Source organism: [Zimmermannella] bifida NBRC 103089, assembly GCF_001570925.1.
GTDB classification, from domain to species: domain Bacteria; phylum Actinomycetota; class Actinomycetes; order Actinomycetales; family Microbacteriaceae; genus Gulosibacter; species Gulosibacter bifidus.
Window position 1 is genome coordinate 1 of the sequence record NZ_BCSP01000005.1, and the last position, 55,791, is coordinate 55,791.

56 protein-coding genes, 1 tRNA gene and 1 pseudogene (1 of these 58 only partly in view) are annotated in these 55,791 nt (G+C 60.5%); 34 read left to right on the forward strand and 24 right to left on the reverse strand.

Translation table 11 applies throughout. The features are described 5' to 3' along the window. Nucleotides 1-235 precede the first annotated feature (235 nt). The 4 genes from ZBI01S_RS09525 (at nt 236) to ZBI01S_RS05400 (ending at nt 6,389) form a co-directional block, all read left to right on the forward strand. Nucleotides 236-1,798: a PucR family transcriptional regulator gene (locus tag ZBI01S_RS09525; RefSeq protein WP_083524538.1), complete on the forward strand. Its 1,563-nt coding sequence runs from the start codon at nt 236-238 to the stop codon at nt 1,796-1,798. A gap of 176 nt (nt 1,799-1,974) precedes the next feature. Next, a complete protein-coding gene (locus tag ZBI01S_RS05390; RefSeq protein ID WP_066057495.1) occupies nt 1,975-3,267 on the forward strand; it encodes a type III PLP-dependent enzyme domain-containing protein in 1,293 nt (430 codons plus the stop codon). Between the two features lie 23 nt (nt 3,268-3,290). Next, nucleotides 3,291-4,793, forward strand: a complete 1,503-nt coding sequence (locus ZBI01S_RS05395; protein WP_083524539.1) for a Na+/H+ antiporter NhaC family protein — start codon at nt 3,291-3,293, stop codon at nt 4,791-4,793. A gap of 6 nt (nt 4,794-4,799) precedes the next feature. Further along, a complete protein-coding gene (locus ZBI01S_RS05400) occupies nt 4,800-6,389 on the forward strand; it encodes an N-acyl-D-amino-acid deacylase family protein (RefSeq protein ID WP_066057498.1) in 1,590 nt (529 codons plus the stop codon). Nucleotides 6,390-6,394: 5 nt separating this feature from the next. On the opposite strand, the gene ZBI01S_RS05405 is transcribed toward ZBI01S_RS05400, so the two are convergent. After that, the gene (locus tag ZBI01S_RS05405; protein ID WP_066057503.1) at nt 6,395-6,910 is read right to left on the reverse strand and encodes a hypothetical protein; all 516 of its coding nucleotides are present in this window, start codon (nt 6,908-6,910) and stop codon (nt 6,395-6,397) included. A gap of 22 nt (nt 6,911-6,932) precedes the next feature. Here ZBI01S_RS05405 and ZBI01S_RS05410 point away from each other — a divergent pair, with 22 nt between their 5' ends. The 8 genes from ZBI01S_RS05410 to ZBI01S_RS05445 all read left to right on the forward strand — a co-directional run bounded on the left by ZBI01S_RS05410 (nt 6,933) and on the right by ZBI01S_RS05445 (nt 14,363). Further along, nucleotides 6,933-7,583 carry a nucleoside triphosphate pyrophosphohydrolase gene (locus ZBI01S_RS05410; protein WP_066057507.1) on the forward strand — a complete coding sequence of 217 codons (651 nt, stop codon included), beginning with the start codon at nt 6,933-6,935 and terminating at the stop codon, nt 7,581-7,583. 339 nt (nt 7,584-7,922) lie between these two features. After that, nucleotides 7,923-8,615 (forward strand): PIG-L deacetylase family protein, encoded by a 693-nt coding sequence (locus ZBI01S_RS05415; protein ID WP_066057510.1) that lies wholly within the window; start codon nt 7,923-7,925, stop codon nt 8,613-8,615. A 109-nt stretch (nt 8,616-8,724) separates the two neighbouring features. After that, nucleotides 8,725-10,029 (forward strand): histidine--tRNA ligase, encoded by a 1,305-nt coding sequence (hisS, locus tag ZBI01S_RS05420; RefSeq protein ID WP_066057794.1) that lies wholly within the window; start codon nt 8,725-8,727, stop codon nt 10,027-10,029. Between the two features lie 145 nt (nt 10,030-10,174). Next, a complete protein-coding gene (eno, locus tag ZBI01S_RS05425) occupies nt 10,175-11,467 on the forward strand; it encodes a phosphopyruvate hydratase (RefSeq protein WP_066057513.1) in 1,293 nt (430 codons plus the stop codon). Between the two features lie 149 nt (nt 11,468-11,616). Next, a complete protein-coding gene (locus tag ZBI01S_RS05430) occupies nt 11,617-12,147 on the forward strand; it encodes an FtsB family cell division protein (RefSeq protein WP_066057516.1) in 531 nt (176 codons plus the stop codon). Beyond that, entirely contained in the window at nt 12,144-12,683 is a 540-nt protein-coding gene (locus ZBI01S_RS05435; protein ID WP_245610545.1) for a DUF501 domain-containing protein, read from the forward strand. Before ZBI01S_RS05430 ends, ZBI01S_RS05435 begins: the two co-directional genes overlap by 4 nt. Before the next feature lie 112 nt (nt 12,684-12,795). Beyond that, entirely contained in the window at nt 12,796-14,217 is a 1,422-nt protein-coding gene (locus tag ZBI01S_RS05440) for an NAD(P)/FAD-dependent oxidoreductase (RefSeq protein WP_066057518.1), read from the forward strand. 69 nt (nt 14,218-14,286) lie between these two features. After that, nucleotides 14,287-14,363 (forward strand) — tRNA-Leu (locus tag ZBI01S_RS05445). Nucleotides 14,364-14,436: 73 nt separating this feature from the next. Here the strand turns inward: ZBI01S_RS05445 and ZBI01S_RS05450 are convergent. After that, nucleotides 14,437-14,769 carry a dihydrofolate reductase family protein gene (locus ZBI01S_RS05450; protein ID WP_083524541.1) on the reverse strand — a complete coding sequence of 111 codons (333 nt, stop codon included), beginning with the start codon at nt 14,767-14,769 and terminating at the stop codon, nt 14,437-14,439. After that, complete coding sequence (locus ZBI01S_RS09950; protein WP_083524542.1) at nt 14,717-15,151, reverse strand: hypothetical protein; 435 nt, start codon at nt 15,149-15,151, stop codon at nt 14,717-14,719. Before ZBI01S_RS09950 ends, ZBI01S_RS05450 begins: the two co-directional genes overlap by 53 nt. 87 nt (nt 15,152-15,238) lie before the next feature. Here ZBI01S_RS09950 and ZBI01S_RS10180 point away from each other — a divergent pair, with 87 nt between their 5' ends. The 4 genes from ZBI01S_RS10180 (at nt 15,239) to ilvA (ending at nt 19,622) form a co-directional block, all read left to right on the forward strand. Continuing rightward, on the forward strand, nt 15,239-16,345 hold the full coding sequence (locus tag ZBI01S_RS10180) for a DUF1801 domain-containing protein (protein ID WP_083524543.1): 1,107 nt from the start codon (nt 15,239-15,241) through the stop codon (nt 16,343-16,345). A gap of 9 nt (nt 16,346-16,354) precedes the next feature. Beyond that, nucleotides 16,355-16,927 carry a LemA family protein gene (locus tag ZBI01S_RS05465; RefSeq protein ID WP_066057526.1) on the forward strand — a complete coding sequence of 191 codons (573 nt, stop codon included), beginning with the start codon at nt 16,355-16,357 and terminating at the stop codon, nt 16,925-16,927. Further along, complete coding sequence (locus tag ZBI01S_RS05470) at nt 16,927-18,165, forward strand: AI-2E family transporter (protein ID WP_066057529.1); 1,239 nt, start codon at nt 16,927-16,929, stop codon at nt 18,163-18,165. The genes ZBI01S_RS05465 and ZBI01S_RS05470 overlap by 1 nt, the downstream gene beginning before the upstream one ends. A gap of 200 nt (nt 18,166-18,365) precedes the next feature. Then, entirely contained in the window at nt 18,366-19,622 is a 1,257-nt protein-coding gene (gene ilvA / locus ZBI01S_RS05475; RefSeq protein WP_066057531.1) for a threonine ammonia-lyase, read from the forward strand. Nucleotides 19,623-19,761: 139 nt separating this feature from the next. On the opposite strand, the gene greA is transcribed toward ilvA, so the two are convergent. Further along, complete coding sequence (gene greA / locus ZBI01S_RS05480; RefSeq protein WP_066057534.1) at nt 19,762-20,247, reverse strand: transcription elongation factor GreA; 486 nt, start codon at nt 20,245-20,247, stop codon at nt 19,762-19,764. 86 nt (nt 20,248-20,333) lie between these two features. After that, a complete protein-coding gene (locus ZBI01S_RS05485; RefSeq protein ID WP_159421413.1) occupies nt 20,334-20,720 on the reverse strand; it encodes a DUF4307 domain-containing protein in 387 nt (128 codons plus the stop codon). Nucleotides 20,721-20,811: 91 nt separating this feature from the next. Between ZBI01S_RS05485 and mca the strand changes: the two genes are divergently transcribed. After that, nucleotides 20,812-21,678: a mycothiol conjugate amidase Mca gene (gene mca / locus ZBI01S_RS05490; protein ID WP_066057540.1), complete on the forward strand. Its 867-nt coding sequence runs from the start codon at nt 20,812-20,814 to the stop codon at nt 21,676-21,678. Next, nucleotides 21,678-21,965: a hypothetical protein gene (locus tag ZBI01S_RS05495; protein WP_066057543.1), complete on the forward strand. Its 288-nt coding sequence runs from the start codon at nt 21,678-21,680 to the stop codon at nt 21,963-21,965. The genes mca and ZBI01S_RS05495 overlap by 1 nt, the downstream gene beginning before the upstream one ends. Nucleotides 21,966-22,139: 174 nt before the next feature. Here ZBI01S_RS05495 and trhA read toward each other — a convergent pair whose 3' ends face one another. After that, the gene (trhA, locus tag ZBI01S_RS05500) at nt 22,140-22,874 is read right to left on the reverse strand and encodes a PAQR family membrane homeostasis protein TrhA (RefSeq protein WP_370664369.1); all 735 of its coding nucleotides are present in this window, start codon (nt 22,872-22,874) and stop codon (nt 22,140-22,142) included. A 36-nt stretch (nt 22,875-22,910) separates the two neighbouring features. Between trhA and ZBI01S_RS05505 the strand changes: the two genes are divergently transcribed. The 4 genes from ZBI01S_RS05505 (at nt 22,911) to ZBI01S_RS05520 (ending at nt 27,618) form a co-directional block, all read left to right on the forward strand. Next, complete coding sequence (locus tag ZBI01S_RS05505) at nt 22,911-23,699, forward strand: isoprenyl transferase (protein WP_066057546.1); 789 nt, start codon at nt 22,911-22,913, stop codon at nt 23,697-23,699. Nucleotides 23,700-24,212: 513 nt separating this feature from the next. Beyond that, nucleotides 24,213-25,538 carry an RNA 5'-3' helicase PhoH2 gene (gene phoH2 / locus ZBI01S_RS05510; RefSeq protein ID WP_066057802.1) on the forward strand — a complete coding sequence of 442 codons (1,326 nt, stop codon included), beginning with the start codon at nt 24,213-24,215 and terminating at the stop codon, nt 25,536-25,538. 155 nt (nt 25,539-25,693) lie between these two features. Continuing rightward, a complete protein-coding gene (locus ZBI01S_RS05515; RefSeq protein WP_066057549.1) occupies nt 25,694-26,185 on the forward strand; it encodes a prepilin peptidase in 492 nt (163 codons plus the stop codon). 35 nt (nt 26,186-26,220) lie between these two features. Next, nucleotides 26,221-27,618, forward strand: a complete 1,398-nt coding sequence (locus ZBI01S_RS05520) for a class II fumarate hydratase (protein WP_066057552.1) — start codon at nt 26,221-26,223, stop codon at nt 27,616-27,618. Between the two features lie 583 nt (nt 27,619-28,201). On the opposite strand, the gene ZBI01S_RS05525 is transcribed toward ZBI01S_RS05520, so the two are convergent. From ZBI01S_RS05525 to xseA, 3 genes are all read right to left on the reverse strand, one after another. Beyond that, entirely contained in the window at nt 28,202-28,843 is a 642-nt protein-coding gene (locus ZBI01S_RS05525) for a DUF4245 family protein (protein WP_066057554.1), read from the reverse strand. Continuing rightward, complete coding sequence (locus ZBI01S_RS05530) at nt 28,843-29,094, reverse strand: exodeoxyribonuclease VII small subunit (RefSeq protein ID WP_066057805.1); 252 nt, start codon at nt 29,092-29,094, stop codon at nt 28,843-28,845. Before ZBI01S_RS05530 ends, ZBI01S_RS05525 begins: the two co-directional genes overlap by 1 nt. Before the next feature lie 116 nt (nt 29,095-29,210). Further along, a complete protein-coding gene (gene xseA / locus ZBI01S_RS05535) occupies nt 29,211-30,422 on the reverse strand; it encodes an exodeoxyribonuclease VII large subunit (protein ID WP_066057808.1) in 1,212 nt (403 codons plus the stop codon). Between the two features lie 67 nt (nt 30,423-30,489). On the opposite strand from xseA, the gene ZBI01S_RS05540 reads away from it, so the two are divergent. Both ZBI01S_RS05540 and ZBI01S_RS05545 read left to right on the forward strand, forming a co-directional pair. Next, on the forward strand, nt 30,490-31,539 hold the full coding sequence (locus ZBI01S_RS05540) for a 4-hydroxy-3-methylbut-2-enyl diphosphate reductase (RefSeq protein ID WP_066057557.1): 1,050 nt from the start codon (nt 30,490-30,492) through the stop codon (nt 31,537-31,539). A 48-nt stretch (nt 31,540-31,587) separates the two neighbouring features. Beyond that, nucleotides 31,588-32,415, forward strand: coding sequence for an ornithine cyclodeaminase family protein (locus ZBI01S_RS05545; protein ID WP_245610546.1), 828 nt, complete (start codon nt 31,588-31,590; stop codon nt 32,413-32,415). A gap of 370 nt (nt 32,416-32,785) precedes the next feature. Here ZBI01S_RS05545 and ZBI01S_RS05550 read toward each other — a convergent pair whose 3' ends face one another. From ZBI01S_RS05550 to ZBI01S_RS05565, 4 genes are read right to left on the reverse strand one after another with little or no spacing between them, the layout of a single operon-like run. After that, nucleotides 32,786-33,529 carry an amino acid ABC transporter ATP-binding protein gene (locus ZBI01S_RS05550; protein ID WP_066057559.1) on the reverse strand — a complete coding sequence of 248 codons (744 nt, stop codon included), beginning with the start codon at nt 33,527-33,529 and terminating at the stop codon, nt 32,786-32,788. Next, complete coding sequence (locus ZBI01S_RS05555) at nt 33,529-34,644, reverse strand: amino acid ABC transporter permease (protein ID WP_066057562.1); 1,116 nt, start codon at nt 34,642-34,644, stop codon at nt 33,529-33,531. The genes ZBI01S_RS05550 and ZBI01S_RS05555 overlap by 1 nt, the downstream gene beginning before the upstream one ends. Then, complete coding sequence (locus ZBI01S_RS05560) at nt 34,644-35,519, reverse strand: ABC transporter substrate-binding protein (RefSeq protein WP_083524546.1); 876 nt, start codon at nt 35,517-35,519, stop codon at nt 34,644-34,646. The genes ZBI01S_RS05555 and ZBI01S_RS05560 overlap by 1 nt, the downstream gene beginning before the upstream one ends. Nucleotides 35,520-35,569: 50 nt before the next feature. Next, entirely contained in the window at nt 35,570-36,361 is a 792-nt protein-coding gene (locus tag ZBI01S_RS05565; protein WP_159421414.1) for a gamma-glutamyl-gamma-aminobutyrate hydrolase family protein, read from the reverse strand. A 93-nt stretch (nt 36,362-36,454) separates the two neighbouring features. Between ZBI01S_RS05565 and ZBI01S_RS05570 the strand changes: the two genes are divergently transcribed. Beyond that, nucleotides 36,455-37,177, forward strand: coding sequence for a FadR/GntR family transcriptional regulator (locus ZBI01S_RS05570; RefSeq protein WP_083524547.1), 723 nt, complete (start codon nt 36,455-36,457; stop codon nt 37,175-37,177). A 25-nt stretch (nt 37,178-37,202) separates the two neighbouring features. Here the strand turns inward: ZBI01S_RS05570 and ZBI01S_RS05575 are convergent, their stop codons facing one another. Together ZBI01S_RS05575 and fbaA are read right to left on the reverse strand one after the other, a co-directional pair. Next, nucleotides 37,203-37,676: a DUF6264 family protein gene (locus ZBI01S_RS05575; protein ID WP_159421415.1), complete on the reverse strand. Its 474-nt coding sequence runs from the start codon at nt 37,674-37,676 to the stop codon at nt 37,203-37,205. Beyond that, nucleotides 37,676-38,704 carry a class II fructose-bisphosphate aldolase gene (gene fbaA / locus ZBI01S_RS05580; protein ID WP_066057580.1) on the reverse strand — a complete coding sequence of 343 codons (1,029 nt, stop codon included), beginning with the start codon at nt 38,702-38,704 and terminating at the stop codon, nt 37,676-37,678. The genes ZBI01S_RS05575 and fbaA overlap by 1 nt, the downstream gene beginning before the upstream one ends. A gap of 263 nt (nt 38,705-38,967) precedes the next feature. Here fbaA and glpX point away from each other — a divergent pair, with 263 nt between their 5' ends. After that, nucleotides 38,968-39,936 (forward strand): class II fructose-bisphosphatase, encoded by a 969-nt coding sequence (gene glpX / locus ZBI01S_RS05585; RefSeq protein ID WP_066057813.1) that lies wholly within the window; start codon nt 38,968-38,970, stop codon nt 39,934-39,936. Nucleotides 39,937-40,012: 76 nt separating this feature from the next. On the opposite strand, the gene ZBI01S_RS05590 is transcribed toward glpX, so the two are convergent. From ZBI01S_RS05590 to ZBI01S_RS05605, 4 genes are all read right to left on the reverse strand, one after another. Beyond that, nucleotides 40,013-41,179, reverse strand: a complete 1,167-nt coding sequence (locus tag ZBI01S_RS05590) for a DNA recombination protein RmuC (protein WP_066057583.1) — start codon at nt 41,177-41,179, stop codon at nt 40,013-40,015. 54 nt (nt 41,180-41,233) lie between these two features. After that, on the reverse strand, nt 41,234-42,454 hold the full coding sequence (locus ZBI01S_RS05595; protein WP_066057586.1) for a hypothetical protein: 1,221 nt from the start codon (nt 42,452-42,454) through the stop codon (nt 41,234-41,236). Between the two features lie 88 nt (nt 42,455-42,542). Beyond that, nucleotides 42,543-43,154: a 3'-5' exonuclease gene (locus tag ZBI01S_RS05600; protein ID WP_066057589.1), complete on the reverse strand. Its 612-nt coding sequence runs from the start codon at nt 43,152-43,154 to the stop codon at nt 42,543-42,545. A gap of 220 nt (nt 43,155-43,374) precedes the next feature. Continuing rightward, nucleotides 43,375-43,980: a type II toxin-antitoxin system PemK/MazF family toxin gene (locus ZBI01S_RS05605; RefSeq protein WP_066057591.1), complete on the reverse strand. Its 606-nt coding sequence runs from the start codon at nt 43,978-43,980 to the stop codon at nt 43,375-43,377. 127 nt (nt 43,981-44,107) lie between these two features. Between ZBI01S_RS05605 and ychF the strand changes: the two genes are divergently transcribed. Together ychF and ZBI01S_RS05615 are read left to right on the forward strand one after the other, a co-directional pair. Further along, nucleotides 44,108-45,181, forward strand: coding sequence for a redox-regulated ATPase YchF (gene ychF / locus ZBI01S_RS05610; protein WP_066057815.1), 1,074 nt, complete (start codon nt 44,108-44,110; stop codon nt 45,179-45,181). 99 nt (nt 45,182-45,280) lie between these two features. Further along, nucleotides 45,281-46,297: a GIY-YIG nuclease family protein gene (locus ZBI01S_RS05615; RefSeq protein WP_159421416.1), complete on the forward strand. Its 1,017-nt coding sequence runs from the start codon at nt 45,281-45,283 to the stop codon at nt 46,295-46,297. Nucleotides 46,298-46,318: 21 nt separating this feature from the next. Here the strand turns inward: ZBI01S_RS05615 and ZBI01S_RS09830 are convergent, their stop codons facing one another. Beyond that, nucleotides 46,319-46,657: a hypothetical protein gene (locus tag ZBI01S_RS09830; RefSeq protein WP_159421417.1), complete on the reverse strand. Its 339-nt coding sequence runs from the start codon at nt 46,655-46,657 to the stop codon at nt 46,319-46,321. 526 nt (nt 46,658-47,183) lie between these two features. Between ZBI01S_RS09830 and ZBI01S_RS10105 the strand changes: the two genes are divergently transcribed. From ZBI01S_RS10105 to ZBI01S_RS10165, 4 genes are all read left to right on the forward strand, one after another. Beyond that, nucleotides 47,184-47,534, forward strand: coding sequence for an antirestriction protein ArdA (locus ZBI01S_RS10105; protein ID WP_066057599.1), 351 nt, complete (start codon nt 47,184-47,186; stop codon nt 47,532-47,534). Between the two features lie 587 nt (nt 47,535-48,121). Continuing rightward, complete coding sequence (locus tag ZBI01S_RS05630) at nt 48,122-49,663, forward strand: HsdM family class I SAM-dependent methyltransferase (RefSeq protein ID WP_245610547.1); 1,542 nt, start codon at nt 48,122-48,124, stop codon at nt 49,661-49,663. Nucleotides 49,664-49,665: 2 nt separating this feature from the next. After that, nucleotides 49,666-50,730, forward strand: coding sequence for a restriction endonuclease subunit S (locus ZBI01S_RS05635; RefSeq protein WP_066057602.1), 1,065 nt, complete (start codon nt 49,666-49,668; stop codon nt 50,728-50,730). Next, nucleotides 50,727-50,942 carry a helix-turn-helix domain-containing protein gene (locus tag ZBI01S_RS10165; protein WP_066057606.1) on the forward strand — a complete coding sequence of 72 codons (216 nt, stop codon included), beginning with the start codon at nt 50,727-50,729 and terminating at the stop codon, nt 50,940-50,942. Before ZBI01S_RS05635 ends, ZBI01S_RS10165 begins: the two co-directional genes overlap by 4 nt. Before the next feature lie 52 nt (nt 50,943-50,994). Here ZBI01S_RS10165 and ZBI01S_RS05645 read toward each other — a convergent pair whose 3' ends face one another. From ZBI01S_RS05645 to ZBI01S_RS05660, 3 genes and pseudogenes are all read right to left on the reverse strand, one after another. Next, a complete protein-coding gene (locus ZBI01S_RS05645) occupies nt 50,995-51,216 on the reverse strand; it encodes a hypothetical protein (protein WP_066057609.1) in 222 nt (73 codons plus the stop codon). A 466-nt stretch (nt 51,217-51,682) separates the two neighbouring features. After that, nucleotides 51,683-51,934, reverse strand: a pseudogene (locus tag ZBI01S_RS10225) (Fic family protein); the annotation flags it as partial. Continuing rightward, on the reverse strand, nt 51,931-52,194 hold the full coding sequence (locus ZBI01S_RS05660; protein WP_066057618.1) for a Fic family protein: 264 nt from the start codon (nt 52,192-52,194) through the stop codon (nt 51,931-51,933). The gene ZBI01S_RS05660 and the pseudogene ZBI01S_RS10225, both read right to left, overlap by 4 nt. A 324-nt stretch (nt 52,195-52,518) precedes the next feature. Here ZBI01S_RS05660 and ZBI01S_RS09835 point away from each other — a divergent pair, with 324 nt between their 5' ends. Continuing rightward, a complete protein-coding gene (locus tag ZBI01S_RS09835) occupies nt 52,519-52,719 on the forward strand; it encodes an antitoxin VbhA family protein (protein ID WP_159421418.1) in 201 nt (66 codons plus the stop codon). Next, nucleotides 52,716-53,444, forward strand: a complete 729-nt coding sequence (locus tag ZBI01S_RS05665) for a Fic/DOC family protein (RefSeq protein WP_066057620.1) — start codon at nt 52,716-52,718, stop codon at nt 53,442-53,444. Before ZBI01S_RS09835 ends, ZBI01S_RS05665 begins: the two co-directional genes overlap by 4 nt. Nucleotides 53,445-53,869: 425 nt before the next feature. Here the strand turns inward: ZBI01S_RS05665 and ZBI01S_RS05670 are convergent, their stop codons facing one another. Further along, a protein-coding gene (locus tag ZBI01S_RS05670; protein WP_066057622.1) for a Cna B-type domain-containing protein crosses the window boundary here: on the reverse strand, nt 53,870-55,791 show its 3' portion. The gene runs 397 nt beyond the window's last position; 1,922 of the gene's 2,319 nt are visible here — the last part of the coding sequence; its start codon lies off the right edge, out of view — the gene reads right to left on this strand; the stop codon is at nt 53,870-53,872.

Below are 55,791 nucleotides of genomic sequence, written 5' to 3' on the forward strand. Positions count from 1 at the left end.
CGAATTCTGCTTGTGCAGATTGCTGGGATTCGAGGATAGTGGCCTTCCTTCGCTATGTGTTGGCAACTCTGTTCGAGGAATCGTGCCACTTCAGCACCAAGGGTATGAGGTTTGTGAAGTCATTCAATGGGGAACGGGTGCACTCAGAACGTATGATGTTCTCAAACGAATTTCACCGGGCACGTGTTTTCAAATGTCACAGAGTTGCCACTCAGACAATGGCTAGGGTTGGGTAATGCCAGACTTGCAGCCCGCTTCGCTCACGCTTGAAGGACTACTTGCAACCCTCCGAGGGCACTTACTGAGCCCACAACATGTCCTAGAACTCACCGTTCGTGAGATCGTTCTCGAGCGCGTTGAACTGCTCGGAGGAGAACCTGGCGAAGCGCAAGAGGGCGTCATCTATCTCGCTCCGATCCTGCCTGGATCACCAACTCCAGTGGCCGCTGCCGGTTTGCCTACAGTCGTGGTAGTCAGCGAGAAGGATCTGTCACAGGCTGAGGAAGATTTCCAAGATTCGATCGTCTTGGCAAAAGCTCCGTGGGTTAGCTGGAGCGAGCTCTTTCTCACGACAAGTCAACTGGTTGAGGTTGGTGCGTCACATCGAGCGGGTCAACCAGGTGCAGACTCGCTCATGGCATTAGCCGCTTCATTGGCTGAGATCTCGGGAAGCTCAATCACTATCGAAGACGCGCAAGGAAAACTCCTAGCATATTCAGCCACATCGCACACGACTGATGACATTCGTCGGCAAACCATTCTCAGTCGCGGGGTGCCTGAATGGCGAATCATGGAGCTTGAAGAAACTGGATTTCTTGCTCGTCTGAGAACAGCAGAGGACCTCGTGATTCGTCCGGCGACTGAATCTGCGCCAGCCCGTGTCGTGATGCCAGTTCGTGCACAGTCTCACTTGATCGGGTCGATTTGGGCTACGGAAGTGGCCGAATCTCGAATGACAGAGATACAACAAGTCTTTCGGGACGCATCACGAATCGCAGCACAACTCATGATCCGTGATGCTTGGTCGGCAGATCTCGAGCATGGCCGGCAACAGCAAATCATCGCCGAACTCTTTACTGGGACTGAGGAAATCGGCTCGGCAATGCGAGCATTGCGGGTGCCCGGTGATGGATTGTTTTGTGCTGTCAAATGGCCACGTTTGGAACAAGAACACCGACAAGCAAAGGCCCGGTTTTCAGTACGTGGACTGGCCGAAAATGCTTGGTTTCTTGCGGATGCATCAACGGAAGTGGCGTTGTTACAAGTTAAGAGTTCTGGAGGGCGCGAAGAACCCGAGGTTCAGGAGCTTCTGGATCAAACTGCGGTTGGGCTAGCGCGACTGCACCTTGACGGTCCCATCGCAGTAAGTCGCATGGGCGAGGCTAATGAGATCCGTACCTTGGTGCGGGAAGCTGCAGACATTTTTGCGGTGAGCAGTGTTTCGCGAGGAGGCAGACTCAACGATGTCGTTATGGCCTCGGACTATCGCTTTGGCTTGGCTCTGGCGAGGATGTTGCGAAGTGCTGACCGAGAGACATGGGGTGATATCACTCGGTTGATGCAGCCTCTTCGCGACAACGATGCAAAGAAACAAACCCAACTTGTTGAGACGCTTCGCGCCTACTGTCAGCATGACGGCAAGTTGACGGACACCGCACGTGACCTAGACATCCACAGCAATAGTTTGCGGTACCGACTTGCCCGAATTGAAGAACTTATCGGCGGCTCACTTCATGACCGCAACACGTTAACTGCGTTAAACCTGGGGCTGCTGCTCCAAGAGCTGGAGCTTGTCTAATTTTCCACCAATGAATCGTCGATACCTTGGGCAAACGTACGAAGCCGGTTCTTTAGTTGAGCCGTTCCCTAGGAAAGCACTGTTGAACTCGTTGAAGTTCTTGGAATTTGAGACGATGAGCGTGCATCGCGTCCGTAGGCTCTAACCAACTGCAACGACGCGAGGGAGCGAACGACATGGGCATGGCGCAACGACGGGCCAGCGCGATCAGTGAGATTGCGGCAATGGGGCTTATCGATGACGAGCAACCACTTGTGGGAATTGTCGACCTGGATACGATTCAAGAACGCGTGCAGGAGCTTAATCACGCCTTCTCGGGAACGAGCAAGACGCTACACACCATCGCCACCAAGTCGGCAACGCTGATCCCGCTACTCAAGGTGTTGCACGGTACCGGGCTCGGGTGTGAAGTTGCCAGTCCGGGCGAGCTTGCTATGGCCCAGGCTGCGGGATTTCAGCCACAACAGATGGTATTTGATTCGCCTGCAAAGACCATCGCAGAGTTGCGCAACGCCCTGCAACTCGGAATTGCCATCAACGTTGATAACTTTCAAGAGCTCGAACGTCTGGACGAACTGACAGCGGAATATTCACCAAAGGCTCGAATCGGGTTTCGTATTAACCCCCAGTCAGGTGCGGGGCGAATTGGGCCAATGAGTACTGCGACGTCAACGTCAAAGTTTGGTGTCGGCATTGAAGATGCGGGCATGTATTCCCAAATTGTGGAGGCGTACGTGCAGCGTCCCTGGCTCACCCAGTTGCACGTCCATAGCGGTTCACAAGGAATCTCCCTGGAGCAGATGGCGCAGGGGATCAAGAAACTTGTTGAGCTGGCTGACGCAATCGATGAGGCATGCGGTCGTCCGCGCATCACCCATATCGATATCGGTGGCGGATTGCCCGTGAACTTCGATGGCGATGAAGTATCACCAAACTTCTATGAATACCGGACGGTGCTCGATCATGTTGTACCAGATCTGTTTGATGGCCGACGAACGATCGTGACGGAATTCGGTCGCGCAATTCTCGCTAAGAGTGGATGCTTGATCTCGCGAGTTGAATACACGAAGACCACCGGTGGTCGGCCGATTGCAATTTCGCACGTGGGTGCTCAAATTGCTACCCGAACCGTTTTCATGCCAGAATCTTGGCCTCTGAGAGTGAGCGCTCATGACCCGACGGGCGCACTAAAGACCGACCAAGTCATCACCCAAGACATTGGCGGCCCATGCTGTTTTGCCGGTGACATGATCGCGCGTGAACGGTCGCTACCGCGACTAAAACAGGGTGACCTAATCGCGGTCCACGACACCGGCGCCTACTACTTTTCCAATCACTACAGCTATAACGCGTTACCTCGGCCCGCGGTGCTTATGCATTCACTTGCAGGTGATGCATTGCAGTGGAGGACCCTGAGAACCCCCGAAACCCTGGAGCAACTGCTTCATGCTGCTGGGGCAGCCCAGTAGCGAAACTCGTTAAGGAGACGGCAATGGTGCCGAAAAACGAAGCTTCACAGACCCCTCAATACGTAAGTGACACGACCCGGCCAAATGAGATTCTGCCGCAGGTCGACGAAGAAACTCAAAGCTCAAGCAACGCTTATGAACAGGAAGTAAGCAAAGGCCGTAAGCAGATCATCATAGGTCTTGCCATAACCGGAATCGTCTCGGCAATTGTTGGTGCGTTCGTTACCGACGGACCAAGCCTCTGGGGATTGCTGCCGATCTTGCTGTATTCCGCGCTTGCTTTGCTCGGAATGGACATCGTGATCGCAACAGTAGTAGCGATCACGGCCGGAGCGATCCTTGGCAAGGTGGGCGTCACTGACATCACCACACTTCTGGGTGAGTCGCTCGGTGACCAAATTACGATGATCGGTTTGATCATCATGCTGGGGTCCGGAGTCGGGGAGGTGCTCAAAACGACTGGAGCCGCGGAACGAATCGTTTCTGGCGTCATGCGTGTATTCGGTTCGCGAGGCAAAGTGACGCTCATCCTCGGCATCATGATGGCTTGCCTCGTCTTGGTAGCGAGTCTCGGAACGTTGGTCGGTGCGATTGCTATTGCGGCACCAATTCTTATTCCAGTCGCTGGGCGTGCGGGCTACACTCGCTCTGCAACCGCCGCGATGATGTTTGTTGGTGGTTGTGCTGGGCTTGCGTTGGCGCCATTTGCCGGTTCGAATATCGCGATCATGGAAGCAGCCGAGGTTTCGTACCTCGAATACTTGCTCTATGGGGCCGGGCCAATTGCCATTATCTCCATCGTGGTGGGCGTCCCGGTCGTACTGTGGATGCAAAAATGGACTAAATTCAAGAATGATTTCTACAGCGAATCTGAACTTGGTTATGTGGAAACGAGTGAGTTTCGCAACGCTGGGCGCGCAACGACATTCTTCTTGCTCGCGCTCCTGATCTCGGTTGTTTATGCGACAATCGCTTCGGCGGGAACGGCATTCCCTCTGCTCGCACTACCTGCCTTGGCAGTAGTTACCGGAATCGCTGGCGGCAAGCCGGTCCGAGAACTGCTGCAGGCCATTTACCGTGGCTGCTCGTCAATGGTGAGTATCTTCATTTTCTTCTGGATGCTTGGCGCGCTCTTCAAGATCATTGATTTGCTCGCGCCGTTTGACTACATCCTTGATACTTACGGAAAACAGCTGGAAAGCACGAGCCCGTTCGTGTTCACGATCATTATCGCGCTGCTCGGATGGGTCGGTGTGCCAGGCGCTACCGCGGCACAGGTGGTCTTGCTCGACAAAGTCTTCGGCAGTCTCGGATCAGCGATGGGAGTTTCAGCGGCATCCTGGACGGTCGTTCTGCTGTTTGCTTCGAAGGCTGACACATACGGGCCATTCCCGAACGGCAACATGATGGGTGTCATGGGGCTGGCACGATCAAAACAACTGAAGAACATGATGATTACCGGATGGCTGGTGCTCATTCCGGTAACGGTCACCTACTTCACGATGCTGTTCTTCCAAACGAGGTGATGAGACATGGCAACGACACTCATTGACAACGCGACAATTATTGATGGCACGGGAAGCTCGCGATTCCATGGCGCGATTGAAATTGATGGCAACCGTATCAAGAACGTTTGGCGCGGCCAGCCCGACGGTCGCAACGCTGCACAAGCTGATCAACGAATTGATGCGCAAGGGTATGTCTTGGCCCCTGGGTTTATCGACCTGCATTCACACGCCGATTTCACCATTCACGGCGGCCCAGCGGCTGAAACACAACTTGTACAAGGCGTGACAACAGCCCTCGTAGGAAACTGTGGCTCTTCACCGTTCCCGATCGATTCGATCGCACAAATCAAGCGAGACAAGTCCCATTTCGACCCGGAGTTTATCGGAGACTGGGTCGATGCTGCCGGATACGTTCAAGCAACCGATGAGGTTCATCCCGGAATCAACCTGGTGCTCCAACTCGGGTTGTCCTCGCTCAGGCATTTCGTGGTGGGCGACGAAGAACGCGCCGCAACAGATGCCGAGATTCTAGAAATGCAGCAAGAAATTCGGCGCGCTGCAGAAGCTGGGGTGCGTGGATTCTCTAGCGGATTGATCTACGCACCCGGATCATTCGCTTCGAAAGAAGAAATGATCGCGTTGGTGTCGACTGCGGCGGAGTGCGGATTGCTCTATTCGACGCACATGCGCAACGAGTCCGGGAAACTGTTGGAAGCAGTCGCTGAAGCGATTGACACAGCAGAACGGGCGGGCGCTCGACTCGAAATCTCACACCTGAAGGCAATGGGGCCAGAGAATCACGGCAAGCCGCGTGATGCCCTGCAGCTGGTGGAAGAAGCTCGCGACCGCAACGTAGATGTCACCGTTGACGTCTACCCGTACACCGCGTCCAGCACGACGCTAACTTCGAGGTTGCCGAGTTTTGCACTTGACGGGGGCAAGGCCGGTTTATTGGCTCAACTTGCCGATGAAGAATCTCGAGCCGCAATTGCCAGCGGACTGCGTGCCCGATTCGGCCGGGATGTCGACCCCGATGGAGTGTTGATTGCGAGCCTGGCACCAGCAGCCGGCGACCGCGATTACATCTCGTCTATCGGACTTTCGCTGACACAAATTGGTGCGAATGAAGGATGTAGCGCTGAAGAAGCTGCCATGCGTGTTCTGGAAGCCCACCAAGCAGGCGTTGCGATCGTGAATCACGCGATGGCCGATTCTGATGTCGAGTTCATCCTCAAACACCCATTGGTCGCTGTGGCGAGCGATGGGTGGAAGATGAAACGTCAGGGCGACGGGCGACCTCACCCGCGATCATTCGGAACATTCGTGCGCGTGCTCGGGCACTATAGTCGCGACCTGGGCATCATCAGCCTGGAAACGGCAGTCAAGAAGATGACACTGCAGCCAGCAGAGCGAATCGGACTGTCAGACCGCGGACAAATCCGCCCCGGCAATATCGCTGACCTTGTCTTGTTCGATCCGGAACGCGTTACTGACACCTCAACCTTCGACGACCCGTGGCAGTTGGCGGTTGGCATCGACCGTGTCTGGATCGCAGGTAAGGAAGCCGTCGTCGACGGAAAAATCACCGGTGAGCGCCATGGGCGGATTCTCTAGCAGCCCTAGTGCTCGCGGGGTTCGTCGTCTTCGTAGTTGCCGACGTCGGTTGAGCTCGAGGACATCATCACTGCCGGCACCATGGCCGTGATGCCCGGGCCAAATACCAAACCGAACGCCACCGCGAGATTGCGGGGAACGACGTTTACCGCATCCAACGAGTGCGTCATCGCGTCGATCGTGGTCCACACGACATAAACCACGATCCACGCAACGGCGAAACAAACGAGCATCCACCCAAACGCGGGCACGGTGCGTTTTGACCAGCCGCGGGGGAGTTGCCGAGCCAATTGCCGGTCGCGGCAGCGGCGCACCACAACAATGCTCGACGCCACACCTGCGACCAGCCAAGTGACCACCGGTACGAACCCCGCAAGCAGAGGAATGAACAGTGCGCCTGAAGCATGCGGATCGGTACCGAACAGTCGAGAGCAAGCGATTGCGGTTGCCGACACGACCGCCGCAATCAGCACAATCAACCAGGTCTTCGCCGGAACCGGGCGCAGCGTACGTTCATTCATGGCTTCAGGCTAACCTCCATCCATGCAGGAATCGCAGCAGTGGCAAGCCCTCACCCAAACCGTCGACGCACTATTCGGCGATACCGGATGCGCGTGGTGCGAAGAGCAGACCCACGAAACGCTGCTGCCGTACCTCATTGAAGAATCGGCTGAGCTGGTCGACGCGATTGAGACCGGCAGGACGGCAGACCTACGCGAAGAGCTCGGAGACGTGCTGTTTCAGGTCTGTTTTCACGCGAAGCTCGCCGAACGCGCTGGCGAATTCACGCTCGATGACGTGCTGCAGGAGCTTCGCGACAAGATCGTGCGGCGAAACCCCCACGTCTTCGGGCCCAACCCGACTCGCGAAATTTCCGAGATTCTCGAGCTGTGGCACGCAGCCAAAGCCGAAGAGAAACAGCACCGAACCTCGGTGCTCGACGGCGTCGCGTTCGGCATGCCCGCACTCGCACTTGCCGACAAAGTCATCGGCAAGGGCGAGCAAGTCGGGGTGAGCGCGCCGAACGACGAAATTGTCGAAGCCGATGACGCCGAGACCGCCTATGGTGAGGCGCTGCTCAACTCGGTGAGCGCCGCGCGGGCCGCCGGCATCGACCCTGAAGCGGCACTGCGCCGAGCAGTCCGCCGCCACGCCGAACGCATCCGCGAAGCCGAACAGGCTGCCGGCAACTAGTTGGTCGACTCCTGCAGCGACTTGGCGTACGCAACCACGTAAACCGCTCGGTCATCGAACCGGGAACGAGCTTGGCCACAGCGGCACGTCGCTGGGCCTGGGCTCCGTCGGTGGTCGTGTCGAATGCGCCCACGGTGATGCCCAACACGTGTTCGTCATGAGCGTGACCGGCTTCCATCGCAGTCACGGCTGGGTGACGTAGTTAGTGCAAATACATCTGGGCTCAGATTAATGAACGCGAATGACCTGCGGCCGTCGGTTTCATGAATTCCCGTTTGTTAGCGTGAATCTCGTTCCCCGCCGTGGCGCTCACGGCGACGACCCAGAGGCAGGACCCAAATGTCGACCGTTCTCGCACTGCACGCATCCACCATCGGTATTCCATTGCTCACGGGCGGCACGCTCGCACGACTTGCCGAGGCAGGCCAGCGAGTCGTGATCGTAACGCTGACCGGCGATCCGGCAGCCGAAATTGGCGAGCACCTGGGTGCAGCGCGAGTCGAGTCGCTCGGTTATGCCTTCTCACCGGGCGGGGCCTGCAACGTTCCCGAATCTGCTCTTGACGAGCTCGAAACACTATTGGCCGACGAAACGGACATTTCGCTCGTGCTCGGTTACGACAAGGGCGGGTTCGACCTCGAGCCCACGCACGCACTTGCGCACCGAATCGCAACGGAATTTGCCGCATCCCGCGGTGCCGCCCTGGTGAACGCGGCGATCCCGCGCGAAATGCTCAGCAAGGCGCACACCCTCGCGAAGATGCTCGGCCGCTCGACGCCGATTGACAACGAAGTACTCGACTCGTTGCCCACCAAATCGACAGTCGACTACCGCATCAACCCGCTCACTCACGTGCCCAAGAAATGGGATGCGGTCGCGGAACTTTCGCGAGGTACCGACCGGCTCTCGCAGATTCTCGCGAAGGTCATGCAACTGCCACGCATCATGATCGCGCCGATGTTCAAGACCGAATACTTCGTGAACGCGCCCGAATCACCCGCGCCGGTACCGGAGTACTTCACGGCGCTCTAGCAAACACGGCCAACATCACCGCGCTGCCTGCATGGTTCGAGGCGGGGCGGACGGCGCGAGGCTGCCTGGATGGTTCGAGGTGGCTGCGACAGCGGCCATAATGGAAGGCATGGCTACTCAGATCAATCCGCCGCGCGGTATGCGCGATTTCCTGCCAGCCGACAAACGCCGTCGCGAACGAGTGCTTGCCACCATCCGCGAGGCCTATGCGGCGCATGGATTCGATGAGATCGAAACGCCCGTCGTTGAAGACTCGGCCCGCTTGCACTCGGGCCTCGGCGGCGACAACGAAAAGCTGTCGTTCGCGGTCATGCGCCGCGGCCTCGACCAGGCGGTGCTGCAGGCTGCGGCCGACGCATCCGACCCGCTCGCGCTCAGCGACCTCGGGATGCGGTTCGACCTGACGGTGCCGCTGGCTCGGTTTATGGCGACCCACCGCGGAGAACTGCCGAGCGTGTTCCGCTCGCTGCAAATCGGCCCGGTTTGGCGTGCCGAACGCCCGCAGAAGGGGCGCTTCCGTCAGTTCGTGCAGTGCGATATCGACATCCTGGGGGAGTCCACGAACATCGCCGAAGCCGAGCTGCTGGTTGCCGCGTCGGACGCACTCAACCGCCTCGGGCTCAACAACTGCACGATCCGCGTCAACGACCGCCGCATCCTGAACGAACTGCTCGACTGGGCCGGGTTTAGCGCCGACGAGTGTGCGCAAGCACTCATCACCATCGACAAGCTCGACAAGATCGGTGTCGACGGCGTGGTCGCCGAACTTGCTGAAACAAATGCGGATGCGGCCGCTCGCGTTCGCGAGGCGCTCGAAGGTTGGGCGCCGGCCCTCGAAAACGGCATCGCGCTCGGCGACGTGCTCGAGTCGCTACCCGAAGGACTGCGTGAGTGCGAAGGCACTCGCGAAGCCGCCGCATCCCTCGCCGAAATTGCCGAAGCCGCCGCTGCCGGTGGCATGGTGACGCCAATGGTCTTTGACCCGTCGCTCGTGCGCGGTATGGGGTACTACACCGGCACGATTTTCGAAGCCGCACACCCCGAGTCTGGCTCGTCGGTCGGGGGCGGCGGTCGCTACGACGGCATGATCGGGCGCTTCCTCGGACAAGAAGTGCCCGCTTGCGGGTTCTCGATTGGGTTTGAACGAATCGTCGACCTCGTTGCCGAATCCGAAGACGCCGCTGGCGAAGCGGTGATCGTGCTCGTCGACAAGAAGATGCCCGTGGCCGATGTCATGGCGATCAAGCAGCGCCTGCTCGCTGACGGCCGTCGCGTGCGCGTTGAAAAGCGACCAAAGAACGTCCGTAACGTGCTGCAACGCGCGGTGGATGAGGGCTTCACGCACGTCGTGCACGCGCGCGACGCTGCCGGTGATCTCACACTCGAGCCGCTCACGCTCGAATCGCCCGCATAGGCCGCGCATCCAAACCACGAAACACCCACGCCCGAAACACGTAACCCTGACGGGGCAAAATACCCGGGAGTTCCGAAACTTTTTTCACCCGGTCGGTCGTTAGACTGACCATGCACAACGCAGTTGCCTACCTAAAGAGGAGCCCATGGTGCCGTTCATTACCGACGTATACGCCCGCGAAATTCTTGACTCGCGCGGAAACCCAACCGTTGAGGTTGAGGTAACCCTCGAAGACGGCACGATGGCTCGTGCTGCTGTGCCATCGGGCGCATCGACCGGTGCGTTCGAAGCGTACGAACTCCGCGACGGCGACGCTGACCGTTACCTCGGTAAGGGTGTCGAGAAGGCCGTTCAGGGCATCGCTGACGAGATCAGCCCAGCGCTCGAACTCTTCGACGCAACCGATCAGCGTGAGCTCGACGCCGAACTCATCGAACTCGACGGCACCCCGAACAAGGCACGCCTCGGTGCGAACGCTATCCTCGGTGTCTCGCTGGCAACCGCCAAGGCTGCTGCAGAGTCGATGGACATCTCGCTGTTCCGTTACGTCGGTGGCGTGAACGCACACATCCTGCCGGTGCCAATGATGAACATCATCAACGGTGGTGCACACGCTGACTCGGGCGTTGACGTACAGGAATTCATGATCCTGCCGATCGGTGCCGAAACCTTCCGCGAAGCCCTCCAGTGGGGTGCCGAGGTTTACCACCAGCTCAAGAAGACGATCTCGTCGAAGGGCCTGTCGACCGGTCTTGGCGACGAGGGTGGCTTCGCCCCGCACGTTGACTCGACCCGTGAGGCACTTGACCTGATCAAGGAAGCCATCGGCGAGACTCGCTTTGACTTCGGCCGCGACATCGTGCTCGGCCTCGACGTTGCCTCGACCGAGTTCTTCGAAAACGGTGTCTACAAGTTCGAAGGCAAGGAACTTTCGGGCGCCGAGATGACCGACTTCTACGAAGAGCTCATCAACGACTACCCGATCGTGACCATTGAAGACCCACTGGCCGAAGAAGACTGGGACGCCTACGCCGAGCTCACCGACCGCATCGGTGACCGCGTGCAGATCGTTGGTGACGACCTGTTCGTAACCAACCCAGAGCGCCTCGCCAAGGGCCTGGAAATCGGCGTTGCTAACTCGATCCTCGTGAAGGTCAACCAGATCGGTACCCTCACCGAGACGCTGGATGCAGTGTCGCTCGCCCAGCGCAACGGCTACACCGCAGTGCTCTCGCACCGCTCGGGCGAGACCGAAGACACCACGATCGCGCACCTGGCTGTTGCCACCAACTGCGGCCAGATCAAGACCGGTGCACCTGCACGTACCGACCGCGTCGCCAAGTACAACGAGCTCCTTCGCATCGAAGAAGAGCTCGGTTCGATAGCTCGCTACGCCGGTGCCGAGGCTTTCCCTCGCTACGAGCTGCCAGAGGCCTAAGCCTTAGCGCACTCACGGATGCGGCGGGTTGAGCAATTGCGCTCGGCCCGCCGTTTTCGACGTGTCGGGTTCGGTCACGCCACCTCCCAATTGCCACAACCTCGTGCGTGATGTGCGCAATCCCGACAAAACGCGCGACAATAGACAGAATGAAGCGGCCAACAGCAGAGCAGCCAACCGGTACCGAAACGGGACCGGTCGCATCCGTGCGCCCAAAACGCCGCATCGTCGCAAAGCGCCCAACCGGCGGATCGATGCTCATGCTCATCGCACTCATTGTGGGCGTCATGATCCTGGCACCAACCGTGCAACGAGTCATCAGCCAGCGGCAAGAGATCGCGCAAATTGAGCGCGATATTCAACAGGCCAACGAAGACATCAATCGCATCAAGGCCGACAACGCCCGCTGGAATGACCCCGCCTATGTGCGCGCAGAAGCCCGCGGACGCCTGCTGTTCGTGCAGCCGGGCGACACGACCTATGTCGTAATCGACTCGAGCCGCTCGAAACAGGTCGATGTACCCGCAGATCTCTCGGCCGAAGTGCACGAGACAAAGGCCGACCCGGTCGCGCTGTACGTTGACTCGCTTATCGGTGCGGATACCGCTGGCGCACCACACGAACCAATCGACGGTAAGACCGACCCAAACGCATCCACCGCGCCGCAAGGAGACCAATGAATCAGCCCATCCCCGGCACAATGACGCATGATGCTGCAACCGAACGCGACCTCGAGGTCATCACGCAGCAGCTTGGCCGCCCGGTTCGCGGTGTGCTCGGCATTGGCGCGCGCTGCATCTGCGGTAACCCGGTCGTGGTGGTGACCGCGCCGCGCCTTGAAGACGGCACGCCGTTCCCGACCATGTACTACCTGACGCATCCCGAAGCCACCGCAGAAATGTCGCGGCTCGAAGGCGCGCACCTCATGGTTGAAATGCAGGATGCATTGGCCAGCGACGAAGAGCTCAAAGCACAGTATCTGCGTGCTCACGAAACGTACCTGGCACAGCGCGAAGCGATCGCCCACGTCGAAGAGATCGCGCACGTAACCGCAGGCGGCATGCCCACTCGCGTGAAGTGCCTGCACGCGCTGGCAGGCCACGCGCTCGCCGCTGGTCCCGGTATCAACCCGATCGGTGACTGGGCACTTCGCGTTTCGGCGTGGAGCCCAAACGTCTGCAAGTGCCAGGATCCGGGCCCCGGCGCGACCCCGTAACCCCATACCGCGGGTGGAAAGTTCACCGACCATGAGGTTCGGTTCAACGCCCGGGTTTAAGCTAATTCAGATTGCTACAGCACGACTTGTATCAAGTAAGAGGAGTAAACGCGTGACGAAAATTCTGATCGTTGGCGGTGGATACGCGGGATTCGAGACCGCACGACGCCTTGAGCGCAAGCTCAACCCGGGCGAGGCGCAGGTAACCCTGGTTGACCCGCTGCCGTACATGACCTACCAGCCATTCCTGCCGGAGGTTGCGTCGGGCTCGATTGAGCCGCGTCACGCAGTCGTGTCGCACCGTCGTCACCTCAAGCGCACTCGCGTCATCACGGCCGAGGTCAGCAAGGTTGACCACGCGTCGAAGACCGCGACGATTACGCCAGCAACCGGCGACGCCTACACCCTCAAGTACGACGTTGTCGTGGTGACTGCCGGTGCCGTTTCGCGCACCTTCCCGATCCCCGGTATCGCCGAGAACGCAGTCGGTCTCAAGCACATCGAAGAGGCCGTTTGGGTACGCGACACCATGATCGACAACTTCAACCGTGCCTCGACCATGGCACCGGGCGCTGAGCGCAGCCGACTGCTGACCTTCGTTGTTGTTGGTGGCGGTTTCGCCGGTATCGAAGCGTTCGCCGAAATGCGTTCGCTCGCCACCTCGCTGCTGGCCGACTACCCGTCGCTGCAGTTCGACGACGTGCAGTTCCACCTCATCGAGGCAGCTCCGCGCATCATGCCTGAGGTTTCGGAAGACACCGCGCTGTGGGTCATCAAGCACCTCGCAGAGCGCGGCGCGACGGTGCACCTCAACACCCAGTGCACCTCGGCTGTTGACGGTGTTGTTGAGACCTCGAACGGTGACAAGTTCCCGACCGACGTCATCGTCTGGACTGCCGGCATGATGGCCAACCCGCTGGTTAAGGGCTTCACCGACCTGCCCGTCAACGAGCGCGGCAACGTACGCGCCCGCGCCGACCTGCGCATCGAAGGCGACAACGGCATCGTTGAAGACGCCTGGGCCGCCGGTGACGTGGCTGCAGTGCCCGACCTTTCGGGCGGTGGCGTCAACGGCTACTGCGTTCCAAACGCACAGCACGCCGTTCGCCAGGCACGCGTACTTGCCGACAACATCATCGCGACGCTTCGCGGCGACGCACCGACCGACTACTACCACGAGAACGCCGGCGCGGTTGCCGGTCTCGGCATGTGGTCGGGTGCGTTCCAGTCGGGCAAGACCGGTATCACCGGCCTGCTTGCTTGGCTCATGCACCGCGGCTACCACGGCGCCGCAATCCCAACCTACGAGCGCAAGATTCGTGTGTTCGGCGGCTGGGCTGGTCAGCTCGTACTCGGCCGCGACTTCGTGTCGATGAGCAAGGTGCGCGAGCCTAAGGCGTTCTTCGAGCGCTTTGCGGCACGTCCAAAGGCAGCACCTGCTGCAAAGGACGCGCCAGCAGCCAAGGCTGCACCGGCCGCTAAGGCTGCCTCAGCGAAGCCGGCTGCAGACAAGCCTGCGGCCGAGTCGAAGTAGTTCTAGCCGCGTCGTAGCGTAAGGACCTCATTGTTGCCGCCGTATCATTGGATGCGGCGGCAACACTTTCCCCTGATGGCCCAATTGGCAGAGGCACGCGACTTAAAATCGCGCAGTTGCGGGTTCGAGTCCCGCTCGGGGGACCACAACCACTGATGGGCTGGACGAATACATCGTCCAGCCCATCAGCGAGTTTCCGGGATGCAGTACCTCGGTTAACTAGCCGGCAAACGGTCCGTAGGTGGCGAGAATGTTGCCCCTCTGGGTGCGCTGCACATCGACCAGCGACAACCGAGTGGGAGCGATGCCGTCAAAGAGGCGACCACCGGACCCCGCGAGCGCCGGATGAATAATCAGCGTCAGCGCATCCATGAGCCCCGCTTCAACGCATTGGCGCACGATTGACATTGAACCCTGTACGGCAATGTCGCCGCCGGGCCGTGACTTGAGCTCGCGCACGAAATCCAGCAGGTCACCTCGGATGGCCGTGCGCGCTGGGCTAGTCGTCGGTCGCGGCCGCGAGCTGCGCAAAGAGTTCGTCGGTCGTGTCAAAGCGCAGCGCTTCGATCACGGTCGCGTGATTGCCCGACGCCTCCGAGCTCGTGTCGATGGCGTCAATCGGATCGACCTCGGGCGCCCCTGCGTCGGCGTCGTTATTCGCGGTACGCGCAACGGCATCGCCGAGGGCTTCATTGAGCGCCATGTCGAGCGAATCCAGGGCATCTTCACCGGCACTCACGACATCGAATGCGTCATCGCCGACCGGGCGAATGAACGCGCCGCCGATCAGCACGGCATCCGATCCCATCGGCCAGGCATTCGTCAACGCCGTCCAGACGTCCGCGGCGTGACTGACGCGCATCCGCACTCGATAGGCGCAATCGCTGCTGCGGTGCTGTGCATGCCAATCGGCCGGAATTTCCCAAAGTTGCATACCGCAAGCGTATGGCGTGCTGCCGTGCATTAGCTGTCGAGAGCGGGCTGCCAGGGCCAGCCGGGGCACCGCAGCTAGCCTGAACCCATGAGCGAACCCGTGCTGCAGCCCACCTCTGTACCGGTTGCCGAATTCCTGGCGACGGTACCCGAACGCCGCCAACCCGAAGCCGACGTACTGATCGACATGATGCGCCAGATTTCGGGCGAAGCACCACAAATGTGGGGACCGAGCATTATCGGTTTTGGCGAATACCACTACCGCTACGCCAACGGTCGCACCGGCACGACCGGGCGCATCGGCTTTAGCCCGCGCAAAGCGAAACTCAGCATCTATTTCATCGACGGGCTGGCGAACTACACCGACCTGCTCGAGCGGCTCGGCAAACACACCACGGCCGTCTCGTGCCTGTACGTAAACAAGCTCGCCGATATCGACCTCGACGTGCTGCGCGAGATGCTCGTTCGCTGCTGGCAGCGGGCAGGGGAGTTGGATGCACGCGGTCACGCCGACCCCACCCCGCGCGCCGACCGCATGGATCGTTCCGGCACCGCATCCACCAAACCGGCTGCTTCCGCAAACCCACCCCGCGCCGAGTCGTCGCGCCGCGACACCACGTACGAACCCGCCCCGGCAAACAATCAAGCCGCCGAGGCCGCTACGGGCATCAGCTGGCCGAACTGGCTGGCATTCTTTGCACAAATCGGTGCCAGCGAACTCGATCACACACAGATCGCGCAGCACGCGGCCGCTCACATTCGTGAGCACGGCGAATGCAGCAATCCCGACTGGTGGGCGCAGCACGTGACGATCGCCTACGAGCAGCAGACCGGTCGACGCAAGCCCGGTCAGCGCTGCGATGGCAACTTCTCGGTGTCGGCGTCGAAGACGCTGCCGGGGGAGTTCGATGCGCTGTGGCAGCGCTGGCAGGAGTTCATGCGCGACGCTGACAGCGACTCGGTGTCAGCGCGTGAGGGTGACCCAACGGTGAGCGCGACCGACACGTGGCGGTATTGGCGTGCATCCTTCGCCGATGGGTCGCGCACGGTCGTGAATTTTCGTGCCAAATCCGCCGAGTCGCCGCGCACCGTCATGCAGGTGCAGCAGGACAAGATCGTCCAAGAGCATGAGGTTGTTGCGTGGCGGTCCTACTGGAAAGGCAAACTGGCCGAGTTCGCCGCATTCGATAGTTAGACTGCCGCTATGGAACCGGCACAAATCGCAATTCTCGTCGCTATCGCTGTTGTTATTGTTGCGCTCATCGCGTGGGTTTTTGTTACGCGGGGAATCCTCAGCAAGAAACGCAACCGTGTTGATGAAGACTGGGATGCAATTCAGGTGCAGTTGAAGCGCCGTGCCGATCTGATTCCGGGGCTTGCCGAGGCGGTGCGCGAGTACGCCGATGGCAACAACCGTGCCTTCGCCGATGCCGACCAGGCTCGTGCCGCAACGCTGAGCGCTTCGTCACCGACGCAGATGTCCGAGGCCGAGAACCGCCTGCAGGGTTCGATGCGCGCGCTCTTTGGCGTGGCCCAGGCCTACCCGCAGCTCACCAGTGCCTCGCACTTTGTGCACCTGCAGAGTGACCTGGTGCAGACCGAAGACAAAATTCAGGCCGCTCGTCGCCGCTACAACGGCAGCGTGCGCGACTACAACGCGTCGGTCAAGCGCTTCCCAAACAAGATGCTGGCGGGCATGTTTAACCACTCGCAGCGCGAATTCTTTGAGGTCGCCGACCGTGCCGCCATCGCTGAGCCGCCGCGGGTGCAGTTCTAATGGCATCAACGCAATCCTCACCAGCACGTCACGAAACCGAAGCCGACCTCGTTTCGCGCCCGGTGCGCATTGCCGCCGCCTGGTCGTGGCGCTGGATCGTCATCGTCATCGGCGCCCTGCCGATCATTTGGCTGCTGAGCCACACCTCGATCATCGTGATCCCGCTGGCCGTGGCGCTGCTGATCACGGCGCTGCTGGTACCGCTGACGAACTTCTTGCGCAACCGCTGGAAGTGGCCGAAGGGCTTGGCGCTCGTTGCCGCACTCATCGCACTGTTCGCCAGTGTGGGGCTGCTCATCAACTTGGCGCTGGTCGCTTTCCGCACCGGCCACCAGCTCGATTTCACCATGCTGCGGGCCCGCTACGACGAGTTCATCGGCTGGGTCAACACCACCCCGCTGAAGGTCTCAGAAGACCAGCTGAACCAGTGGTTCAGTAAGGGCATTGAGTGGCTCGAAACAAACAGCGGCACGCTGCTGCAATCCGCGCTCTCGGCCGGTAGCACGGTCGCATCGATCCTCACCGGCTCGGTCGTGGTGCTGTTCGCCGTGATCTTCTATCTGCTCGACGGTCGCCGTATCTGGCTGTTCGTCGTCTCATTCTTCCCGCAGGCTGCCCGTGCTGCGGTGGATGGGGCTGGCGAGCGTGCTTGGATCTCCACCGGTCAGTACGTGCGCGTGCAGGTTGTTGTGGCACTGATTGACGCGATCGGTATCTTCATCGGTGCGGTAATCCTGAACGTGCCCTACGCGCTCGCGATCGGCATTATCGTGTTCCTGGCCGCGTTCGTGCCGCTGATCGGTGCGTTCTTGTCGGGTGCGCTCGCCGTGGTGATCGCTCTGGTTGCAAACGGTCTGGTGAACGCGCTCATCATGCTGGTGATCGTGGTCGCGGTAATGGCGATCGAAGCGAACATCTTGCAGCCGCTCATCATGGGGCAGGCCGTGCAGCTGCACCCTCTGGCTGTGCTGCTCTCGGTGAGTGCCGGTTCGATCTTTGCCGGCATCGCCGGTGCCGTGGTTGCCGTACCGCTGGTTGCCGCCATCAAGGTGATGGTCAAGTACATCAACTCGGGCAAGTGGCGAGACGATCCCGACCCCACAATCGGGCTGAGCGATGACGAAGATCGGTACCGGGTTCCCGTTCGGTCACCGATTCGTGCCAAAATTGAAGCGATCGCCGAACACATTGAGGCGAAACACACAGCAGATCCCGATACGCCAGCACCCCGGGCCTAGCGAGACCGCGCAGCACATCCCGCTGCCCGTGCATCCCCGCCAACCTGCCGTGCCCCCTGCCGTAGCCGGCATCGCAAATCACGGTCAGTACGCGGCCACCATCGTCTTCCTGGCGATCTCCACACACTGGTCGGCGCATCCGCCCCGCGTAGCCGCACCGACCGCCCCTGACTTCAACGCAATGAATTGAGCAATCGCAAGTGACTGAAACTCCCGACCTGACGTTCGTTCCCACGCTGCAGCATGTCCGTGAGGCGCGTGCGATTGTGCGCCAGACGACGACGACAACGCCACTGGATTCGGCCAGGTTCCTGCGCGAATACATCGGCAGCCCCGTGTTCTTGAAGGCCGAAAACATGCAGCGCACCGGTTCGTACAAGATTCGTGGTGCCACGTACCGTTTGTCGCAGTTGAGCGAGGATGAACGTGCTCGCGGTGTCGTTGCGGCCTCGGCTGGTAACCACGCGCAGGGTGTGGCGTTTGCGGCGCGCGAACTCGGCATCCCGGCAACGATCTTCATGCCCGTTGGCGTGCCGATTCCAAAGCTTGAAGCCACGAAGTCATACGGCGCGAATATCGAACTGGTAGGCAACAACGTCGCCGAAGCGCTCGAAGGCGCAAAGAAGTTTGCCGCCGAAACCGGCGCCGTATTCATCCACCCCTACGACCACCCGGATGTCATCACCGGTCAGGGCACGCTCGCACTCGACTTGGTCGACCAACTGCCCGAAATCGACACGGTGATCGTGCCGATCGGTGGCGGTGGGCTCGCCGCAGGTGTGTCGTCGACATTGAAGCAGCTTGCAGCGGATGCGGGTCGAAACGTTCGCGTCATCGGCGTGCAGGCCGCGAATTCGGCGCCGTTCCCGGTGTCGTTGCGTGAAGGACGACGCCAAAAGATTGAAGCGCGCGCAACGATTGCCGACGGTATTGCCGTTGCCGAACCGGGCGAACTCACCTTCGAGCTCGTGAAGAACTACGTTGACGAGATCGTCACGGTCACCGAGGGCGAGATCGCGCGCGCAATTCTGCTGCTGCTCGAGCGCGGCAAGCTTGTCGTTGAAGCTGCTGGCGCGACCACCGTCGCGGCGATCATTGCCGGCCACGTCAAGGACTCGGGCAACACGGTTGCCGTGCTCAGCGGCGGCAATATCGACCCGATGATGCTCGAAAAGGTCATCGCTCAGGGTCTGACCGCATCGGATCGCTACCTCAAGCTCAACATCGCCCTGCACGACGTGCCGGGCCACCTGGCGCGAATCTCAACGATCCTCGCCGACATTAACGCCAACGTCATCGAAGTGCTGCACACTCGCCACAACAAGGCGCTGCAGCTTACGCATGTCGAGCTCGACATCTCGGTCGAAACTCGCGGCACCGAGCACGCCCAAGAAGTGCTCGCCGCGTTGCGAGCGGCCGGATACGACCCGCGGGTGGACCGGAACGCGACGCCGTAACCTGGCGCGGGCATCCGCATCCGGGCCGCAAGTTTGCGTTAAGAAACCCTGCGCCAATACGAAACTGGCGCCGCACCCAACGGGGGAGCGGCGCCAGTTTTCGTTCTGGTTATTACCGGTCTGCGGATGCAGTGCCTCGTTAGGCGCGGAAGGTTTCGACGCCGGTGATGGTCACTTCGATCTCATTGCCGTTCGGAGCCGGGTACGTGGCGCTTTCGCCAATCTTGAGGCCTTCAATGGCCTTACCGACCGGGCTTTCTGGCGAGAACACGCGCAGGTCCGTTTCGCTCGCGAGCTCGGTGCTGGCGAACAGGAACTTCTGTGGGCGGCCGGCGATCGTTGCTTCGACGACGGTGCCGAGTTCGACGACGCCCTTAGCCTCGGGCGCTTCGCGGACCTCAGCGGTCTTCAGGAGTGCCTCGAGCTCGACGATGCGCGATTCAATCTGACCCTGCTCATCCTTCGCAGCGTGGTAACCGGCGTTCTCTTTCAGGTCGCCGTCCTCGCGTGCCTCCTGGATCTCCTTGGCGATCTCGACGCGACGCGTCGTGGTCAGCCATTCGAGTTCCTCAGCGAAGCGGTCGTAGGCAGCCTGCGTCAGCCACACGGGTTCGGAAGTGGTCATGGTAATTGCTCCTTATATACAGCAAAGCCCCGACCACCGTCAGGGCTTAATACTGCGATTATAGCGGGTTGTACCGATTACGACGGTTAACGAACCCAACATTCTTCAATAATCGCGGTGTCGGCCGCCTGCGTGGTTTGCAATACTACGGTGACGGTTTGGTGCTGGTGATCCACCGGCTCGAGCTCGACGACCTTGTAGCCAACCGTGGTCGAGACGCGGTTTTCGGCTTCGGCGACACACGCGAGTGCCGTGCCCGGCTGTGCTGAGACGCGGGCAGTGACTTCGACCTCAGCATCAGAGATGACGTTGAAGCGCCCGGTCTGGGTTTCGATGGATGCACCTGGCGAGAGCATGGTGCTGAACCAGAAATACAGCACGCCCAGCGTCATGATGCCGACGACCACCCATACCAGCCACTGCGGCAAATGTGTCGAACGGTTACGCCCGTAGCGGTTATCAAGGTCAGACACTGAACCATCCCTCTAAGCTCAATAGGTACTGCCCTCAGCCTAGCCGTACCCGACCTGGCTGGATGCATCGCTCACCGTTAAGGAGACCACAGTGGCGCTACGCCTGCTCGCGATCCACGCGCATCCCGATGACGAATCGTCGAAGGGAGCCGGAACCTATGCGTCGTATGTTGACGCCGGGGCCGAGGTGATGATCGTGAGCTGTACCGGCGGTGAAGCCGGCGACGTGCTCAACTCTGCGGTGCATGCGCGTGCTCACGCCGAGCGTGACATTGCCGGGCTGCGACGCTTGGAGATGGCTGCGGCGCAGGAAATTCTTGGCGTGCAGCACCGGTGGCTGGGGTTCGCTGACTCGGGGATGCCCGAAGACGGTGTGTTGCACCCGAACTGCTTTGCGCGCATCCCGCTCGAAATGAGCGTGCGTCCGCTGCTGCGGTTGATTCGTAAATTCAAGCCACACGTGCTGGTGACATATGACGAAAACGGGGGATACCCGCATCCAGACCACATTCGCACCCACGAGGTGTCGATGCTCGCCTGGCAGCTTGCCGGGAACACGAATTACCCCGAACTCGGCGAGCCCTGGGAACCGCAGAAGTTGTACTACGACCGCACGATGAACCAGGTGCGGGCGAAGTCGCTGCTCGAACACATTGCGCAGCACCCCGAAGAACACCTTGCCGAGCGCATGGAAGCGGCGCTGAACTTCATGATGGAACGCGAATCGACGCCGACCACGCAGATCTCTATCGCGAACTACCTGGAACGCCGCGACGCGGCACTGCTTGCCCACGCCAGCCAGGTTGCACCCGACCACGAATTTTTCTTCGCCTACCCGCGAGAACTCGAAGCGGTGGCGTATCCGTATGATGACTATGAACTCGTGGCCTCACGAGTCAAGTGTGAATTGCCCGAGACCGACCTGTTCAATGGCGTTCTCGAGGAGGGACTGCAGTAATGGGATTCGTTGATGCCCTGTACCTGGCCGCTAGCGCGACACCGTCACCAACGCCGGCCTTTGACCCGGTTGACGTTACGCCGGGCCCAGCGGGGTTCTTCGCAACCATCGGTCTGATGCTCGCCGTGGGTCTGATCGCCATGGGCCTCATGCGCCAGTCGACTCGCGCTAACGCCCGTTATGACGTGCGTGAACGTGTTGAGCGCGAAGCCGAAGCTGAAGCTGCTGCCGCTGGGGATGCTGCTGCCGACACGACTGCGGAAACCGACTCCGACGCATCCCGCTAGACCGGACCAGGCGTGAGCCGGCAAGCCTAGCCAGAAACGTGCGCTCTGCGTCTCTCGTCTGGGCTGGCTAGCCGACTGGGCTGGCTAGCTGTCTGGGCTTGCAAGCTGTCTGGGCTTGCTAGCTGTTGCACGCGGTCGTTGCCGTTGCATGGTTGGACCGTCTGGGCCGGGGAACTAGCCGCCCACGACCGGGTTCAGCACGATCAGCAGGATCGCGACCCAGTGGCACACCCACGCGGCCACCGTCGCGAAGTGGAAGATCTCGTGAAAGCCGAAGTGGTTCGGCCAAGGGTTTGGGCGCTTCATGCCGTAGACGACGGCGCCAGCCGTGTAGATCAGGCCGCCAACAAGAATCAGCACCATCATCGCCACGGATGCATCAAGAAGGTCACCGAGGTACATGACCGCGATCCAGCCAGTGCCGAGATACAGCGCCAGATAGATCGGCCGCGGCGCGCTAATCCACAGCACGTTGAACACGATGCCAACGAGCGCGACCGCCCATACCAACCAGAACAGCACCCAACCCTTCTCGGGCGGCAGCGCCAGCAACGCCAACGGCGTGTAGGTGCCGGCAATCAGCAAGAAAATATTTGCGTGGTCGAAGCGGCGCAGCATCGCCTTGGTGTGCGGCTTCCAATCGAAGCGGTGATACAGCGCAGACATGCCAAACAGCACCACCGAGCAGAGCGTGTACAGCGTGACCGCGAACAGCGCTCGTGACGTGTGCACGAACGGCAAGAGCAGCGATCCCATGATCACCGCGATCGGGGTGGCACCCAAGTGCAGCCAACCGCGCAGCAGCGGCTTGGCTACGGCAAGAAATTTTTCACCGCGATGCGCCGCATGCTCCGCCGCAGCGTCGGGCAGGCGAGTTGATTGCGCATCTGATGATTTCGAAGCAGTCACAGCGCTGAGCATACGTCGTGCACTAGATTTGCGGATGTGAAACCCAAGTTTGCCGTTCGTATTCCCCGTGTCGTGTACCGGGTGTATTCGCGACGACTCTGGGACTCGTTGCAACGCACCCAGGCACGGCCCACGCACGTTGCCATGATCATTGATGGCAACCGTCGGTGGGCACGGCAGCTCGGGCTGCAGGATGCGGCTGCCGGTCACCGTGCCGGTGCCGCCAAGATGATCGAGTTCTTGCGCTGGTGCGATCGCGCACGCATTGGCACCGTGACGCTGTACTTGCTGTCGCGCGATAACCTCGTTGGCCGCGACTCCGAAGAACTGCACCAGCTGCAGCGCATCATCGCGGGTCTCGCGAGCGACATTGCGGCGGCCGGTCGCTTCCAGATCCAGCACGTGGGCTCGTGCGACGGGCTCGACCCAGAGCTTGCCGCAACTCTTGGCCGCGTAACCGAAGCCACCGCATCCGCCCGAGGACCGCATGTGAACCTTGCCATCGGCTACGGCGGGCGCAATGAAATCGTCGATGCCATGCGCGCCATCGTGCGCTCGCACGCTGACGGCGGCGGCTCGATTGATGAGCTGGCCGACACCCTCACCCCGGAACTCATCGGTGAGCACCTGTACACCGGCGGGCAACCCGACCCTGATCTCGTGATCCGTACCTCGGGGGAGCAGCGGTTGAGCGACTTCATGCTCTGGCAATCGGCGCACTCCGAGTTTTACTTCGTTGAGGCGCTCGGCCCGGACCTGCGCGAAGTGGACTTTTTGCGAGCGCTGCGCGACTTCGACCGTCGCGAGCGCCGCTACGGCAAGTAGACCGGGGCGTTCGCGTCAACTATTGCCAGTTGCGGCGGCAACGCGATATGCGCATCGCTGCCTCGCATCGCAACAATTAGGGCGATGGATACGGCCGGATGTTGGCGGCATGTTGGTGGGATGTGGCCGCCAGCGGTTTGCGGCAGGTCACGGCGCGACACGCGGCAGGTTAGCGAACGGTAAACTCACCGCCAAAATCGCGTCACTTTAGTCACATTAGTAACACCAGCAACACTGCTTTCGGGCCAAGTGAACGTTACGTAAATGCATCCGCGTACCGACCGGAATTGCACCGACCTTTCTGGTCACTCGCGATAGCTTGCAGGTATCAGGTTCCGAACCTGATCGAAACGGCCACATAAGTTCGTTTCGACGCCCCCCAATGTGGCCGTTTTGCACACCAGCTACGAACAGCGTTCGCTGTTCGGCGAGGAGCAAATTGTGACCACCACCCAGTTCGAAACCGCGAACATCTCACCGGACAACCGCCCCGAGTTCACGCCCGACGACCAGATCAACGTCGATCAGCAAACGGGCGCCGACACAAAGGTCCGCACCTACGTGCTCGATACTTCGGTGCTCTTGAGCGACCCGCGCGCGATGTTCCGCTTTGACGAGCACGAAGTCGTCATCCCCGTCATCGTCGTCACCGAACTCGAAAAGAAGCGTCACGACCCAGAGATCGGGTACTTCGCACGCCAGTCATTGCGCTTCCTCGACCAGCTCCGCATCAAGTACGGCCGTCTCGACCTGCCCGTTCCCGTAGGTGAACTCGGCGGCACCATCCGCGTCGAACTCAACCACTCGAACCAGCAGATCCTGCCAAGCGGGATGCAGCTGGCCGACAACGACTCCCGCATCCTCGCCGTTGCCGCAAACCTCGCCGACGAAGGCTGCGACATCACCGTCGTCTCCAAAGACATGCCAATGCGCGTCAAGGCCTCAGCGATTGGTCTGAGTGCCGATGAGTACCGCCACGAGCTCGCTCGCGACACCGGCTACACCGGCACCGCGCAGCTCGACCTCGGCGCCGAAGCCATGTCGGCGCTCTACGAAACCGAAACCCTCACCACCGACGAGGTGGCCGAGCTGCCGGTTAATACCTCGCTCATCATCAACTCCGAGCGCGGTTCGGCACTCGGCCGCGTATCCGGCCGCAACACCGTGCAACTCGTGCGCGGCGACCGCGACGTATTCGGTGTCCACGGACGCTCAGCCGAACAGCGCCTCGCCATCGACCTGCTCATGGACCCGACCGTCGGCATCGTCTCGATCGGAGGTCGCGCCGGAACCGGTAAGTCCGCCCTCGCGCTCGCAGCCGGACTCGAAAACGTGCTCGAACGCGGCCTGCAGCGCAAGATCATGATCTTCCGCCCGCTCTACGCCGTCGGTGGCCAAGAACTCGGATACCTGCCCGGCGACCAGGAAGAGAAGATGGGCCCATGGGGCCAGGCCGTCTACGATGCGCTCTCGTCGATCGTCTCCGACAACGTCATCGACGAAATCACCGACCGCGGGCTCATCGAAATCCTGCCACTCACGCACATTCGCGGCCGCTCGCTCCACGACGCCTACGTGATCGTCGACGAAGCACAGTCGCTCGAACGCAATGTGCTGCTCACGATGCTCTCGCGCGTCGGCCAGAACTCGAAGGTCGTGCTCACCCACGACGTTGCCCAGCGTGACAACCTGCGCGTGGGCCGCCACGACGGCATCGCCTCGGTCATCGAGACGCTCAAGGGGCACAAGCTCTTCGGCCACATCACGCTCACCCGCTCGGAGCGCAGTGCCATCGCCGCGCTCGTGACCGAACTCTTGGAAGATTACGAGGTTGCGTAACGCGGCCTGATCGGCGGTGGCGACGCGGGGCAGCGAGGCAATCGTTCGCCCCGCGTTCGCGTATCTGCGGGCGATGTACGCGAACCCGCGCCGGTAGGGAACGGGACTGTGGATAACTTGCGTGCGGGGATGCATCCACTCGCTATCTTGCCCACATGACCCCCGGAGCCTGGTGCCTCGTCGCCTACACCGCCATTGCCACCGTGCCGCTGGTGCGCACCGACCTGCGCGAACACCGGCTGCCGAACCGGTGGACGCTTGCCGGATGGCTGGTGGCGCTAGGCGCAATCGGTATTGACTGGATGTGGTTGGGTGCGTTTCCGGTGACCATGGCCGTTGCCGGGGGAGTCGCGCTCGCGGTGTTCGGGCTGCTGGCTGCGGTTGCGGGGCTTGGGATGGGTGACGTCAAGCTCGCGGTTCCGCTGGCGGTGGGCCTGGGCAGTTTCAGCATGGATGCGGTGCTCGCTGCAGGGCTCCTGGCATTCGTACTCGGTGGGCTGGCCGCGATCGTGCTGCTCTGCCGGGGCCGAAATCGCGATACCGAGATTGCATTCGGGCCATTCTTGCTTGCTGGGTATTGGATTTGTATTGCCGGGGTGTTGCTGGGTGCAGCGGTGCCAGCCGGTCAGTTGGCTGGCTTAGACTGAAATGAGGTAATCCTGCCCCAAGAAAGGTGATCCACGTGGATAACAACGAGTACCGCATTGAGCACGACACGATGGGTGAAGTGCGCGTTCCGAAGAACGCACTGTACGCCGCTCAGACGCAGCGCGCGGTAGAAAACTTCCCGATCTCCGGCCAGCGACTCGAAGACCGTCAGATCATCGCGATGGCCCAGGTGAAGCGCGCCGCGGCAATCGTGAACCAGAAGCTCGGCATCCTTGACGAAGGCCGTGCAAACGCGATTGTTTCGGCTGCCGAAGCCATCATCGGTGGCGCACACCTCGACCAGTTCCCGATCGACATCTACCAGACCGGTTCGGGTACCTCGTCGAACATGAACATGAACGAGGTGCTTTCGAAGCTCGCCACCGACGCATTCGGTGACAAGGTGCACCCGAACGACCACGTCAACGCCTCGCAGTCGTCGAACGACACGTTCCCGACCGCCGTACACGTTGCCGCAACCGGTGCGCTCATCGAAGACCTCATCCCTGCTCTTGAAGAGCTCGCCGTTTCGCTCGAAGAAAAGGCAGCAGCTTGGAAGGACGTCGTGAAGTCGGGTCGTACCCACCTCATGGACGCCACCCCGGTCACCCTCGGCCAGGAATTCGCCGGTTACGCACGCCAGATCCGCCTGGGTATTGACCGCGTAAACGCCACTATCGAGCGCGTTGCTGAAGTACCGCTCGGCGGCACCGCCGTTGGTACCGGTATCAACACCCCGCAGGGCTTCGCCGAGCAGGTAATCGCCGAGCTCGCTGCGAACACCAAGCTGCCAATCACCGAAGCTAAGGACCACTTCGAGGCACAGGGTGCCCGCGACGGTCTCGTTGAGGCATCGGGCGCGCTGCGCACCATCGCCGTATCGCTCATCAAGATCAACAACGACCTGCGCTGGATGGGTTCGGGCCCGAACACCGGTCTTGGCGAACTCCACATCCCAGACCTGCAGCCTGGCTCGTCGATCATGCCCGGTAAGGTCAACCCGGTTGTTCCTGAAGCCGTGCTCATGGTTGCTTCGCGCGTCATCGGTAACGACGCCGCGATCGTCTTCGGTGGCGCATCGGGCTCGTTCGAGCTCAACGTGCAGATCCCGATGATGGGCACCGTGCTGCTCGAGTCGGTTCGCCTGCTCGCCAACTCGTCGCGCGTACTGGCCGAGAAGACCATCAAGGGTCTCGAGCCAAACATCGAGCGCGCTCGCGAACTCGCCGAGTCGTCGCCTTCGATCGTTACCCCGCTTAACCGCGTTATTGGTTACGAAGCTGCCGCAAAGGTTGCTAAGCACGCCGTTGCCAACAAGGTCACGGTTCGCCAGGCAGTTATCGACCTCGGTTTCGTCGAGCGCGGCGAGATCACCGAAGCTGAGCTCGACGCCAAGCTCGACACGCTCAAGATGACCTCGCCGAACCTCTAAGGTTTCGCGCGGCACTTGCTGCCAGGTGGCCCCACCGATTCGTGGGGCCACCTTCGTTTTCCGTAGCGTTCGATGTTCGTACCGGTTCAACCGAGCTCGTCCTCGCTCGATTCGGCGCGCTGAGTCACACCTTGAGGCGCGGTGTCGTTTCGCTCATCATTTTGGGTTGAATCGTGTGAAATCTGACTGATTGTTGGCGTTTTGATGAGTCAAACGACGCGGGTGTTCGGATGGCTGCGAGGGTCCTGGTGTTACCCGGCTACGTCACGGGTTGGTTGGGGTTGGGTCGCACCTTGGGGTGCGGTGTCGTTTCGCTCATCATTTTGGGTTGAATCGTGTGAAATCTGACTGATTGTTGGCGTTTTGATGAGTCAAACGACGCGCGAGTGCTCTACGTGTCACTGTTTCGGCGTGTGGAACTGCGCAAAGTGGCGGATTTTGCGCGAAACAGTGACAGTTGGTGCTGCTCGCAGATGCATTCGGTGGAGCAGAGCTACTGAGGGCACCCGACGGCGCGCAAGCGCGACGTCGGAAACGAATATTGGGGTCCGCATCCGCGAACCCCAATTCGAAAACCAGGCGACTACAACTCGGCAGTAACCGCCTCGGCAACTTCGTGCACGAGCTCCGGCCCGTGCGAGCTAAAGATGATGTATACCGAGCCGTTCTGCTCGAGCGACAGTACGTAGCCGTTGTTGCCCACCTCGTCGCGTTCCAGCGTCGAGTAGTCGTACACGGTCCAGGTCTTGCCACCGATCTCTTCGGTGCCGGTGGGCGGACGCTGGCCGACCTTCGTGTAGGTCCACGTCTCGTTGGCAGCGATACCCTGGCGCACACCGACCATGGCATCCGCACGATCACCCTCAACCTTGAGCAGGCCGATGTACCACTCGGCAACCTTGTCGGCGCCACGGCGCAATTCCGCCTGGTTGGACTTCCACTGCTCACCGAGCTTCGGCACCACCAGCGTCTGCGCTGCGCCGGGTTGCGCCTCAGCAGCAACATTGGCGTAGTCGACGTAGTCCTGTCGCGGGTTGTCATTGCGCGGCACGATCAACACCAGCACGAGCACCGTAAGCACGGTGACGCCGAGCGCTGCGATCAAGTTTTGAATCGTCTTACGTGCGCGGTACTTTCGCGAGTTCTCGGCCAAGCGCTCCGCGGTTTCTTCGGGAGTCTCGGGTCGCCCAAGTTCGGCGACAATCGGCCGTTCGTTCTTGGCCATTACGCCTGCGCCTCGTCGACGCGCTGTTCGCGAGCCTGCTCAAGGCGTTCACGGGCGCCCTTGAGCCACTCTTCGCAGCGGGCCGCGAGGGCTTCACCGCGTTCCCAGAGCTTCAGCGAGTCTTCGAGGGGCAGTTCGCCCTGCTCGAGTTGTTGCACGACGAGAGCAAGTTCGTCGCGGGCAGCTTCAAAGCTCAGGTCAGCAACCGGGGTTTCGCTGACTGCGGCGCTCGTTGATTCGTTGGCAGACATGGTGTTCATTCTAGGTCTCGTTCGTTCGGGCGGCGAGGTGCGTCGCGCGCGTTCGGCGGGGCGGGATGCGTGCAGTTCGGGTCAGGGATGCCGTCGGGGCCAGTCGCAGCGTCGGGTTAGTTGGCCGTGGCGTCGATCCGGCCGTCGGTCACGCGGATGCTCAGTGCGGTACCGGTGGCGACCTGACCGGTCTCGGTCACGACGGCGGAACCCGATGCATCCACTCGCTCGACAATCGCGTAGCCGCGCTTGAGCGTGCCCAACGGCGAGAGCGCCGCGAGTCGATGCGAGAGCCCTCGAACATTGTCTTCGCCGTAGCGCAGGTGGCGATCCACGAGTTCTGCGCCGCGGGCAGCGAGCCGTCCGAGTTCGTCGCCGTGCTGATCCACAATCCAAACGGGATTCGCGAGCACCGGCCGGCTGCGCAATTGTTCGATGCCGCGCTGCTCGTGCATGATGCGTTCGGTAATACGGCGGCGGATGCGGGACCGTGCCTGGTCGACGATATCGAGCTGCTCGGCGACATCGGGCACGACGCGTTTCGCGGCGTCGGTTGGGGTGGATGCGCGCAGGTCAGCGACCTCGTCAAGAATTGGGCGGTCGGCTTCGTGGCCGATGGCGCTCACCAAAGGAGTGCGGCAGGCCGCCGCGGCGCGCACCAGGGTTTCATCGCTGAACGGCAACAGGTGCAAGAAATCGCCGCCGCCTCGCGCGACGATGATCACATCAACTTGCGGGTCCGCATCCAACTCTTGGATAGCCGCAGTGACTTCAGCCGCGGCCGAGTCGCCCTGCACGCGCGTATAGATTGTGCGGAACTGCACAGCCGGCCAGCGGAGTTCGGCGTTGCGACGCACGTCTTTCTCGGCATCCGACTCGCGGCCGGTAATGAGGCCGATGCAGCCAGGCAAAAACGGCAGACGCTGCTTGCGATCGGCATTAAACAGTCCTTCTTCGGCGAGTTGTCGGCGCAGGCGCTCGAGCTGCTCGAGCAAGTTGCCGATGCCCGCGTGGCGCATGTCATACACCTGCAGCGAGAGCGATCCACCCTTGACCCAAACATTCGGCTTGGCCTGGATGATGACGCGGTCACCCTTGGCGAACTTCTGGGTGAGCTTCTCGCGAACCGAACGCCAAATGACGATCGACATCGACGCATCCACATTGAGGTCACGAATCTTCGCGTAGGCGTGGCCGCCGCGGACGTCGTAGCTGGTCAGTTCGCCTTCGATCCACGCAGTGCCCAGCTGGTCGACCCAGTCGCTGATTGATTTCGCGATGAAGTGCACCTGAAACGGTTGCTCGGGTGAAGATACGGAACGTCCCATGGGTGGCGCCTTTTCATCGTTGATTTCGTACACTGGAGGGGTGACTGGCCCAGCTGTGAATTTGTCCATGCCCCGTGTTCCTCGCGTAGCGGCGGTTCTTGAAGACCGACCAGTGGAGGGACCGAAGCGCGTGCTGTTGGCCGCACCTCGAGGATACTGTGCCGGCGTTGACCGGGCCGTTGTGGCTGTGGAAAAGGCGCTCGAGCGCTACGGCGCACCGGTGTACGTGCGCAAGCAGATCGTGCACAACAAGCACGTGGTGTCAGAGCTCGAAGCGCGCGGCGCGATCTTTGTTGAAGAAGTCGACGAGGTGCCCGAGGGATCGCACCTGGTGTTCTCGGCGCACGGCGTCTCGCCAATGGTGAAAGAGGCGGCGGCCGAACGTCAGCTGCAGGCCATCGACGCGACCTGTCCGCTGGTGACCAAGGTGCACCGCGAAGCGACGCGGTTTGCCAAGCAGAACCGCGAAATCCTGCTGATCGGGCACAGCGGTCACGAAGAAGTTGAAGGTACCGCCGGACACGGTGGCGACCGCGTGACCGTGGTGAACTCACCCGAAGAAGCCGACACCGTGGTCGTCGAAGACCCAGACAACGTCGTGTGGCTCTCGCAGACCACGCTTTCGGTCGACGAAACGATGGAGACGGTTAACCGTTTGCGTTCGCGGTTCCCGAACCTGCAGAATCCGCCGTCAGATGACATTTGCTACGCGACCCAGAACCGTCAGGTGGCGATCAAGAAGGTTGCAGCGGATGCGGATCTCGTGATCGTTGTGGGCTCGGCGAACTCGTCGAACTCGGTTCGCCTGGTTGAGGTTGCGCTGCAGCACGGCGCGAAGGCGGCCTACCGCATCGACTACACCGACGAGATCAAGCAGGAATGGCTCGATGGCGTTCAGACCGTCGGCGTCACCTCGGGTGCGTCGGTGCCAGAGGTGCTCGTGCGCCAGACCCTCGAAACGCTGGCGAGCGCGGGATACACGGACGTGTCTGAGGTCGAGACCGCGACGGAAGACCTGATGTTCTCGCTGCCGAAGGAGCTGCGCCGTGACCTAGGCGACTGCGACACCGGTGGTGTCCGCGGCGGACGCGGCAAGGGCGTGCGCGACCGCGACTAGCGGCATCGTCGATCTGGCAGTCGACTCGAGTGGGCGGATACGGTGAACATGAAGGATGAACGTACCGCCATGAACGCCACGCCCAGGTGGTCGGCTGAGCAGGTGCGTGCAGCGATGTTGCCCGACTGTGCTCGTAAACTCATCGAGTCGGTCTTGCGCTCCGGATTTGATCCGGCGACCGACCCTGCCCGCATGAACACGCAGGCGGGTGCCGGTGTGCTGCTGTTGATGCCGTCAACGATCGGGGACTGGACCGGCATCAAGGTCGCGTCGGTGAGCTCGGCAAACCCCGACCGCGGTCTGCCCCGCATCCAGGGCCCTTATCTGCTGTTGGATTCGACGACGCTCTCGTTGCGGCTGATTGCGGATACGGTGAGCTTGACCGAGCTGCGCACGCCCGCGGTTTCTGCGGTTGCGATCGATCGGCTGGCGGCTACCGATGCGCAGCGGCTGGTGGTGTTTGGCACGGGTCCGCAGGCCATTGGACACGTGATTGTGGCAGCACTGTTGCGCCCATTCGACGAGATTCTGATTGTTGGTCGCCGTACCGAGAAGGTTGCGGATGCGGTCGAGCAGCTCGCGCAGGCAGGTGTTACGGCGAGTGCGGGGCAGGTAGATGACGTGGCAACCGCCGACGTTGTCATTTGCGCTACCTCGGCACCGACCCCGCTCTTTGACGGCGGCCTGGTGCGCGACGGCACCGTAGTTATCGCGATTGGTTCGCACGAACCTGACAAGCGTGAGCTGGATTCAGCGCTGATGTCACGCGCGCTGGTCGTTGTTGAAGATGCGCAGACGGCGGTTCGTGAGGCTGGTGACGTCGCGATTCCGGTTAACGGGCTCACTTGCGGCCAATTCGCTCGTGGGGCTTGCTGATCTGGTGCGCGGCGGTGCGCAGCGAGCCAAGGACCGACCGAACGTCTTTAAAGGCGTTGGTATGTCGTGGCAAGATCTCGCCGTCGCGACCGGACTCGTCGCATAGCTCTAGTTCGGTGAAATGAACCCATGTGCCATCTTGTCACAGATGGCGGTGCCTTATGCATGTAGCCGTTAATGAAGGCTGCTTAGGCACGCCTCGTTCTACTTCCTTGTTCCACGGATTCAATAGAGTTTCGATGAACCAATCCAAGGCTTGACTCTGACACGATGTCGAGCGGATCCGCTGCATGGCCCACCGAGGGATCAACTACGGAAAGGTAAGACCGGTGACCTCACTATTACAGTCGAGCTCACCGGTCTTCGGCCCCTACAATCTGCCTGCTTCCACCACCTGCTTGAGAAATGCTTTCGTGCGCTCTTCTTTCGGGTTTTCGAAGAGCTGCGATGGAGGACCAGACTCGAGAATTCGTCCTTGCTCAAGAAAGACAATCTTGTCTGAAACTTCGCGTGCAAAGGTCATCTCATGGGTAGCCAGCAGCATGGTCATCCCATCTGCTGCGAGTTCACGCACGATGTTGAGGACTTCTGCAACCAGCTCGGGATCCAATGCGGAAGTGATTTCATCGAGGAGTAGAACCTCTGGCTTCATTGCTAATGCCCGAACGATGGCTACACGCTGTTGCTGTCCACCTGAGAGCTGGTCTGGGTAATAATCCGCACGATGTGACAGATTTACTCGCTCGAGCAGTTCCATCGCGTGTTGTTGTGCTTCTTTGGGTCGTACGCCAAGGAGTTTGATCGGACCAATTGCGATGTTCTGAGCCACAGTCATGTGTGGGAACAGGTTGAACGATTGAAACACCATGCCAACCTTGCGACGCAAGCGGTCGACATCCACGCCAGGGCCAGACACCACGTCGCGGTCGACGAGAATCTTGCCCTCCTGGATCGGTTCGAGTGCGTTGACGCATCGCAATAGCGTTGACTTGCCGGAACCGGAAGCGCCGATAAGGCACACAACTTCATGCTTTTCGACTGAGAAATCGATGCCCTTTAGGACTTCGTTCTCTCCATAGCGTTTATGAACATTATCAAATTGAATGAAGCTCATTAGCGACCTCCTCGCCGCTTGTCGCCGCGCTCGAGCCACCAGTCCACAAGGCGTGTTTGGGGGATAGTAACAAGCACGAATAGGAATGCGACCACGGTTACAGACGAAAGATTGAAGTTGGTTGCTGAAATGTACTTAGCCTGATTGAAAGAATCCATCGCGCCAATGACGTTAACGAGCGACGTGTCTTTCTGTAGGCCAATGAACATTGTTAGCAGTGGTGGAATTACGTTCCTAATGGACTGCGGCAGGATTACGAATCGCATTGTCTGTGCAAACGAGAATCCGAGAGAGCGGGAAGCTGAGAATTGCGACGGGTGGATTGACTCGATACCAGACCTGTATGTCTCTGCGACATAGGCACTGTAGGTGAGCGCAAGCGCGATGATAGCAAACCAGGCAGGTGATAGATCCTTCAGCACCGGGATCCCTGCAAGCGGAAGTCCGAAACCAATTAGATAGATCACAATGATTGCTGGAACAGCTCGCATGACATCGATATAAGCAATTGCAAGCCAGCGGACTGGTGCCCCTGCCTTACCAGGAAGCATTCGACAAATTGCCAGGACCAAGCCGAATACCAGCACGATGACTTCAGCGATTACCGCGATAAGGATGTTCAGTCCAAAAGCGGAGGTGACGGAGCCCAGGCTGTTTGCCATGACATCCCAGTTGAGAAAGGTCCGTTGCACACTTGCGTCATTCCCAACAATTAGAAGGACGAACCCGACAACCAGCAGTAGGGCAGCTGATATCCCAACGGCGGTTAGGCCAAGCTCTCGGGCTCGGCTGGCGGTCGCACGTGCGTGGAGAACCTTGGCTCGTCGAACTTCGTCCCTTGTCCGTGCCGTTGCGCGAAGGGAGTTGATCGACATGATGAAGGGGATAGCACCAAGGACTAGTCCTACTGTGAGGAAGATCCAACCCAAGCTTGCTGCTGGTGAGCCGGCGTCCGCATTGCTGATGCCAGCCGAAGCAAATACGCCAATAGTTAGCAGCGTCAGTGATGAAACAACCAGTCCGGCGATCCCCACACCAAGTGATTTTGGAGGAGGGCTGAGGTGCAGGTCCGGACGGGTCTCAAGCGTTGTCGTGTTCAGAGCGGCGTCTGTCATTAGCCCTTCAACTCCCAGTGGGGGATCGAGTTAGGGTCCACGCCAAAGAGAGGCTTCAAGTAAGTCTCGGAGAGCTTGTCAAGCGTCCCGTCTTCAGTCATTTGCTCGATTGCTTGATTAACTGGGTCGACGTTTGGCGAGCCTTTCTTGAAGGTGATCCCGTAGCCCTGATCTACCTTGAACTGAGCAATCACTTCAAGTTCACCATTTGACGCATGTGTGTTAGTCAGTGCAAGCGTGGTGTCCGTGACAACGGCGTCGATTTGTCCTGCTTTCAAAGCTGTGAACATTTCTGTCTCGGTCTGGAACAGCTGTGGTCCGCCCTTTGGTTTGATCTTATCCGTGGTGAACTGGGCTCCCATGTTCCCCTGAAGTACGCCGATACGGTGCTGTGAAATATTGTCCTCGGTTACCTTGCTGTCTTTCTTGACCGCAACACCAAGGTTTGATTGGAAATATGGGTTAGAGAAGTCAAAGACTTGCTTTCGTTCGTCCGTGATAGTGGTACTCGCGAGTGAAAGGTCGTAATCCTGATTGCTCGCAGAAATGTACTGATCCCAAGACTGATGGGTAATTGTTACGGACTTCAGTCCTGCTCGGTGAGCAATATTTGCAACCATGCAGTATTCGAACCCGCTCTTGACGGTTTCCGGAGACTCGCCGTTCCACCAGCCGTTGCTTGGCAACACTGTCGCAATGCTAAGAGTTTCAGGGTTCTTTGTTTCGAGCTTTATCGATCCGGCTTCGCCAGTGACTTCGCAATCACCGAATCCGCCTGCTGTATTTGAGGTTCCGCCAAGCGCATTACAGCCGGAAAGTAGTCCAGTGGTCAGCGCAGCGATGGCGAGAATGGAAAGGGGTCGTTTGGTGTGCATCGTGGAAGGCTCCTTTGTCTTCTATGCGGTTAAGTATTGAATTGTGAGTCTTAGTCTGGCTGGCGGCCATGCCTCCGATGGCGCGAGGCTTGAACGAAAGCGACATTGAGGGCCATGAAGTCGTCCGTGTGGGCCCCCTCATCTTCTGGGTGCCATTGGACTGCAACTGTCCAGTAATCCTCGGGTGCTTCGACAGCCTCAATGATGCCGTCGTCGGACCATGCGGTGGCGACGAGGCCACGACCAGCTTGGTCAATTGCTTGATGATGCGCTGACCTAATGTGGATTCGCGTTTTGTTAAGAGACGTGGAAAGTCGTGAAGCCTCATCGATAGAGACCTCGTGGTCCGTCATTTCGTCATTCTCGGGATGATTGTTGTGGACTGTGCCTTCGCCTAGGTCGCTGATCAATGTTCCACCAAATGCAACATTGATCACTTGGAGGCCGCGGCAGATTCCCAGTAGCGGGACCTGGGCGTCCCGGGCCGCGCGGGCGAGTGAAATTTCGAATTCGTCTGCAACTCGGTCGACCCCCTTGGCTGCGGCAATATCCGAGGGGTTGTCACTATAGAGGGTAGGGTCAACGTCAGCGCCGCCGAGGATCAGTACACCATCACTGCTCTCTACGAGTTCTGAAGCAGACTGTCGAGGGTTAGTGGCATCGACGAAAATAACTTGAACATCATCTGCTGCTTGTGTCAGGGCGCGGCCTGCGCGTTGAGCAAGTGTGTGGAGTTCATTTGCGTACTTTTGCCCGACGGCCTTGCTGTCCATGCTGTAGGAAGCGAGGATTCTGATTGGTCGGGCGGCTCCAGCAGTTTCTGCTGAATTTGTTTCGGACAACTGCAAACCCTTTCGCGTGGCGCCTCATTGCGTCAAAGTAGTGCTCGTGGGAGATTGCTTAGAAGTCTAACCTATAGGGGATAGAGGTCAAGTGTGGTTACTGACGTATTTTCTACCATTGGTGGTCGGCAAAGTACCGAGCTGATCGTGCGTCGAATCGTGGACGCTGCAGCAGCGGGGGAACTCGCACCGGGTGAGAGACTGCCGACAGAAGTCGAAATGGCTGAAGCCTTCTCCGTTGCACCGATGACCCTACGCAAGGGGCTCGAAGTCCTACGTGACTTGGGCGTGATCGTGACTCGCCGAGGTCGGGGTGGTGGCACGTTCATTCATGAGTCCGCGCCGCTGCGTATCCAGAAGAATATGCAAGGCATGGCAGTCACCCAGCGAGAGTTGCGTGACCTGGCAGATTTCAGGAACGCAATCAGCGGGGAAGCAAGTTCTCTTGCCGCTGAACGCGCGACTGACGATGCGCTTCGCGAGTTTCGTCAGCTCACGAGGCAATACGATGACGGAACTCACCGACGCGATGAGTTGCGAGTGATTGATGTTCGATTGCATTCACAGATTGCATTGCAGAGCGGCTCGGAGCGCCTATACGAAGCTGAGATGCGAATCCAGGAGGATGTGTCGCGGATACTCGCTTCGCTACCGGACATTCCGCTAATGCATGAGCACACTGGCGGCGACCATGAGGCAATTGTTACTGCGTTGGAGAACCGAGATTCGGAAGCCAGTCGATCTGCGATGAACGCCCACATCGAAGAATCATTCGAGTGGTGCGTTGCGTTGCTTTCCGCTAATACAGCGGAGTGAAAGTTGGCCGCGAACAACGTGCGGTTTATGGCGCAGGCGTCGGCACGGCGCTATTGAACACGAAGTCCCAGATCTCGGGGTGCAGTGCGTGTGCGCCGGAGCTCAGCATGCCGCCAAATACGATCGCGATGATCGCGCCGGTGAACGCGCACCAAGCCACGCGCTTACCCGCCTTGTAACGGCGCAGCGCAATGTAGAGCCAGATGGCGTAGTTGAGCGGGTGGCCGATGATTCCCGCGCAGCTGAGGACGTCGAGTCCCTCAGGACGGTGATACTCACCGAGGTTGTTCATCCGGAAAATTTCAGCAGCGTTGTTCACGAACGCCTGCTCGGTAGCGGCGTTCATGTTCATGATCGTGCCGACGATGCCCAGCGCAAAGAGCACGATCGCCATGGAACGATCGCTCTTGCGCTGAAGCTGCTTGAGCTCTTCCGGCGTTGGAATGGGGCCGGGCCCCGGAGCGTTGCCCCGAGGCCCGGTTTTCGAGGAATTTGCCACTAGATCGACTGGGACTTTCCGTACGAGCCGAGCTGCTTGGTTGCTTCGATGACGCGGGCCGCCATGGCCGATTCGGCCTTCTTGCCCCACGAACGTGGGTCGTACACCTTCTTGTTGCCGACTTCGCCGTCAATCTTGAGGAAGCCGTCGTAGTTCTTGAGCACCGTGTCGGCGACCGAACGCGAATAGGCGTACTGGGTGTCGGTGTCGATGTTCATCTTGATGACACCGTTGGCAACGGCGGTTGCGATCTCTTCGTCGCTCGAGCCCGAGCCACCGTGGAAGACGAGGTCGAGTGGCTTGGGGGCGGTGCCGTACTTGTCGGCGAGACCCTGCTGGATGTCAGCGAGGATTTCTGGACGCAGCTTGACGTTGCCCGGCTTGTAGACGCCGTGCACGTTGCCGAAGGTGAGGGCAGCCATGTAGCGGCCCTGTTCGCCGAGTCCGAGGGCTTCGGCGGTCGCGATGGCGTCGTCGAGGTCGGTGTAGAGCTTGTCGTTGATTTCGGCAGCGACGCCGTCTTCTTCGCCACCAACAACACCGATCTCTACTTCGAGGATCTGGCCGTTGTTCTTGATGCGTGGCAGCAGTTCCTTGGCGATCTGCAGGTTCTCTTCGAGCGGTACTGCCGAGCCGTCCCACATGTGCGACTGGAAGATCGGTTCGCGGCCGGCCTTCACGGCTTCTTCCGAGGCCTCAAGCAGCGGGAGCAAGAACGAGTCGAGTGCGTTCTTGGGGCAGTGGTCGGTGTGCAGCGCAACGGTGATCGGGTAGTTCTTTGCTACCTCGGTTACGAATGCCGCCATGGCGAGGGCGCCGGATGCGCGTGCGGTGCGGGTCTGGCCGGCAAAGTAGTCAGCACCACCGGTAGTGACCTGGATGATGCCGTCCGAACCAGCTTCGGTCAGGCCCTGCAGCACTGCGTTGATGGTCTGCGAGCTGGACACGTTGATCGCGGGGTAGGCGAAGCCGCCTTCCTTCGCGCGGTTGAGCATTTCGGCGTACTGGTCGGGTGATGCTACCGGCATGAAGACTCCTTGGTTGTGTGACGAGACGAGTGCATCCTATCGGCATGAGTTGACCGCAACACGAGCGTGTTGCACAGCTAAACATTCTGGTGCGGCTGTGCGAGGTGATCAGGAATTAGCTGGATGCGTTTCGACCGTTCTCGCGGGTGCGGTTCACCGAATATCGAGTGAGCGTGACTAGGCTGAATACAGTTGGTACAACGTCGAAAGGGTTCATCGTGACCGAATCTCAGTCTGCCGCGAGTCACCGCGAAGCGGAACTCATGGATCATCCTGACCGTAACCTCGCCATGGAGCTCGTTCGCGCCACCGAGGCTGCCGCGATTCGCGCAGTGCCGTGGATTGGTCGAGGCAACAAGAACGCTGCCGACGGTGCGGCAGTGGATGCGATGCGCAAGTTCCTCGCGACCGTTGAGTTCCAGGGCGAAGTCGTTATCGGTGAGGGCGAGAAGGATGAGGCGCCCATGCTGTTCAACGGCGAAATCGTGGGTAACGGCACCGGCCCGCTCTGCGACATTGCTGTTGACCCGATCGACGGTACGAGCCTGACCGCTGCCGGCCGCCAGAACGCGCTCAGCGTGATTGCCGTGGCCGACCGCGGCACCATGTACAACCCCAAAGAGGTTTTCTACATGGAGAAGATCGTTACCGGTCCTGCCGGTAAGGATGTCATCGACCTCGAACGCCCGATCGGCGACAACATCCGCGGTCTCGCGAAGGCGCTTGGCAAGGGCGTCGAAGACATGAACATCGCCGTGCTTGACCGTCCGCGTCACGAGCAGCTGATTCACGACATCCGTGAATCTGGTGCCGGTACCGAGCTGCTGCTCGACGGTGACGTTGCCGGTGGTATTAACGCTGCGCTGCAGACCGGTCGCATCGATATGTGTGTTGGTATTGGCGGCACGCCTGAGGGCATCATCACTGCCTGCGCCATTAAGGGTCTTGACGGTGTCATGCAGACGCGCCTGTTCCCGCGCAACGACGAAGAGCGTTCGAACGCCATCAATGCCGGTCACGATCTCGACCGAGTGCTGACCGCTGACGACCTGGTTCGCACCGACAACACGTTCTTCGTGTGCACCGGCGTTACCGACGGTGGTTTGGTTAAGGGTGTCAACCGCGAACGTGACCAGATCACGACCGACTCGGTTGTGCTGCGCGCCCGTTCGGGTACGTTCCGCCGCGTAACCGCTGTACACCGCGTATCGAAGTGGCTGGACGAAGACTAACGATCGGCTGATCGCTAGCAGCGACGTTGTTATGAATCGGCTGTCCCTTTAGGGGGCAGCCGATTCATTGTTTGTCTTACGTTTCTGCTCCTGCCGCATGATCAAACTCGGGTGCGGTGAGCGACCGAGGGGTTCGCTCGACAGGCTTCAGTGTCTCGAGTGACTTCGCCGACGGATCGAACTCGGCGAGTTTGCGGGCAGTGGGGAACAGGCGCGTCTCGACGGACCCGACCAACTTGTCGTACGCATCCACCGAGCCGCGCAGACGCTTGCCGAGGGTGCTGAGATGTTCACTGGTGGTGGCGAACCGGTGGTACAGCTCTTGTGAGAGCTGCAGCACTTCGGCTGCCGACTCGCTGACGCGTTCTTGCTGCCAGGCTGCTGCCACCGAACGCAGAATCGACCACAGCGTGACCGGTGAGGCGATTGCGACGCCGCGGGCGAACGCGTAGTCAAGGAGTTCCGCGTCGTGGTTGAGTGCTGCTGATACCGCGGCTTCGCTTGGGATGTAGGCGATCACAAACCTGGCCGACCCGGAAACTGCAGCGGGGTAGTCGCGTGCGCGAAGCGCATCCACATGCCCGCGAACGGCACCTGCATGCTTACGCATGAGGTCGGTGCGGCGGCGCGCAGACTCATCATCGTGATCACGCAACCGCATTGCGTCTAAGAAGTACGACATTGGCGCCTTGGCATCGATGATGAGGTGGTGGTCACCGGGCAGATGCACGATAGCGTCCGGCCGCTGCTTGCCGTCGTCTGTGCTGACGGTTACCTGCGTATCGAAATCAACGTGGTGGATCATGCCCGCTGATTCGAGCAGATTGCGCAATTGCGCCTCGCCCCAGTTGCCGCGGGTCGTGTTGGCGCGCATCGCCGATGCGAGCTGATGCGTGGCCTCGCGCAGCTCGCGGTCGGACGTCGCCTGCAGACGCAATTGCTCCGAGAGCCGGCCATGAAGTTCAATGCGCTCTTGCTCGAGCTCGGCGACGGTTTCGCGCATGGTTGTGAGTTCGCTGCGCATCGGCTGCAGCTCCCGTAGCAGCTGGGATTGTGCGAGTTGCTGTCGCTGAGCGGACTGTTCAGTGAACGCCGAGTTGTTGCGCAGTTCATCGAGCCGCGCTTCGGCAACTGCCGCGCGAGATTCTGCGGCCACGCTGCGCCCGCGCACCGCATACAGGCCGAGCACGATACCGAGCGCAGCGCCCAAAATGAGGCCAATGGCCAACCACAAGATCTCCATGCCGACATGCTCGCACGAGCCCCCGACATGGCCTGTTACACGGTGCCGACTTCGCTAGCCAAACAATCCGAAACCGCGGCGGCGGCGCTTCTGTGCCTGCGCTGGCGGCACTGGTGACGCATCCGGAATCGTCGCAGTGTCGAGCCAATCCGCAAACGATTGCCACGATGAACCCGCATCCTGAGGCGTGCCAAACGCATCCGCGATCGCTGCTGCTGCAGACAACAGGCTCTCGTCTGCATTTCGTTGCTTGGCGAGCGCTTCGCGGGCCAGACGCCCCGGCACTTCGTGCAGCAGCTCGTGCTCACGCAGTCCGTCGACCAACGCGTTGACGCGGTCAAGGTAGGCCGGATGCGATTCGGCCAGTCGGCGTCGCCGTGCCGCGAGTTCGCGCACTGCTACACCGGCAGCCGGGTTCTCAGACTTCGCGAACTCGAGCAGGCGCGCATCCGCATCCGCAAACGAACTGCCGCTAAGTGCCGCGAGATAGTCTGCCGCCTCGCTGCCACCGCGCTCGACCTCTTCGACATCGCCGATGAGGTCTGCGAAGCGTTCGGCGACGGTCTGCGAATCGGTGCGTTCAAGAATCGCGCAGCTCGCCTGCCACGATGCGGGCATGGCGCCGGGCAGCGGCTCAGCCGTCGGGACGGTGTCGAGCGGCTGTGCCTCGCCCCAGTACGAGAGCAGCGTCTGCTGCACCTCGGGGGAGTTCGGTGTTGCAATAGCGGCAGCAATGAGCAGGTCGTCAGCCACGCGCTCGGCGGCATCGGTGTCGCCCTTGCCATCGCGCACAATCGCCGCCTGCGCGCGTTCGAGCAGCAGTCGGCGCGCCATCAAGTACGTGGTGCCGTGGTCGTTCGGGGCGAGGATGCGGCAGGCACGCGCGGCTTTCGCCGGCAGTTCGGCGTCGCTGCCGGATTCGACCCAGTCATTGAGCGCGGCGAGTGCCTTCGCTCCAAACACGCGCTTGAGCTGACGCGAGGGTTTGCGAACGGCGCAGCGCCACGCAATTTCTTCGGGGAAGACTTCGTCCCACTCGGTGGCAATGCGTGCGAGTGCGCGGTCGTCGTCGAACGCATCGCCCAAGATCACTGCGATGCCCGCGTGCGCGTCGCGTCGATCCGTCTCGCGCAACTCGTGCCAGCGGCTCAGGGCCTTGCGGTACGCGGCTTCGCCACCGTCGGCGATGATGTCAATGCCGATGCTGGCGGCTTCGAGCGAGTCGGGCTCGTTGAGCAGTTGTTGCCAGCGGGTGGTTGATGCGTTGGGAGTCACGTCGGTGTCCTGCGGTGTCGGTTGGGTGTGGTCGTGCGTGGTGTTGGTGCGCGTTGGCGCAGTGTCGATGGCGCGCAGGCTGCCGTGCTTAGAACGTTGCGTTCTTCACCAGCGTGCGCTGCGAGTCTTCGTCGTCGGGAGTCAGCGTGCGAATCTGCACGGCAGTCTCGCGGCTCAATGCCTCGATCGTAAGCAGATTCTTGGTGCGAGCAACGTCAATGACGATGGCGGCGCAGGCTTCGGCGTCTTCGAGGGGGTCGTGGTGGTGCTCGAGTTCGTATCCTGCGGCGCTCGCCGCGGCAGGGAGTCGGTACGACGGAAGGTCGTAGTGTTTGCGTGCCAATCGCAGGCTGCAGAAGTACTTGAGCGCGGGGAACGGCAGTGACATGGCGCGACTTGCGGCAACGAACACCCCGATGTCGAACGGTGCGTTGTGAGCGACGATGACGTCGTTACCAATGAACTCGAGCATCCTCGCCGCAGCAATATCCCAACCGGGTTCATCCGCCACGAGTTCAGGGCTCACGCCATGTAATTGGATATTGAACGGCTCGAAGTGGTCGTGACCTGCGGGCGGGTGGATTAAGAATGACTCGCGCGCGACCATTTCGCCGCCACGAACCCGAACCATCCCAATTGCGCAGGCAGATGCGGGGGAGCGGTTGGCGGTTTCGAAGTCAATCGCGACGAAATCAATCATTCATCTAGTGTGGCAGCCGCTTCCGACACCGTTCGCAGGATGGTCCGTTGGAAATTTGTTGTAAATACGGGGCGGCAGCCTCTATATGAGGTTGCCGGTCCGTATTTGCAACAGATATCCGGAGGTGTCCTGGCAAGATTTGTTGCCTCACAGCGGGTTCATCCACATATATGCTTCGGAGGCCCTGTCAGGCAACAAATTTTGCGGCGACGCGGCTGACTTAGCGGTTGTGTTTGCGGACCGCGTTCGCGACCTGATCAAACGTCGCACGATCCAACACGGCGCCTTCACGACGCACCGCATCCGGAGCCACACGAATAATGCGGTTCACGCGCACCTCGCTCGGACGGCCCTGCTTGTCCCACGGGCCGGTACCGATGTCTTGCCAGTAGCGACCGGCGCGGGCCTCCTGCTTGGCATCAACGTCGTGATCCTTGCTGGTGAGCTGCAGTGCAAGGAACCAGCGGGCATCACGGCCGATAATCAGCACCGGTCGGTCTTTGCCCTGCGAGTGGTCTTCTTCGTACGGCACCCAGGTCCACACGATTTCGCCGGGATTGGCTTCACCGTTCGGGTTTGGTGCGTACTCAAACTGTGGGGTGCCGCGAAAGTCGCCCGGATAGGCGCTGGTTGGGCCCGGGTGTTGTGGGGCGGATGCACCGGGTCGCGCCGGCCGCGAGGCGTCGCTTCGGTTGCCTGGTCGCGCCGCGGGCCGGTCGCGCTGTGAGCGGGTCGGTGTCCCCGAGAGCTTGTCGCTAATTGCGCGAGTGAGGTGGGGGATGAGGGCGCGTCCGACGCGGCGGGCGAGTGTTGACCAAAACGACATGACTTGAGCCTAACGATCGATGCATGCGAATCTGCCGCGCCGTTCGCATCCGCGCCGAATCGCCATCAATTGCTACAGCGCCGAGTGTTGCGTGCGATACCCGGACGCGCGGGTAGACTTGGCGACCGTGGCTCTAACTATTGGAATCGTCGGTCTCCCAAATGTCGGTAAGTCAACGCTGTTCAACGCGTTGACCAAGAACACCGTGCTCGCAGCGAACTACCCGTTCGCCACGATCGAGCCGAACGTGGGTGTTGTTGAACTGCCCGACGCTCGTCTCGGCAAGCTCGCTGAGGTGTTCGGATCGGAGCGGATCCTGCCGGCGACCGTATCGTTCGTTGACATTGCGGGCATTGTGAAGGGTGCGTCTGAGGGTGAGGGTCTGGGTAACCAGTTCCTTGCGAACATTCGTGAGGCGGATGCGATTGCGCAGGTCGTGCGCGGATTCAGCGACCCCGACGTGGTGCACGTTGATGGCAAGGTGTCGCCGTCGAGCGACATGGAGACCATCAACACCGAGCTGATTTTGGCCGACATGCAGACGCTTGAAAAGGCACTGCCGCGGTTCGAAAAAGAGGTCAAGCACAAGAAGATGGATGCTTCGGTGCTGTCGACCGCGCAGGCTGCGAAGGCGGCGCTGGATGAGGGCAAGCTGCTTTCGTCGACCGATATTGATCTTGAGCCGGTTCGTGAGCTTGGGCTCCTGAGTGCGAAGCCGTTTATCTATGTCTTCAACGTCGACGAAGACGTGCTTGGCGACGAGGCGAAGCTCGCGGAGCTCGCGGCACTGGTTGCTCCGGCGAAGGCCGTGTTCTTGGACGCGAAGACCGAGTCGGAGCTCATTGATCTGCCCGCTGACGAGGCCGCTGAACTGCTGGCGTCGTTGGGTCAGGATGAGTCGGGTCTCGACCAGCTTGCTCGTGTCGGTTTCGACACCCTCGGCTTGCAGACGTATCTGACGGCTGGTCCGAAGGAAGCGCGTGCGTGGACGATCCGTAAGGGCGACAAGGCGCCGCAGGCTGCTGGTGTGATTCACACCGACTTCGAGCGCGGCTTCATTAAGGCTGAGATCGTTTCGTTCGACGACCTGGTTGCGGCCGGTTCGATGGCGGATGCGAAGGCAGCCGGCAAGGTGCGCATGGAAGGCAAGGACTACGTCATGCAAGACGGCGACGTGGTCGAATTCCGGTTTAACGTGTAGCGCCGCTCGGAAGACATGAGGGGTGAGGTTTACTAGTTCGGCCCCTTGCCGGATTCCGCGGACCTGGTAACGATGGGGCAAACTTTCACCCGCTACGACGTGACAGGACTTGAATCTCTCACGCCGATCATGAGAGGCACCGGCGGGGGAATCTACGTTCTAGAGTTTGCAGATGGGGCTCAGTACGTTGGCCAGACCGTCGACTTCGTGGTCCGGATGAGAACACATATTCGCGGCGGAGGCCGTCATCATGACCCCTGGCGCGACGTGGTTGCCGTCTCTGTAATGAACGTTCCACTCGATGAGCTAGATGTTTGGGAACGACGCGTGATCGCCGAACGCAGAGCTGCTGGCATCCAATTGCGCAACAAGGTCTACAACTTTGGATTCCTTGGTCCATCTGCGCTCGACTGTGTCGTCCCCGTCAGCCGGCAACAACATTGGGCTACAGGCGGCGGGGACTTCGGAAATGAACAGTATTCTCAGGCTGCGCAGCGAGAACCCGGTCCTTTGCCTCGTCTCTTAGCGGCAGAGGAAGCACTCGGCATCCGAGATTTTGGTGGGGGCTGGACAGCTACCGGGGTGGATCTGGTTATCGAAGCGTTGGCTCTGATCATTTCGCAGGTAGTCCCGGATGCTCCCGCGCTAGAAGGCGAATATTGGACTCTGTCTGATTTTCCCGCCACGAGCGGTGGGCGTTTCGCAACACTCAACGTCGGCGGGCTTGAACTCGCTTACTTCCCACGTCAGTCGGGATTCGAGAATGGGTTGGACACTGTGATCTTGAACCTGCCTGTCGGGACGGTCCTCAAAGGACCGATCCCTGACGTGAAGAGGGGTATGAGGACGGAATTCGAGCAAGCTGAGTTGCCAAGCGGCGATCCATGTTGGGCCGCAACCACTCACTACGGGTTGACCGTCACAGACACCGTCATGGTTTCGACAGCTGGTCTGGTGTCGGCCGACTTTGGGATCAAAGCACCCCTGCGAGCCTTCGCCCTCGACCTTATGCGAGCAGGCAACTCTAGCCGCTTTGCCCGCTGGCACAGCCCAGAACTCGCACGGCGTGTTTATGAGCGGGTAGTCGATATCGCCGGAGAACAACGATGTGTTTGAGTTGGGCTTCAGCGTCGAGCGTTATTGATGTGTTGCGCCAAATGCGGTGCCAAGGTCACTGATGCCCCACACGGCTACCGGTATGCTCAGCGCGTCGGGCGCGACGACGAGGGCAAGACCGTCGTCACGAGCCTCATGCGTAGCGGTGCCGACATCGACGCCTTCGTCATGGCCCTCATCGCCGAACGTCTCAGAAGGCCGGACGCCCTGCGCAAGGAAGCCTCGACCGGTACCGGCGCGGCAATCTCCGAGCAGCGCGCACGCATCCTGCGAGCCCAGCGCAACTACGACCAGGAGATCATCGAAGGCTGTGACCTCAAACGCATCCGTGACGCGCAGAGGCCCGCACGCCCAGTTCAAGGCCGAGCGGCTCCTGCACGGGCAGGCTGCCGGACTTGCCCCGTCCTTGGAGTAAACGACCCGTCGGAGGCGTTCTTCGACGCTTCGCTTGGAGTCAGCGGCAGGTTATCGAGGTCCTTGCGACCGTAACCCTCCTGCCTCAGCCCCGCGGCAGGAAGACGTTCAACCCAGACAGCGTGGTCTGGTCATCGAGTGGCGGTGAGAACGCAGCGCAGCCGCGCCGGGTGTCTCTGTGAGAGTCTGACCTGACGTAAGCGCTGATTCTCCGAGCACAGCCGGTCAGGTCCGTTCTCGCCCAAATGCTTGGAGGAGATCACCATGACTATCACCATCACCGACACCACACCTCGCGTCTGGCCTACCTGTCTCAACTGCTACAGCAACGGTCGTTTTGTCGGCCAATGGGTTGACTGCAGCGATGCCGCCGACGTGGCCCTGGAACAGCCCCACGAGGGCACAGGATGCTCGTACGTAGGCGGCGAGGTTTGGTGCTCTCGACCATGAGAACCTGCCAGTCAGCGATGAGATGGCCTTCACCGAGGCTGCACGCTGGGGTGAGTGCTGCCAGGAAGCTGGGCTTGACCAACGGCCCGCCGTCTGCGCACGGGTCTCCACCGGTTGCTACACCGCAGAGGGCGCCGGCGATATACCTAGCCTGTCCGACTTCGAGGACGCCTACCAAGGTCAGTGGGGCTCCTTCCGGGACTACGCCGAACAGCCCGCTGATGACATCGGCCTGACTGACGGCTGGCCCGAAGAGGCCGAGCGCTACTTCGACTGGGGTGCCTGGACCCACAACCTGCGCTTCGACTACGCCGTCCCCGACGCCCCCCCGACGGAGGGGTGTCCCTGTTCCGCCACTTCTGAACTCGCCTGAATCCCGTGGAGGTCCACCCGACCTTTGAGGGATTCGTCTTTTAGTCGAAATCGACCTACCGAGGCCCCTTCTTGCCGGGCTCAATGCCATATAACTGATACAATTTGAGGTAGACGGTAGCCGTGAGACGAAGGGTTGGACATGGCGAACGAGAAGTCGACGGACCAGATCGTCCGTGACATGCTGCGCGAGATCGGCGTCATCCGCCCTTGGGAGCAGGACGGTGGTCCGCAGTGGAAGCGCGACGCCCTCAGGGGTGGCTCGAAGTCCGCGACAGGCACCGCTGAGGGCAAGCCCGAGTTCGTCTTTCTCTCCGACGGATTCGTCGTGGTTGTCGAAGACAAGAAGGATGTGCAGCGCACTCGGCACCTCGTCGATCGCGACCCGACGACCGAGTTCCCGTACCGAGCCGACTATGCGCTCAACGGTGCCATCCACTACGCCCAGACGATGCTCGCAAACGGGATCCCCTACGACAAGGGCATCTTCGCCGTCGGCGTCGGTGGTGGTGAGGTCCACCATGGATCGCCGTCTCCTACCTCGCACCAGGCAATGTCAAGCACCTCGATGACCTCGACAACCTCGACGTGTTCGCCGAGGATCAGATCGGCGAATACTACGCTGTCCAAGTTCTCGGACGGCGTCCGCGTGCTGAGGTCCAGCTCGACGACGTGCGGGCCGCTGCCGCGCGGCTCCATGAGGGGATGCGCAACTACGGCTCGGTGGAGAACGACCGCAAGGCGCCACTGGTCTCTGCGATCCTGCTGGCGCTCCGGAACCCGTACTTTGACCCGGGGCGGCTCACCAGCATCTCGCCGGGCAACAACTACCAGGTCTGGGATGGGCGCATCATCTACGACGCAGCCGAGCAGTACATGAAGTCCGAGGCGTTCATGCCGCAGGCCAAGATCGGAACCCTTCTCGACCAGTTCTCCTTCATCAAGACCGCACCCCAGCTCAACCGTGCCCACCGCGACCTGGGCGAGTCACCGCTGAAGTGGATGGTGCGCATCCTGGCCAACGACGTCTACCACGTCGTTACCGACCCCTCCATGACCGCCTTCGACGTGCTCGGCAACTTCTACCACGAGTTCATCTCGTACGGTGGAGGCGACGGATCGGGTCTGGGTATCGTCCTCACCCCTGAGCACGTCACCACGCTCATGGCAGAGCTGATCGACGTCAACGCGACCGACTACGTGCTCGACCCCACCGCGGGCACCGCGTCCTTCCTCATCGCTGCCATGCAACGCATGTTCGACGACGCGGGCGACAACGCGGCCATGCGTGAGGACATCCGCAAGAACAGGCTCTACGGCATCGAGCTGCAAGACAAGCTGTTCGCCATAGGCACTACGAACATGATCCTGCGCGGGGATGGCAAGGCGAACTTCCGCCGCGACTCCATCTTCGAGGCACCCATGGCAGAGATGCGCGGGGACGTGAAGCTACCCGACGGCAGCATCGCCCTTGGCCACGGCTTCACCAAGGTACTGCTCAACCCGCCGTACTCCCAGGCCAAGGATAAGAGCACACGCAACCTCTCCGAGCTGGCCTTCATCGAGCGTGCGCTGGAGTTCCTCAACCCCGGCGGAAAGCTCGCTGTCATCGTTCCCCAGTCCGCCATGGTTGGCAAGACCAAGGAGGACAAGGCTCGCAAGCGCTACATCCTGGAGCGCAACACGCTAGAGACCGTCATCACGATGAACCCGATGACCTTTGCTAACTCAGGGCATACTCCACATACGGTCATCGCTATCTTCACTGCAGGACGCAAGCACCCTGTCGATCACGTGGTCCGCTTTGTGAACTTTGAGAAAGATGGATGGGTTGTCGCTCCGCACCGCGGCCTTGTGGATGACGGCACGGTCGCCTCGCGCCGCAAGCACCTCCTGGAGGTTCTGCGCGGTGACGCCCAAGATGACACCAGCTTCATCGTCCGATCCGAGGTCAGCGCCGAGGACGAGTGGCAGCACAGCTACTTCTACTTCAACGACGTGCCACCGACCTACGAGGACTTCATGAAGACGGTCGCCGACTACGTGACCTGGCAGGTTGACATGCACGCCCACGGGCTCGGCGACCTCATTACGCCGGTAACTGCCGCTGTGTGTGACGAGGAGGTGTAACCATGAGTGTTCTCGAAACCCTCGACTTTCAGCCGATGCTCATCACTGATGTATTCGAGTCCGTGACAGCCTCGAAAGCTTGGTATGACAAGAACAAGATTCAACCGGGTCCTGGCTCTTACCCGTACGTAAGCCGTTCTCGGCTCTCTAACGGCAATGAGAGCGTTGTAGGGTTTCAGGATCTGCCGCCCAATGCAGGAAACGCAATCACGATAGGTGTAGACACGCAGAGCGTCTTCTACCAACCTGCCCCCTTCTACACATCCGTCAAGATCCAAGTACTTCGTCATTCGCGTATGACCACAGCAAGTGCGCTCGTGCTAGTTGCCGTCCTTCGTGGTCAAATGATGAAATTTCAGTGGGGGAACGGTGTATCACTCGACCGGCTTCGCGTCAGTCAAATTATGGTTCCCTCCATCACCAACGCGGACGGCACCGTCGAGCCCGACTGGGGCGGTATGGACCGTCTGGGCGCAGAACTCCTTGACCAGGTCATCACACACACACACAGCGCTCGCGCGACTCGCGTCGCTGGCGACGACACGCTCCCGGAACTGAGGTTCGAGCCCATGTTCATCACGGATGTGTTCGAGGGCTATCGTCAAGCCCCAGCATGGCTTAATACCAATCAAGTCAGCGGAGGAGCACCCCACTACCCGCACGTGACCAACACTGCACGTGGAAACAGCGTCGCCAGCTTCATCGCACGACAGGAACAAGCACCTAACAAAGGCAATGCAATCACCATTGGCATCGACACCCAAGTCGTTGCCTACCAGCCTGTTCCTTTCTACGGCGCGACCAAAGTCTTCGAGCTGCGCAATCCAAGCCTCAATGAGGACAATGCGTTCGTTCTGATGGCAAGTCTGCGCCAGGCCATAACGAAGTTCTCATGGGGTCACAAGGCCAGCTCTGCCCGTCTCCAGGCGACCCGAATCATGGTTCCCGTCGTCGCCGACGCCTCGGGCGAGGACGTCGTCGACTGGGACGGCATGAGCGCCTACGGACACGCCCTCCGAGTCCGCGCAGAGCGATCCCTGACCCCCGTCCTCGGAGACCTCTCGTGAGCCGCATACCCAACCCGGCGCGTGGCGTCGGCCAAGACGTCCGCGACGCCAGGCGCGCCCTGGGTTGGAGCCAGATGGAGCTGGCCACCCGCGCCCAGGTCTCGCGTCCCACCATCGCCCGCGTCGAGACGGGAGCGAACATCTCCACCGGGACGTTGGAGAAGGTCGCCAGGGCCCTCGGCAAACGCCTACGAGTCACCGACCAGCCTTGACAAACAGAACCCCGCATCCTTGACGGTGGCGGTGTTCTCGTTTCCTCATGGCTCACCAGTGGCGAAAGTCCTCGTCGAGTCGCTTGGCCAGCCACCACACAAACGCCACGAACCCAGCCACGCCGCCCAGCGTGCCCAGCGCAATGAGCGCCTTGGCCCACCACGTGCTCGCTGCTGCGAACGACGACCACGCCCAGCCGAGGAGGGGCTCGAACTCGGCAGCGTGGGCCACACCACCGAGCAACCCACCGATCACCAACAACACGGCGGACACCGGCAGCAGGGCGTGGCAGAGCCTCCAGACGGGCTTCTGCGCCCCGCACCGCGGCCACCGCAGCGTCGCCCCTGCTGGTTACCTTCTCGACCTCCGGGGATGCCTCAGCGACACGCTGCGCGATCTCCGGCGTTACCATGGACTCAGCAATCAGACTATTGAGCAAGCGCTTCACGGCAGCATCCGCACGCGCTATTGCCGGGGAACGCCCCGCTGCCCTGCGCGCATCCACGAGCTGTTCCCAGTGGTGTTCACACAGCTGCTCGGCACGTTTGGCAAGCGTCACCGCGTTCTGGGCGGCGATCGTGCTTGCACGAGCAAACCCAGTGACCCACTGATCAAGCCCATCCGGCTCGAACCGGAACGCCGACAAGCCGGCAATGTACGCGTCTTTCATGCTGGCGAACACTGTGCTGATCGGGATTACTGTGTGCTGGCAGGCGCCACTGCGCCGTAACACCGTCTGGATCAACGCCCGACCCGTGCGACCGTTGTCGTCGACGAACGGGTGGATCGTCTCGAACTGTGCGTGTGCAATCACGGCACGCACGATCGGGTTACCCGCCGTGGTCGAGATGAACTCACACAGGTTCTCGACCAAGGCCGGCACATGGTGCTCTGGCGGTGGCACGAACTCCGCGCGCAGGGGACCGTACCCGGTGCCACCGACCCAGTTCTGTTCCGTGCGGAGTCCTGGCGCAAGTGACGGGTCAATCACGTACTGGAGTTCGGTGAGGTCCCGGAGGTAACAGTGCGCTCAGGATCAGCGAGCTCGTTGATCGCTTGCTCTGTGGCTCGCACGTTGGCAATTACATCAAGGGCAGTCTTCGTGCCGCCACCGATGCGTTCTGCCAGGGTGAGCTTCTTCGGCGTGACCCGATTGCCCTCGATCCATGGTGACGAGAAGCGTTCGGAGCGCACCAGCAAATGCTGCAGGAACCGTGCACGCTGACCAACCCACTCGTCAGCGCGAACCACGTCAACCAGCGCCCCGCTCGCCTCGGCTTCGGTGAACGCGGACAGTGCTGGGAGCTCGTTCGAGAGCAGCTCCGGGATGTAGGCGCGTTACGTGCCGGGTGTGAGGTCGTTTCTGCTCAGGCCGAATGTCTGCCCACGGGGGTCCACTGGCGTTCTTCGTAGCGCATCGACTGCACTCACCACTTGTTTCCACCTATCGAGATCAGTGGAAGAGTGGCAGTTAGTGCTTCCACTTAGCTGGTCGCTGTGCTCGAGCACTGCGCAGGCAAATAGCTTCAATGCCTCTAGCACAATCAACTACAGTATCCAGGCAGGAGAACCCCTATGTCAGACAACGCAGTCCAAACGCCGTCATCAGATGATGAGGTTCAGCGGATGCTGGATTCAGTCCACGGCATCCTCGGTGCCGCTGGTCACGCCATCACTGACACTGCGGTGCTCAATCTGCTCGAGCGCTATGCACGCGGCGAGATCAGCGGTGATGAGTGTCGCGACCGGATGAAACAACACATTCTCAACCCATGACCACGCACAAGTTCAGCGCTTGGGATGACTACTACATTCCACACAGCACCGTGCTGCGCAATAAGTTCACTTCCCCGAGCCAGCCGTACGGGGTCAGCGATCCACAGTTGCTAGAGCGTTTGGAACTAGGTTTCGCGGGAACGCGCTTGATTGAGCTGAAACAACGACCAATCGCAGGGAACTTCGACTACGCGCACATGCAAGCGATTCACCGCTATCTCTTCCAAGATGTTTATGAATGGGCAGGGGAGCCGCGTCGAGGCCCGGACACGTCGATGGTGAAACAAGGTCCTAATGTGCTTGACCCGGCCGACCCTACACCGCGAACATACGCCTACTATCCAGGCAACGACGAAATGAACAGAGCCGCTGAAGCACGCTACACAGAGCTTGCAAACGAACACTATCTTCATGGGCTGGATCGAGACACGTTTATTACTCGCTTAGCTGAATACTGGGGTGAGTTGAACGTAATCCACGCGTTCAGGGAAGGGAACACCCGCTCTCAGATGGTGTTCTTCGCTCAACTGGCCCACGAGGCCGGCTACGAACTCGATCAGAGTCGATTCCGCATCGTTGATGCGGCCACCCAGCGCGAACTAACTCGAGCTGGCCGACCCAACCTCCGAGAAGCATTCGTGAACGCCCGATTCTATAGCCAAGCGACCGGCCAAAATGATCGCTTGGCTCGAGTTCTTGCCGCAGCTGTGCAACGGCGCTACTAGTATTCGGGTAGGAGCGTACCCCTGACGCACACATTCACGTCTGCTCTCGACCGCGTTCGGATCCAATGGTCTTCCACGCAGGACATCGGTTGTACCCTTTTGGTTCCACCTAGCTGGTCAAAGGCCGGTGGGCGCATCGCGTCAGCCATGACTCATGGCCGCCCTATGCGAAGCGATGCAACGCTTTAGATGACAGCACTTCATCCCGGCCCCTGATGGAGTCATGCGGTTGCCAACTGTCGCTCGGGAAGTGATCAATCGGGTGGCACGGCGCTCCACTTCATTCCGCTTGCGTGGGTTTCCCTTGAATGGCTGACTCTCTCGGGGTAGACGGCGAAATGCGCAAGAGTTAGCGGCCGCTGGGCGCGGAAACACTAGGGGGGTGATGCCGAAAGGCATCACCCCCTAGACGCATTAGCGCGGCATTAGCTCAGCGAGCGCTTGCGTCGCAGCACCAGCAGGGCGCCAGCACCTACGAAACCGACACCGAGCAGCATCAGACCCCACGCATCCTCAGCACCGGTCTGCGCCAGTGGCGAATCCGGACCTTCTGCAGCAACCGGGGTGGTCGCTGGAATGGTCTCGGGAACCGACTCAACAGGCGGCGTCGTGCCAGGCGTTTCAGGCGGCGTCGTGCCAGGTGTTTCTGGCGGGGTAGTTCCAGGCGTCGTAGGCGGCGTCGTTGCAACCGGCTTCTGCTTGTTCGTCAGCGTGATCGGCAGCTTCGGGTGATTCGAGTCTGACGCATCAGTCTCGCCAACCACCGACGCCGCATCAAAGCCTTCGACTGTCGTCTCAACAACGTCGTAGACAGCAGGCTGGCCGTTAACAGTAGCGGGGAGGTCGAGGAACGTGTACGACCAATTGCCATCCGCATCCGGCGTAACCGTGCGCTTGATGCCGATCGGTTCGGTCACCGGCTTGCCATCCGCATCCGTACCGGTCACCTGCACGAGCTGCAGCACGATCGACTCTGGCATCTGGTCGGCTGGCAGCTCGTCGCCAGCAGCGTCCTTCCAGACCTTCTGAACGGACACATCGATCTCGTCCGGAACACCGATGGTTACGCCACCATTCGAACCAATACCGCCGCCGCGAGGCGACGAGTTGTTCGTAATCGTCAATGCGGCCTCGGCAGCAGCCTGGGCCTTCGAGTTGGCGATTTCTTCGGCGGTACCGGGTACGACCGACTTCAGGCCCTTGCTCTGCAGTTGCTCACCGCGGAAGATCTGTGGGTCGCCGGGGTTCACGGGATCGAAGCGGGCGTCCTTGTTGTCCCAGTAGTACTCGACGTCGCCGCCGCCAATCATGCGCTGGGCAAGGTGCAGCGAAAGCGCACCGGCCGAACCGAGATTGTCGTGCGCGATATCGTCGCCGTAGGTCTCGGCGGTGTTGTCGAGAATGGCGCCACCGCGCGTGACGTACATGTCGAGCGACCCAGTTGGGCACAGCCACAGACCGCCACCGATGTAGCTCGCATCGTTGTCGGCAACCATCACGTTTTCAACGTGCAAGTTGTAGCTAATCGTGGAGACGTAGACACCGCCGCCCTGCTGGCGTGCGTAGTTACCGTCGATGAGGCCACCGGTCAGGTTGACCGCGTTCGAAACAACGTTGACGCCGCCACCGGTACGGCTGGCGCGGTTGTTGATGATTTCGCCACCGCTCATGTTGAACGCGGCGGGGGAGAGCTCACTCCATGCTTCGGGCGAGAGTCCCGACTGCTTTCCGGTTGAAGGCTGCTCGTGCCACGTGCCGTCAGCACCCGAAACGTAGTCGTCGTAGGTTCCGACGCCGCCACCGTTTGGTGCCGAGTTGTTCGAGATCGTGCCGCCGGTCATATTGACCACCGTGTTGCCGAGGCTCATCACACCCCCACCCGAGAACGTTGCCGTGTTGCCATCGATCAGACCGCCATTGATGTCGATGGTGTTTCGGTGGATGTCCTTGTTGCGCTGCGCTTCTTCGAGCGACCACGGCCAGCTGAACCCGAAAATGCCGCCAACGAAACCGGTATTCTTCGAGATTTCGCCGCCGTTGATGACGGCGTGGCCACCGTTTCGTACCAGCAGGCCACCTGCGTCGTAGTACTGGCCCGAGGTGTTGTTCGTGATCGCGCCACCGTTCATCGTGAACTGTGCGCCATCAAGAATCGCGACACCGCCGGCTCCGTACTGCTCGTTCTTGCCACGGGTGTTGTCGGTCACCTGACCGCCGTTGAGCGTGAACGATGCATCCTTGCCGACTACCGAAATGGCAGCGTTACCCGACATGTTTCGAGCACCGTGTACGTCGCCGCCGTCCATGACGAGAGTGCCGCGCACGCTGATGATCTCGGTTGTGGCAG

What these genes read in the sequence shown, in the direction of transcription:
- ZBI01S_RS09525 (WP_083524538.1), top strand. Translation starts at nt 236, where the DNA reads ATGCCAGACTTGCAGCCCGCTTCGCTCACGCTTGAAGGACTACTTGCA.
- ZBI01S_RS05390 (WP_066057495.1), top strand. Translation starts at nt 1,975, where the DNA reads ATGGGCATGGCGCAACGACGGGCCAGCGCGATCAGTGAGATTGCGGCA.
- ZBI01S_RS05395 (WP_083524539.1), top strand. Translation starts at nt 3,291, where the DNA reads ATGGTGCCGAAAAACGAAGCTTCACAGACCCCTCAATACGTAAGTGAC.
- ZBI01S_RS05400 (WP_066057498.1), top strand. Translation starts at nt 4,800, where the DNA reads ATGGCAACGACACTCATTGACAACGCGACAATTATTGATGGCACGGGA.
- ZBI01S_RS05405 (WP_066057503.1), bottom strand. Translation starts at nt 6,910, where the DNA reads ATGAATGAACGTACGCTGCGCCCGGTTCCGGCGAAGACCTGGTTGATT.
- ZBI01S_RS05410 (WP_066057507.1), top strand. Translation starts at nt 6,933, where the DNA reads ATGCAGGAATCGCAGCAGTGGCAAGCCCTCACCCAAACCGTCGACGCA.
- ZBI01S_RS05415 (WP_066057510.1), top strand. Translation starts at nt 7,923, where the DNA reads ATGTCGACCGTTCTCGCACTGCACGCATCCACCATCGGTATTCCATTG.
- hisS (WP_066057794.1), top strand. Translation starts at nt 8,725, where the DNA reads ATGGCTACTCAGATCAATCCGCCGCGCGGTATGCGCGATTTCCTGCCA.
- eno (WP_066057513.1), top strand. Translation starts at nt 10,175, where the DNA reads ATGGTGCCGTTCATTACCGACGTATACGCCCGCGAAATTCTTGACTCG.
- ZBI01S_RS05430 (WP_066057516.1), top strand. Translation starts at nt 11,617, where the DNA reads ATGAAGCGGCCAACAGCAGAGCAGCCAACCGGTACCGAAACGGGACCG.
- ZBI01S_RS05435 (WP_245610545.1), top strand. Translation starts at nt 12,144, where the DNA reads ATGAATCAGCCCATCCCCGGCACAATGACGCATGATGCTGCAACCGAA.
- ZBI01S_RS09950 (WP_083524542.1), bottom strand. Translation starts at nt 15,151, where the DNA reads ATGCAACTTTGGGAAATTCCGGCCGATTGGCATGCACAGCACCGCAGC.
- ZBI01S_RS10180 (WP_083524543.1), top strand. Translation starts at nt 15,239, where the DNA reads ATGAGCGAACCCGTGCTGCAGCCCACCTCTGTACCGGTTGCCGAATTC.
- ZBI01S_RS05465 (WP_066057526.1), top strand. Translation starts at nt 16,355, where the DNA reads ATGGAACCGGCACAAATCGCAATTCTCGTCGCTATCGCTGTTGTTATT.
- ZBI01S_RS05470 (WP_066057529.1), top strand. Translation starts at nt 16,927, where the DNA reads ATGGCATCAACGCAATCCTCACCAGCACGTCACGAAACCGAAGCCGAC.
- greA (WP_066057534.1), bottom strand. Translation starts at nt 20,247, where the DNA reads ATGACCACTTCCGAACCCGTGTGGCTGACGCAGGCTGCCTACGACCGC.
- ZBI01S_RS05495 (WP_066057543.1), top strand. Translation starts at nt 21,678, where the DNA reads ATGGGATTCGTTGATGCCCTGTACCTGGCCGCTAGCGCGACACCGTCA.
- ZBI01S_RS05515 (WP_066057549.1), top strand. Translation starts at nt 25,694, where the DNA reads ATGACCCCCGGAGCCTGGTGCCTCGTCGCCTACACCGCCATTGCCACC.
- ZBI01S_RS05525 (WP_066057554.1), bottom strand. Translation starts at nt 28,843, where the DNA reads ATGGCCAAGAACGAACGGCCGATTGTCGCCGAACTTGGGCGACCCGAG.
- ZBI01S_RS05530 (WP_066057805.1), bottom strand. Translation starts at nt 29,094, where the DNA reads ATGTCTGCCAACGAATCAACGAGCGCCGCAGTCAGCGAAACCCCGGTT.
- xseA (WP_066057808.1), bottom strand. Translation starts at nt 30,422, where the DNA reads ATGGGACGTTCCGTATCTTCACCCGAGCAACCGTTTCAGGTGCACTTC.
- ZBI01S_RS05540 (WP_066057557.1), top strand. Translation starts at nt 30,490, where the DNA reads ATGCCCCGTGTTCCTCGCGTAGCGGCGGTTCTTGAAGACCGACCAGTG.
- ZBI01S_RS05545 (WP_245610546.1), top strand. Translation starts at nt 31,588, where the DNA reads ATGAAGGATGAACGTACCGCCATGAACGCCACGCCCAGGTGGTCGGCT.
- ZBI01S_RS05550 (WP_066057559.1), bottom strand. Translation starts at nt 33,529, where the DNA reads ATGAGCTTCATTCAATTTGATAATGTTCATAAACGCTATGGAGAGAAC.
- ZBI01S_RS05555 (WP_066057562.1), bottom strand. Translation starts at nt 34,644, where the DNA reads ATGACAGACGCCGCTCTGAACACGACAACGCTTGAGACCCGTCCGGAC.
- ZBI01S_RS05560 (WP_083524546.1), bottom strand. Translation starts at nt 35,519, where the DNA reads ATGCACACCAAACGACCCCTTTCCATTCTCGCCATCGCTGCGCTGACC.
- fbaA (WP_066057580.1), bottom strand. Translation starts at nt 38,704, where the DNA reads ATGCCGGTAGCATCACCCGACCAGTACGCCGAAATGCTCAACCGCGCG.
- glpX (WP_066057813.1), top strand. Translation starts at nt 38,968, where the DNA reads ATGGATCATCCTGACCGTAACCTCGCCATGGAGCTCGTTCGCGCCACC.
- ZBI01S_RS05590 (WP_066057583.1), bottom strand. Translation starts at nt 41,179, where the DNA reads ATGGAGATCTTGTGGTTGGCCATTGGCCTCATTTTGGGCGCTGCGCTC.
- ZBI01S_RS05600 (WP_066057589.1), bottom strand. Translation starts at nt 43,154, where the DNA reads ATGATTGATTTCGTCGCGATTGACTTCGAAACCGCCAACCGCTCCCCC.
- ZBI01S_RS05605 (WP_066057591.1), bottom strand. Translation starts at nt 43,980, where the DNA reads ATGTCGTTTTGGTCAACACTCGCCCGCCGCGTCGGACGCGCCCTCATC.
- ZBI01S_RS10105 (WP_066057599.1), top strand. Translation starts at nt 47,184, where the DNA reads ATGGCCTTCACCGAGGCTGCACGCTGGGGTGAGTGCTGCCAGGAAGCT.
- ZBI01S_RS05635 (WP_066057602.1), top strand. Translation starts at nt 49,666, where the DNA reads ATGAGTGTTCTCGAAACCCTCGACTTTCAGCCGATGCTCATCACTGAT.
- ZBI01S_RS09835 (WP_159421418.1), top strand. Translation starts at nt 52,519, where the DNA reads ATGTCAGACAACGCAGTCCAAACGCCGTCATCAGATGATGAGGTTCAG.
- ZBI01S_RS05665 (WP_066057620.1), top strand. Translation starts at nt 52,716, where the DNA reads ATGACCACGCACAAGTTCAGCGCTTGGGATGACTACTACATTCCACAC.